The following is a 57,671-nucleotide window of genomic DNA, read 5'->3' on the forward strand; positions in this document are numbered from 1 at the left end:
TTAAAGACATTTTTACTGTTTCGACTTTTTCAGTTTTTGCTTTCTTATTTTTTCTCATAATTAAACTTCTTCTTTGTGAATTGAGTGTTGTTTGCAATGAGGACAATATTTTTTAATTACTAAACGTTCTGCATTTCCAGCACTTTTAATTGTCACGTAATTTTTCTTTCTGCATAATTCGCATGCAATTGATACCTTGTTACTTTTCATAGTGTTTTAATTTTACCACAACATTACAATATACATTAAGTAAATGAATGCTATGTAATAGGTTTAATTGAAATTATTTACATGTGAAAAATATAACACATTACTTTCTTCATCTAAATATTGATCTCACTTTTGCAAATGTTAAACGCACTCCTAAATTAACTGTTGGGGCTAAATTACCTCTAACTAAGCTTAAAAATAATCTATTTCTAAATTGATTCTTAATAATAAGTCCAATAAGCATAATGTTGTTAGAACTAATAAGCTTCATTTTAGGTGTTTTTAGTATAAAGTTGATTGTTTCATTAATGATTTTATTTTGCATTTTAGTCATATTTAAGTTGCTCAATAACTTATCTACATATCTATCAAGAGCTTCAAAATCTCTTCTTGAGAGATATTTATAATCAATCTTGCAATAGGCTAAAATGAATTGAATTAATTTATCCTTATCAGTGAACAATTGTTCTAAAACAATGTTTAGAAACTTCGATGATATTTGTTTGATTAGCTCTTTGTTTTGAATAATAAAACTATTAAAGTAACTTTCGAAGCTAACAAAATGTGAACTTGATAAAAAGTACTCTTTAAAAATAATCATAAATTCATCTAAATCATTTTTTACTAATGAAAAATCTAAATTAAACTCATAATCAATCTTTCTAATATCAATTGGAATCTTAATAAATTTTCTTTTATTTAACTCTCCAAGGATAAAATGAATTAAATTAATTATCTCTTCTTTAAAATTAGGGTACTTTTCAAAGAATTTTTTTGTTATATCAAACAATGTTTTTTCATTTGAAACTAAAAAGAATTGTCAAAACTTATTAAGGGAAATGTTTTTGTTTCTAGTAAAGAATTTTTCAACATTATCAATCAATGTAACAAACTCTTGATTATTAGCTAAAAAGTCGATTAATGTGTCTGTGAATTTTAGTGAACTGAATTTATTTTCAATATATTCAAGTACGTTTTCGTCATGGAAAATCTTACCAATGAGTGACATAACATTCTCATTTAGAATTGCACTGAAATTAAGAGTGATATCTAAACCTTTAGTTAGTTTCTCAGTAATCAATGAATTGCTAATTGTGCTTATATAAATTCTAATTAACGAACCTTCTAGAACGCCTAATTCTTTGTATCAAGTTTGAACAAGATCAATAATTTTGTTATCGGGGTATATTGGAATACTTCTAAATTTAGTTCAAGTAAATTTATTTAAATGATGCTCTTTAGCAAAATTTAGATAAAGTTTCTTTCCAATGTATTTATAACATTTCTTACTGCAATGAATATCTAAAAACAACTGATATCATTTGCGTTCATTTCTTAAACATTGTTCAAAGTCAAATATTTCAACATATTTAGCATTTGTTGCTGCTGAAACTTCTGCAAAAATATTCTGAAATACCTTGTATATAGATTTAAAAATAGAATAACTCTTGTTTAAAAGATTATCTTTGTTTTTAAGAATCAACTTGTTAAGTACAGGTAATGAAGCAATAGGATAATCGACTAAATAGATTTTGCAATTTGTATTAACTTCTTTAATTTTGTTAACTAAAACAATATATTCATTAATGATTTGCTGTGTTGTACGTTTAACATTTTTCAATAAATCATCAATTTGTTTATTTTGAAGGTAGTAATCTTTTTGAGACATTACTTCAACTAAGTCTACATAGGAAATGCTGAATAAAAATTCAATTCCACTAGAGTTTATAAACAAGTAATCTGCTTCCTTAATTTCTTTTAAATATGAATCAAAATCATAATTAAAACAAGTATGATTAAATTTTTGAGCTAGAACTTTATTTATGTGCATTAGCTCTCTTGTTTCATCCGTAAACTCTTCACCAGAAACGATATTAATTCAAGTACTAATTTTGCTTGCTGATAGGCCTAAATTACTATATTTAATGTCTAAATTTCTACCAACATTCTTCTGAATTAACTCAATGAAATAGTCTGAATAAGCATAACCCAACTGATTTAAATTTCCATATGTTCCAGTTCCTTGAGATAAATCAAAACCTTGCGCTATTGAGTCACCAATAAATACAAATTTTTTATTTCTAAAATTGCGATTATTCATATTAATAAAATATTAGCACATAATATAAAAAGAGAAAATTTACAAACAGAGGACATAAAAACCACTTAACTTAAAAAAGTTAAGTGGAAATCTAATAGACATTGTAAAAAATTAAATAATAAAATTAAAGAAAGGTGTTTGACATTTAACAGAAAATGTCTAACTGATGAGAGAAGAAAAAATAATGAATTTCGGTTCATTTAGAACCAATTTTGTATTTCGCATTTAATAATAAAGTCTTATATTGAATAAAAGTTAATAAATGGATAAATATAAGAAAGTGAAATACTTTTCAAATGTTGAGAAAGGAATAATCCAACAAATAAACTAAAAACCATATTATATTTTGTTTAAAACACTATAAAAATTTAATGAAAACCAAATTGAGTAATGAAGAACATAAACTGGAAAGTGAAAAAGAGTTCAGTCCCCACAACATAAAAGAAGATAACCGTAATTTTGAGAAATAACCCAAAATTTACACTAATAAAATAAAAAGCAACAAGAGAAAACATATTAATTAAACTTACGAATTTTCCTTAACCCTTAAAACTTAAATTCAAGTTTAATTAATTTTGACCATCCCACACACTCCCCCAAGCAACTGAGATGATACGTTTTCATAACCTAACACTTACCCAATGTTATTAATATGCAAGAATGAATAATTATTGGAAATAAAATTCAAGTGAGTTTACCTAAAATACGGAAAAAACATAGATAGAATCAAAAAAAGGTCTATACATGCATATTTTGTAAGTGAAAAAATAAAATATAGAAGGGACAAAATCGCCAGAGAGTAAAAACGATTTGTCTGAAAAAAATATAAACAATAATGGAGCAACAAGCAAAATATAGCTTGTTTATAAAAAACATAACATATTAAAGAGATTTTAAAAATCAACACAAAATAATTTGAAAAATCTACTGCGTTTTATACCTTAAAAAAATTACCTAAACTTATGTAAATATACGATAAATATATATGAGAAAGAAGAATTAAAAATTTGCACATATAAGTTAACATAAGCTCTATTTAACTTGATATCAATGTAGTAATAAGGTTGTTCGAACAAATAATGTCAATATCAATTGATGAACCAACATTTAAATCTGTTGTTTTCATAACTGAGTGTTTCTTTTTATAACTACTATTTAAAAAATGATTTCTTGAGTGTATTTTTTGAGTTTTAATTTGATAATCAAGTTGTTTTGGACTATGTGAGTTATCAACTACACTATTTTCCATGTCTATTAGAATTTTTTGTAAATTTGCCCTTTTGTTAGCAATGCCATCATCAAAAATATATTGAGAGTTAATTTCTGAGTGGAAGAAATTCAGGGTCTTTAACTTTAATTTATTTCAAATGAATGATTCGAAATGAGAATAGGATTTAAAATCCTTACAAAAAACTTCTGAAGAAACTTCTAGAAAAATTCCTAAAAATTCATGAAGTATAACATTTTTAATTTCTGCTAGCTCAATAGATACCTTACCAAAGACTCAACTAATTTTTCTAGACAAAACATCTATTGACTTACTGTGCTGTATACTGAAAGCAGAAATGATTTTTGAAACTAAATAATACTTGTCATTTTCGAGTTTCAAAAATTCAGAGAGAAACTTATCGTTCAAATGATATTTTCTTATCATTTAGTTAATGCATCGAACACAATAATACCTGTTGCTACTGATACATTTAAAGATTGCACATTCCCCCTTTGTGGAATATAGATTGTTTGATCTGTGACTGAAAGCACACTTTTCGATACTCCATCACCTTCGTTACCTACAACTAAAATTGTAGGTCTGTCATATTCCACCGTTGTGTATGGAAGAGCTTTTTCATCTAATACAGTTGAATAAACTCAATAACCTCTTTTTTTGAGTTGAGTTAAGGCCGCATTAAGACTATTAACTCTGTAAAAATTCATATTTACAAATCCACCTGATGAAACCTTTAATACAGTTGAATTAATTACAGCTGCATTATCTTTAGGGAAAATAATATGCTTAATTCCCCCAGCATTTGCTGTTCTTATAATTGCACCAAAGTTATGTGGATCTTGAATTTTATCCAACACAAGAATTGGTGAATTATCCTTATGCAATCTTCCTAAATCGTCAAGCCCCTTGTAATTAACAGATTTTAAGATTGCTTTAAAACCTTGATGGTTTTCTTTTGTTTCTTCATCTAAAGTTTTCTTATCAGTGATAACAATTTTTATACCCCTTAAAGTGTTATCACCTTTAAAGTACTTTAAACTTCCTTCATCAGTTATGTGTATTTCAGAAATATCTAATTTATTATTGACACAGTCAATAACAGAATTTTTCCCATACACAATTAATTCTCCCACTTTTTTAGTGGTCATATCATATTTTTTTTGTTTTTCGTGTAATTTTTTCATATTTACCTTATATTAAATTATTTTCAATCAATTCGTTTCTTAATTTGTCAGCATTTTGATAATCTTTTTGAGCTAAAAACTCTTGTCATTTTTGATAAATTGGAACATATTTTTTGTAATCGAATTTATTAAATTCAAAACCTAACTTATCAAAAATATATACTAATGTCGCTATGTGCAAGGTGTTTTTGTCTTTATTAATATTTTTAATTAGATCATTAGTAAGTTTGTTAAAGTCAGAAAATCTCTGCTCAAAAATATATGTGAATGCTTCTTTGGCTAATTCATTGTTAATTTGTGAATTGTTTTGTTTGTTTAATAGTGCATTTAAGAAGTAAATTTTGCTAATTTTCTTGAAAATCACTTCAACATTATTAATTAAATTCTCATCAATATTGATCAAACCTGTAAATGAGTTTAATAATAAAATCATTTTAAAATAGTCAGCTGAATAATTTTTAAGAAAGTCAGAAGCTAAAATTACGTTTTGTAATGACTTAGACATCTTAATTCCATTTAAATTAATTTGACCTGTTCTTAATCATTTATTTGAAAGCTGTTTTTGATTTAAAGCATAGAATTGAATATTTTCATTTTCATGGTGTGGGAATGTTAAGTCCATCCCTCCTCCGTGAATATCTAAACCAGAATCTCCAAAATGTTTTTCAATTAAGGCAACACATTCTGTGTGTCATCCTGGTCTACCTTCACCAAAAGAAACATTGTATTTAACACCTTCAGTTGTGTTTTTTCATAAAGCAAAATCAGCAGGTGCTTTTTTATTTGAAGAAAGTTCACTATCTTCAAATTTCATGTTTTCAATTTTTTGTTTTGAAACAATACCATAGTCATTTTGGTTTTTTATGACATCAAATCAAACATTGCCTTCATTGTCTAAATATGCATTATTCGATTTGATTAATCTTTGAATGAAGTTATCAATTAAATCAATATTTTTGGTTACGTATTCAATGTCAGTTATAGTGTCAACACTGAATTGTTTAAGTAAATCTAAATATAAATTACCATACTTTTCCGATACTTGAGTTTCTGAAACACCTTGTTCTTTGGCTTTTTTGATAATTTTGTCATCAATATCAGTAATATTATGAACAAATTTATATTCAATTCCTAGTTGCTTTGCAGCTTTTAAAATTAAGTCCATAGTTGCAATCGGTCTCATATTTCCTATATGAACATCATTGTAAACTGTGGGTCCACATACATATATTTTTAACATATTGTTATTATAATAAAAAATAATATTTAATTACCATTTTATATAAGCAAAATTAACTTTTATAACTATGTGTAAGGTACATAAAACTAGTTGCTTCCTAGCTATATAAAAAATATTTTTTAATATAATAGATATATAAAATATATCTATAAATAAGGAGGATTATGACACTAAAAGAACAGTTAAAACAAAACATCATTGACGCAGTTATAGAGTTGCAAAATGAAGATTTTGTTAATAAGGATCTTAATGTTAAAGATTTAGTTTTTAATATCACTCAACCTAATGTTCCTGACAATATTAACATCGATCAAGTTGTTTATGACTTTAGTACAAATATTGCATTTATTTTAAAAAATCATTGTGCTGTTAAAAATCCAATTGAAGTAGCAAATAAATTGGTTGCTAAAATGTCAAATTCAAATATCTACCAAAAAATAGACATTGCTGTACCTGGATTTATCAATATTGTTTTAAGCAATCAATTATTTTTATCAACAATACAAAACATTAACTTAAATCCAACAAACTATGGAGCTGACTTTATTAATAAAGAACATGTTAATGTTGAATTTGTTTCAGCTAACCCAACAGGATTTTTACATGTTGGTCATGCTAGAGGTGCTGCTTATGGAGATTCTTTAATTAGAATTTTAAGACATGCTGGTTACGATGTTGAAGCCGAATATTATGTAAATGATGCAGGTAATCAAATTAATGTACTTACAAATTCAGTTTATGTAAGATATCAAAACTTATTTGGTATTGATGCACAATTACCTGAAGATTGCTACAGAGGTCAAGATATAGTTTGATGTGCTACAAAAATTAAAGAAAAATACGGTGATTATTTCTTAAATGCTGATGAAGTTAAATTAAGTGAATTATCAACTGTAGCTAAAGATATTATGCTTGATAAAATCAGAGAAGATCTTGGTAGATTAAATGTTTCATTTGATACATTTGCTTCTGAAAAAGCAATTAAAGAAGATGGTTTAATTGAACCAGTTCTTAAAAAATTAAGCAAATACACATACACAGAAGATGGCGCATTATTCTTAAAAACCAAAGAATTTGGCGATGATAAAGACCGTGTACTTATCAAAGCTGATGGAAATTACACTTATTTCTTACCTGATATTGCTTATCACGAACTTAAGTTCTTAAAGTCACCTAAACTTATTAATATCTGAGGAGCAGACCATTCAGGATACATTCAAAGAATGAAAATTTCGATGCAATGCTTAGGTTACAATCCAGACAATTTAGATATATTAACTATTCAATTAGTAAGATTAATAAAAGATGGAGAAGAATTTAAAATGTCTAAAAGAGCTGGTACAGCAGTTACTTTGCAAGATCTTTTAGATTACTCTTCAGCTGATGCAGTTAGATTTATGATGCTCACTAGGGAAATCAATAATAAATTTGATTTCGATATTGATGCAGCTAACTCAACTGATGTTAATAACCCTGTATTTATAGTTCAATATGCTCACTCAAGAGCTGTATCATTATTAAATAGATTAAAACAAAAAGAAATTAATAATCAAATTAACTTTACAAATAAAGCTAAAAAACTTATTATTGAATTAGACTCATTCCCTGAATTAATTAAAACAATTGTGTCAACTTCAAAAGTCAACTTATTAACACAATACTTAATTAATTTAGCTAAATCATTTAACAGTTTTTATGCTGAAACTAAATTATTAGGTCACGAAGATGAAGCAACATATGCTCACCTTATCAAATCAGTTCAAGCGATTTTAGCTCTTGGACTTAACTTAATTGGTGTTTCTGCACCTTTATCAATGTAATTAAAGGAGAATTTATTATGTACAAAACAATGTTAGAAATCGCATACGAATTAGTATCATCACGTCCAACAGACGAATTTGCATTTATGGAAATCTTTGACACTGTTGAAGACGAGTTAAGATATGACTGAGAAGACAGATTCGTTACAATGAACACACCATATGAAAAAGTTAGAGAAAGAAAAATTGGTGAGTTATACCGTTTATTAACAGTTGATAAAAGATTCAACAGACTTGCAAACGGAAACTGAGAATTAAGAAATATCTAATAAGTGGGTTTTTATGTCATTAGTTAATGCAAAAGATATGCTCAAGAGAGCTAAAAAAGGTAAGTACGCAGTTCCTCATTTTAATATTAATAACTTAGAATGAACAAAAGCAATTCTTACAACATGTCAAGAAATGAATTCGCCTGTTATTTTAGGAGTTTCAGAAGGAGCACTGAAATATATAGGTGGATATGAAACTGTAACAGGTTTAGTTTCAGGTCTTATTAAGGACTTAAAAATTTCAATTCCTGTAGCTCTTCATTTAGATCACGGATCATTTGATGCTTGTGTTAAAGCTATTGAGTCAGATGGTTTTACTTCAATTATGTTCGATGGTTCACACCTCCCATTTTATGAAAATAAAGAATTAACTCAAAAACTTGTTTACTTAGCTCAAAGTAAAAATATGACTGTTGAAGCTGAGGTTGGTTCAATCGGTGGTGAAGAAGATGGCGTTATTGGAAACGGTGAAATTGCAGATATTGAAGAAGCTAAACAATTAGCTGCTGAAAAAATCACAGTTCTAGCAGCTGGGATCGGAAACATCCACGGTAAATATCCAAAAAACTGACAAGGTCTTAATTTTGAAGTTCTTGAAAAATTATCAAGTGAAACTGGTTTAGGAATTGTTCTTCACGGTGGTAGCGAAATTCCACTTGACCAAATCCAAAAGGCAATCAGTTTAGGTGTTACAAAAATTAACATCAACACTGATTTACAATTAGCAAACCACGCTGCGATTAGAGAATTTATTATTAACAACAAAGATCTTGAAGATAAAAATTATGATCCTAGAAAACTTTACAAACCTGGTTATGAAGCTATGCGTAAGGTAATTAAACAAAAAATATTAGAGTTCGGATCAAATGATAAAGCTTAGCATCATCTTGATGCTTTTTTTATACACATTATTTCTAAATAGGAATAAAATTATATTTATATACAAATAGAAAAGAGACAAGATGAAATTTAAAAAATTATCTTTATTCAGTTCACTTGCAATTTTACCAGTCGCTACTACATTATCTATTTCATGTGGTAATAAAAACGATGTTCCAAAAGAACCATCAAATCCTATTAATAATTCAAATAGTGAACTTATCCAAAAACTAGAAACAGTTAAAACTAATTATTCAACTGACAATAATTTGGTTGAATTAGTTAACGGCTACAAAAATAAAATAAACTCAAACACTACTAATCAAGATTTATTAACTCAAGCAGGAAATGTTGTAAAAGTTTTTGATAGTGCCAATGAAATGACTGCTGAAATTAGACATCAATGATTTTTAGGTTCAAAAACATATAACAATTTAACTGAAACATCAAGATTTTTAAGACAAACTTATGCAAATGAGCAAAACTTAATTGAATCACTTAATAAAATTGATGTAAATTTAGAAAATTATAAAAGTAAATTATTTTTAGCTTTTGCTAGTCAGCAAGAGATGGATTACTTATCATCATTAAATTTACAAACAAGTTTAGGTTTTAGCACAACAATTAAAAAATCATTACCTCAAAACTATGCTGTTGTTGATATGTCAGGAATTGTTGATGGTGACACATTATATGGTGCATATATGAATTTAGTTAGTGGTATTCAACCAGGAACTCAATCAACTAATCGTAATGGTAGAAGTCTAGGATTAAGATCTAGAGGAATCGATACTCCTGAAACAGATAAAGGTTCAAATTCAGATGAATTAGCTTCAAAAGAAAATTATTGAGCTCAAATTTCTAAAAAATACTACGTAGAACAAGTTCAATCACATGGTTTCTTCTTCTACTTTAATAAGTTAAAAGAAGATGATTATGGAAGATGAATTGTATTCTTATATCCAGACGAAAGAAAAAATCCTGATTTAGAGTTTGGAAACCAGCTTATTAGAGCAGGTTTAGCTAGAGTTGCTTACATTACATTAGACCGTTCAGATACAAAATTCTACGCAGAAACTGAAGAAGAACAAACAATGTATCACAAAATTAAGAATTCTCAAAATTATGCAAAAGAAAATAGATTAGGTTTCTGAGTTGACCCAATCGAAGATGTATTTTATAAGAACCCTAGAAAGAACTGATAATTTGATCAAGCGAAAGCTTGATTTTTTTATCTAATTTAATTAGCTTAAATTATGCATATTACATACACATATGTGAGTTAGTAAAAATAGACATTTTTTCACTTTTATAATAGTGTACAAGCCGTAAAAGTAAAAATGCGCTTGCACAAATATAACAATCTATTTTTCTGAAAAATCTATATAATATTTTAATAAATATGTAATATTTATTAAAATTTACATTTACACATGGAGGTATAGATGTCTGAAGTTAAAAAAGAGCATAACTATGATGCAAGTAATATTCAGTTTTTAGAAGGATTAGAACACGTTAGAAAAAGACCTGGTATGTACATTGGGTCAACATCTAAATCAGGTTTACACCACTTAATTTGAGAGATTGTAGATAACTCTGTCGATGAAGCTATGGCTGGTTTTGCCAATAGAATTGATATTATCATTACACAAGATAACTCAATTATTGTTGAAGATAATGGTCGTGGAATTCCTGTTGATACACACGCGAGATTTGGAATAAGTGCACTTGAGGTTGTTTTAACAAAACTTAATGCTGGTGGTAAATTCGAATCTAATGCATATAAAGTTTCTGGTGGACTTCACGGGGTTGGGGCTAGTGTTGTTAATGCTTTATCAGACTCATTTAAAGCTTGAGTTAAAAGAAACGGGAACTTATACTATGCAGAGTTTGCTAATGGTGGGAAAACTATTAAGTCAACAGAAGTTATTGAAAAACTTGCTAACCCAAATGAAACAGGAACAAAAATTCAATTCCATCCTGACTATTCAGTTATGGAAGAATTACCATTTGATAAAGAAATTATTTTAGACCACGCGAAGCAAATTGCACACCTTAACAAAGGTCTATATGTTTCAGTATCTGACTACAGAGATAACACACACTATGAATTCTTATATGAAAATGGAATTATTGACTACGTACACGAATTAAGCGACGGTTACAAGCCAGTTACACCTGTTATTTATGCAGATGGAGAATTTGCTGTTAAAAATAATAAAGATGAGGATGTTGTTATTGGTGTTGAAGTCGGTATGCAATACTTATCTGATTTATATCGTGGAAACATTATTTCATATACAAACAACATTTCAACACATGAAGGTGGTTCTCACGTTTCTGGTTTCTATGATGCCTTAATGCGTTTAATTAATAACTATGCAATTGAAAAAGGTGTTATTAAATCTGAAAGTGACAAATTTACTCGTGACGATTTAATTGAAGGTGTTACAGCAGTTATCTCAATCAAACACCCTGATCCAGAATTTGAAGGACAAACAAAAGGAAAATTAGGTTCAAAAGATGCTCGTCAAGCTGTTAACAGAGTGTTTAGTCCAATTTTAGAAAGATTCTTAAATGAAAATCCTGCTGATGCTAAGAAAATTATTGAAATTGCATCTATGGCTAAAAAGGGGCGTTTAGCTTCTAATGCAGCTAGAGAAAATGCAAGAAGAAAAAATGTTTTCGAATCAGGTGGATTACCAGGTAAATTAGCTGACTGTACATCTAAAAATCCTGAAATTTCTGAATTATATATTGTCGAAGGGAACTCAGCTGGTGGTTCGGCTAAAATGGGTAGAGATAGAAAAACTCAAGCTATCTTACCATTAAGAGGGAAAATTATTAACGTCGAAAAATCTCGTCAAGAAAAAGTTCTTTCTTCAGAAGAAATTTCATCATTAATGACAGCTATTGGTACAGGTTGAGGAGAAACATTTAACATCAACAAATTAAGATACCACAAGATTGTTATTATGACTGACGCCGACGTCGATGGTGCTCACATTAGAACTTTATTATTAACATTCTTCTACAGATACTTTAGACCTTTAATTGAGTATGGATTTATTTACATAGCTCAACCTCCTTTATACAAAATTCAACAAAATAAATTTGTTGAATACGCTTTCAACGATAATCAAAAAGACGAAATAATCACAACATTAAACCCTAGTCAAAAAATTACAATTCAACGTTACAAAGGGCTTGGAGAAATGGATCCTGAACAACTATGAGAAACAACTATGGATCCTGAACGTAGAAAAATGCTTCAAGTGCAAATTGAAGACATTTACAAATCAGATTCAATTTTTGAAACCTTAATGGGCGAAAGAGTTGAACCGAGAAGAGAATTCATTCAAAAGAATGCAAAATACGTAAAAAATATCGATTTATAATGTCAAAAATGCACATCCAAAAATGAACTGGATGTGCTTTTTCTTCACTAAAATTTAGGCTTAGATTTAAAACTTTATTGCAACTAATTTTTAACAAAAATTACAAAATCCTTAAATTACATGAATGGAATATATAAAATTTTTTGAACCTCAAAAATAAGGAAAAACTTTTATCGCTTACACACTATTATAAAAGTCAAAAATTATTTTAAAAAAATATTTTTATGCTCATAATTTTCTTTACTAAAAAGGAATATGATATAAGTGCGACAAATATATTGTCGCAACAAAAGGGAAATTCTTTTATATATCAAAAAAATATTCTATTATTTTAAAATTTAATTTATAAAGTCACAAAATAGACAGACATTTATTAATATCATTTATTATTAATCATTAAAATTATTAGGTTTTTTATACAAGTTTATTATTATCAATAAAGATATTCACTATATTTTTGTTATATATTATATTTAGTTGTTTTAACTTTTTATTTTTATCATTATTTTATAGAGTAAATTTTGTATTTACATTTCTTTAAAATAAAGAAATTTTAATCATATTTATTTGAGTAATTTTGTAAATTTAAACACACAGTTCGTCATATATAAATTTTAAATTTTCAAAATATTAACTATCTTTATTAATTAGTAGATATTAATATTCTTTGGTAATTCCATAGATTACTCCTTTATCAAAATTTATTTTTAATTAAATAATTTGGTTCAAGAGTCGTCACTTGAACCAATCATAAAATATACATATAATATCCTATTAGCACATCCAATTTAATGGTACTTGGATGTGTTTTTTGTACAAAAAAAGATGCAAAAGCATCTACATTTTGTTCATTTTTTCCTCAATTTTAAGTAAATTATGAATTGCTTTATTAACTGCATCAGTTGCAGCTTGTCTACTTGTAGCCATGACTTCAGCAACTTCTGCATATGATAAATCTTGTTCATAATATAACTTAAAAACTTGCTGTTGATTTTGAGTTAATAAATTACCATATTTATCAAATAACTCTGTGTATTTAATTACTTTTTCTAATGACTTATTGTTCATTATCAATTAATGCTTTTGTCATTTGATAAATAAATAATTCAAGATCAAATTCTTGTAAGTCATCTAGTTTTTCACCTAAACCAACATATTTAACATCAAGGTCATATTCATCTTTAATTGATAAAACAATTCCACCTTTTGATGTTCCATCCATTTTGGTAAGAATAATCCCAGTCAAGTTAGCAATTTCTTTGAAGTTTCTTGCTTGAGATAATCCATTTTGACCTGTAGTTGCATCAAGAACTAATAATGATTCATGTGGTGCTGAAGGTTCAAATTTTCTAATAACACCAATCATTTTTTCAAGTTCTTTCATAAGGTTAACTTTATTTTGTAATCTACCGGCAGTGTCGATGATTAATAAATCATAATTTTCTTCTTTAGCTTTAGAAACTGCTTGATAAACAACACTAGAAGGATCAGCTCCTTCGTGAGCAGGTTTAACAATTTCTGCACCAATTCTTTGTGCTCAAACACCTAATTGATCAACGGCACCGGCCCTGAAAGTATCAGCAGCAGCAATTAAAACTTTTTTCCCTTCTTTAACATATTTGTTTGCTATTTTAGCAATAGAAGTTGTTTTTCCTGATCCATTAACACCAACAAAAACAAAAACATTTAATCTGCCAACTTCATAGTTTAGGTTTGTGTTAACAACTGAGTTGTTTGTGTAAATTGTAAACATTTGATCAGCAACAATTTCTCCAATCATTTTTGGATCGTCAATGTTGTTTAATCTAATTTCTTGTTTAATTCTTTCTACCATAACATCAACTAATGAAGCATTAATATCAGACATAATCAATAACTCTTCAAACTCATCAAAAAAGTCTTCATCAAGTTTTACGTGTCTATTTTGTAGCTCTAAAAGTTTTTTTCCAAATGATGCAGAAGAATTTAAACCTTGTTCATACTTCTTAAATTTCTCACTTGTGATTATTTTCTTATGCTCTTTTTTGTCTAATTCTTCTTGAACTTGTTCAACATCTTTAGGTTTTCTATTAAAAACCTTATTTACTAAATTTTTAAAAAATCCCATATCTATATTTTACTTTATAAATCAAAATATCACATCAGCTAAATAAAACTAAAACCATAGTGTGCAAGACGTAAAAATAAAAATATATTTCTGCTTTATATTGAGTATAGGTATTTAAATATAGTAAAATAATTTTATGAGTAGTTTAGTAATGGTAGCTATGCAAGTAATATTTACTTTAATCATTTATTACTGTGCATATAGATTAATCAATTACCTTAAATTAATTAAGGGTAGATTCGCATACAAAGACATGCAAATGAAATCAATTTATTCAGCATTAGCTGGATTTGGCTTCTTTGCAATTAGCTTAATTTTATTTGTTTTAAATGCTACAGAAGTAATTAAATTAATTGGTTCACAAGTTAATGAAAAAACAAAAACAACCGAAACAGTCACACTTTCATTCAGTGCAATTTCAGTTTCATCAATAGTATTCTATTTATCTTGTGTTATGCTTGCAGTTTTAATTTCATTTATGATTATTGTGATTGTATTTGTTCAAAAATCAAGAATTCAAATTTCTAAGAAAGAATTTGATGAATTTGATATCGAAAAATATGACATTAACATTCTTGGTTCATTCACAAGAGCAAACAAATATTCAAGAAACATACCTGTAACATTCAAGGATCAAGTTGGGAATATGTTGTTTTTTAAGAAATTTGGAACAAAAATGTTTTTAAGCAAAATTGTAGATCAATCAATTTTCTTTATTTCACAATCGCCGTATGTTAATAAAGTTTATGAACAAAATGAAGTGACTTTTACAGAAGATACATTGTTAGCTTCACATTTTAGCAATAACAAAGAATATATCCTTTTTGTGCTTAAATCAGCACAAAAAGAAGTGTCAGTTATTAACAAAATTGATGAAAAATTATTTGAGGAAATAGTACTTAAAAAGTTTGCATAAAGAGCTCAAATGCTCTTTTTTTGTAATAAATTAATATAATTAATTTATTATGCTAAAATAAAAAGGAATTTAAAGAGGTACGTAAAAATGAGTGTTGATAGAGAAACTAAATTATTTAAAAGAATGAAAATTCTTGCAATAAATGATGATGTTGAATTGAAAAAAGAATACGAATGGTTGTATAAAACATTTTCAAACACTTCTGTTTTCATCCCAAAATACATCAACACCATTTCAAACACTAAAACGATACCTAAATCAGATTTGTATAAACCTTATGAACAAATCTTAAAAATCAAAGAGCAATTAAATAAGCTTGAATTAAATCTTGAAATGAATTCAATTGACTTCATGGATGATTATGTAATTTTCGATAATAATCTACCTGAATTAAAATATGTCCTAAATTCTCTTTATCCAGAGAACAATAAACAGGAAGATACAAAAAGTACAAAAATCAATAAAAATAAAATAAAACTTTAAAGAGGGAAATATGAGAAAAGTTAATATAGCCATTGATGGTCCAAACGGTGTTGGTAAATCAACTGTTTCTAAAAATCTTGCTCAAAGATTAAATTACACTTTTATTAACAGTGGTTCAGTTTATAGAGCAATCACATTAAATGCTCTTGAACAGAATATTTTAACAACTGATACAGCAGGTGTAATTAAATCTCTTGAAACAATCAACATTGAGTTATTGCCTAACGATATAACTTTATTAGATGGAAATGATATCTCACTTAAAATTAGAGCTGACTATATTTCAAAAGTTACTCCTACTGTGGCTAAAATTCCTGAAGTTAGAGCATTTGTTGTTAAATTTATTCAACATATGACTTTAAGACATAAGGGTTACATCATTGATGGAAGAGATACAACTTTCAGAATCCTACCTCACGCTGAAGTTAAAATTTTCTTATGAGCTACACCAGAAATCAGAGCGCAAAGAAGATATGAACAAAACAAAATATTAGGTTACAACACAAACTACCAAGAGGTTTTAAAAGAAGTTGAATTACGTGATCAACAAGATATCCATAGAGAAGTTGATCCATTACATAAAACAGAAGATGCTATTTATATTGATTGTACTGAACTAACAACTGAAGAAGTTGAAAACAAAATTATTGATATTGTTAACCAAAAATTAAAAGCAAAGAAGGGACAAAATGCGTAATACAGTTGCAATTGTAGGGAAACCAAATGTAGGGAAAAGTACTTTTTTCAATAAGCTTGTAGGAAGAAAAGTTTCTATTGTGCACGATCAGCCTGGTGTTACACGTGACAGACTTTACGAACGTATTGTTTGAACTGGTCACGAAATTAAAATCATTGACACTGGTGGAATTGAAATTGAAAACAGACCATTCCAAGAACAAATTCAAATCCAAGCTAAAATCGCTATTGAAGAAGCTGATGCAATCATCTTCTTATTTGATGGAACTAGTGAAATTACAAATGACGACTTATTCATTATGAACATTTTACGTAGATCTAAAAAACCAATCATTGCTGTAGCTAACAAACTTGAAGACACACAACAATTTGATTACTCTTGATATAGTTTAGGAGTTGATCATATTTATCCAATTTCAGCTCTTCACGGAGAAGGGATTGGGGATGTTTTAACTAAATGTATTGAAGTTTTAGATTACTCAGACCCTGAAGAAATCGACGCATTTAATTTAGCTATTATTGGAAAACCTAACGCAGGTAAATCTTCACTTTTAAACAATTTAGCTAAAGAGGAACGTTCAATTGTTTCAGATATTGCCGGCACAACTCGTGATTCAGTTACATCATTAATTGATATTGATGGAAAAACATACAATGTTATTGATACTGCCGGTATAACTAAGAAGTCAAAATTAGTTGAATCAGTTGACCACTATGCACTTATGCGTGCTATGAACTCACTTTCAGAAGCTGATTTATCACTTATCGTTATTGATGCTTCACAAGAAGAAGTTTCGCACTTTGATTCAAGAATTATTGGTTATGCATTAGATAATGAAAAACCAGTTATCATTGTAATTAACAAGTGAGACTTAATTGAAAAAGAAACAAACACAATGACTGAATATGAAAAAAGACTTAGAAACAAATTCCACTTTGTTCCATGAGTTCCATTTGTATTTATTTCAGCTAAATACAACCAAAGATTAAACAAACTTTATGACACAATTAACTTAGTTAGAGCAAACTTAGAACGTCAAATCAAACCATCATTATTATCAAACTTGATATTAGAAACTCAAATTATTCAACCTGCTATTCCATTCAATGGTGGTAGATTAAATATCTACTTTGCAAGACAAGAAAAAGCAAAAATTCCTACATTCACTTTCTTTGTTAACAATAAAAAATACTTACACTTCTCATATCAAAGATTCCTTGAAAATCAATTACGTCAAACATTTGATTTTAGAGGTTGTCCTATTAAAATGAACTTCAAAAACAAGAAAGATGCTATTGAATAATTAAAAACTATGCATATGATTTCGATCATATGCATTTTTTATCGAAACACAAAACTCTATTAATAAAGTGAGAAAGCAAAATTGAAATAAAAAAGATAGCTTGATGCTATCTTTGAATAAATTAATTAACCTTCTTAATATCTTTTCATAAATAAGGAAATCTTTTTGGTGTATTTTCTAATTTCTTAATTGAGACAATGTAATTTTCTCTATCAATATTCTCATCAATAAAAGGTTTTACTGAATATTGAACTTTAACATCTTTTAAAATGTTCTTTGCGTCATTAAGTTCTTCATTAGCTTTTTTACCTTTTAATAAAGATAATGAACCATTAACTTTAACTAAGTGTAAAGCAGCCATACTTAAAGCTTTTACAGTTGCTACAGCTCTTGCTGTAACAACATCGAATTGATTAGTTTCCTTTACATCTTCAGCTCTATATTTGTAAACAGTTACATAATCTGATAAATTTAACTTCTCAATAACTTCATTTAAGAAGTTAACTCTTTTTAAAAGCGGTTCATATATAACTACTTTGTTTTTAGGCTTTGTTAACACATATGGAATTGATGGAAAACCTGCTCCTGCTCCAATGTCTAAAATAGTTCCACTTTGTAAGTCCTTAGTGATTTCAACCATAAATACTAAAGATTCGTAAATACCTTCATTTCAAAGTCTTTCATCTGAAAAACCAGTTAAATTCATAACTTTGTTTTTCTCTTCAATTAGATTAACATAAGCTTCAAATAAACTAAAATCTCAGTTATTTTTAATGCATAATTCTCTAACAAGTTCTTTACTTCTCATCATTGTAATTATTTATTTGTTCCTTTATTTCTGTGTATACATTTGTAATGCTTCCACCATTTAGAGATGCATTAATCACTTTTCCTATAAATTCACCTAATGAAACAATTTGTAATTTTGAGTATTTTTCTAGTAATTCATTGTTATCAATACTGTCTGTAACAATAACTTTTTCGATGTTAGGGTCGTTTTCAAAAATATCAAACCCTTTTGAAAACACGCCGTGTGTTGCAACAACAATAATTTTATTAGCACCATTATCTTTTAATGTTTGTGCTGCTTTTTTAATTGTTCCACCTGTATCAATAATATCGTCCACAATAACCGCATTTTGACCTTTGATATCACCGATAATACCCATTACTTCAGTTTGATTATCAGCATTTCTTCTCTTGTCAATAATTGTAATTTTAATTGTGTTCGCTATTAATTCAGCAAGTTTTCTAGCTCTTACAGTTCCACCGTGGTCTGGAGATACAACTGTGAATGATGTATTAAGTTTTCTTAATGCTAATGCAAGTGGATATTGTGCTCTTAAATCATCAACAGGAATATCAAAGAAACCTTGAATTGAAGGGTTATGTAAGTCAACACAAATCATTCTAGTAGCACCTGCTACTTGAAGTAAATTAGCAACTAATTTAGCTCCAATTGGTTGTCTTCCTGATGCTTTTCTGTCTTGACGAGCATATCCATAGTAGCTTAAACATACATTGATCGAACCTGCGCTTGCTCTTTTAAGTGAGTCAATAAATAACAATAATTCCATTAAATTATCATTTACAGGTTTTGATGTTGAAGCAATGATGTAAACATCTTTGTTTCTAACAGTTTCTTCAGCTACTCACATTGCTTCACCATCAGTATAAACTGTTCTTGTTGCTTTTGAAAGTGGTATATTAACAAGTTCAGAAATCTTTTTTGCTAATTTTTCTGAATTATGCATACCAAAAATAACTGTTTGATCTTTATTCATTTTTCCTCATTTATATTTTACCCTTTTTGTTGCTTTATTATTTAAATAAAAATATTAAAAAAATACTTTGTTTTATTTTTTCTGTGTTATAATATTCAAGCAAAAGAAATGCCCAGGTGGTGGAATGGTAGACACAAGGGACTTAAAATCCCTCGGTAGCAATACCGTGCTGGTTCAAGTCCAGTCCTGGGCACCAAAAAATGTGCGTCCTTAGCTCAGCAGGTAGAGCAAATGGCTTTTAACCATTGGGTCAGAGGTTCGAATCCTCTAGGACGTACCATTTCAAGAAATTGACCGAGGAACCTTAAAAGGTTCTTTTTTTATTCCTTTTTTTACTTTTGCAGTAGTGAGCTAGTCATATAAGTAAAAATCAATTTCTTTAATTTATAAAAAAAGATCAAGAAAAAACCAACTATTTCTAGTTGGTAAAATAAGGTCATCTTTATGAAATGGTGCGAACGAATGGACTTGAACCATCGACCTCACGATTATCAGTCGTGTGCTCTAACCAGCTGAGCTACGCTCGCATAAATGTACTTCTATTATAGCATAAAACTATTAAAACAGAAGTACAAAATATTATTAATTTTATTAACGTTTTGAGAATTGTCTTGCACGACGTGCTGCACGTAAACCTGGTTTTTTACGTTCTTTAGCACGAGCATCTCTTGTAAGCATTCCAGCTACTTTTAAAGCTGAACGATATTCAGGGTTAGCTTCTAATAAAGCACGTGCAATACCTAATCTAATAGCACCTGCTTGACCACTAAGACCACCACCACTTACGTTTACACTAACATCAAATGTTCCAAATGTATCTGTTAAAACAAAAGGTTGGTTAGCATCTTTTAAGTAAATGTCAGATGTTAAGTATTCTCTAGCATCACGGTTGTTAATAACAAATTTACCTTTACCTGGTGTTAATCTAACACGAGCAACTGAAGATTTTCTTCTTCCTAATCCACGGTACATAACTGTTTCTTTAGCCATAATTATTTAACCTCTAATCTTTCTGGTTGTTGAGCTTCGTGTTTGTGGTTTGGTCCAGCATACACAAATAAACTACGACGTTGTTTGTTTCCTAATTTTGTGTGAGGAATCATTCCACTTACTGCTTTTTCAATTAAAGCTGTAGGTCTTTTAACTCTTAATTTTGCTGCTGTAATGCTTTTTAATCCACCTGGGTATCCTGAGTGTGAGTAGTAAATTTTGTTTTCTTCTTTTTTAGCTGTTAAAACTACTTTTTCTGCATTTACGATGATAACAAAGTCACCCATATCTGCGTTAGGTGTAAATGTAGGTTTGTTTTTCCCTCTTAAAATTGATGCAACTTGAGCAGCTAAACGCCCTAATACTTGTCCTTCAGCATCAATAACATATCATTTTTTGTTAGCTTGTTGAGTATTAACTATTGTTGTTTGTCTCACGCTATCCTCCTATATACGTTAATAATAAAAAATTTATCTCGGTTTATAAATTTATAAATTGCTTATTTATTATACCACATAAGTTTTTTTATACTCATTTTTTTACATATGGTTTATTATGTTTTTTAGACCTATATTCTAGGTATTTTATATATTTTCTTAATTAATTTTATTAATCAATTTTCATTTGCGATAACATGAAAATTGCTGCTGTTTCTGCTCTTAAAATTCTTGAACCTAATGAAACAACTTTTACATTATTTTTTGCAGCTAAATTGATTTCTTCATCTGAAAAACCACCTTCAGGTCCAACTAAGAAAATAACATCACTATCAATTGGTTGTGGTAAGTTTGATGAAATATCAATTTTTTCATGCGCTATATATTTATCATCAATTGGCAGATTTAACACTTGTTTTAATGTCATTAATTCACTTAAAACTGGAATTTTATTTCTAAATGATTGCTCAGCTGCATTTTGCAAAATAGTTTTAAATCTTTCATATTTTGAGCTAAATTTATTAAATTTAAGCAAGTCGTGATTTGTGTATTGAGTTTTTAGTGGAATTATTTTTGTAACTCCAAGTTCTGTAGCTTTTTGTAGTGCTCATTCAAAACGATCTAACTTAATTACAGCCATTGCAAGAACAACTTCATATTTATGTTCATGATTTTGTTCTATTTTTTTAATTATTTTCGCTGCATTATTATCTAATACACATTCATAAAATTCTTCATTGTAAACACAAATAAAAGGTTTTGCGTCTATTCTGATAACTTGAAGATGTTTTAATGTTTCTTTTGATAAAACAAAAGAGTCATTCTTTTTCTCTGTTACAAAAAATCTATTCATAATTAGTTATCTTGCATAATTTCTTCATATTCTTCAAGAGAACCTCTGAATAAGAAGCTCTTTGTAGGTGATTGAAGTTCTAAAATAACATCGGCACATTGGTTAACAAATGCTCTGTTATATGTTGTGAAAATTGCTCCACCCTTGAAGTTTTTAACACCTTCAATAACTGAGTCAATACTTTCAGCATCTAAGTGATCTAATGGTTGGTCTAAGATGATAAAGTTAGATTCAAGAAGCATCATTCTTGAGAACATTAATCTAGCTTTTTCTCCCCCACTAGTTACTTTAACTTTTTTGAATACTGAATCATTGCTAAATAACATACGACCTAAGAACCCACGCATTCTAGCATCATCATTTTCTCTGTTTTCTTTTTCTTTATTTTCAAGTGGTCACTTAGAAATTCATTCAAGAATGTTTTCATCTGTATCAAAGTATTTACTATTTTCATTAGGGAAGTATGAAGGTGTAATTGTTTGTCCTCATTCAACTGTTCCTGAAGTTGGTTTGTTAATTCCAAGTAAACATTCTAATAATTTTGTTTTAGCAATGTCATCTTCTCCAACAATAACCATTTTTTCACCTGGTTTCAGTGAGAATGATACGTTTTCAAATAAAGTTTCACCTTTATCATTTTTGTATGTTAAACCTTCAACATTTAAAATTTGTTTACCGTGATCACGGTTCATTTCTCAACGAACGAATGGATATTTTCTATTTGAAGGTTTAATTTCATCAAGTGAAATTTTTTCAAGAGCTTTCTTACGTGATGTAGCTTGTCTTGATTTAGATGCATTAGCACTGAAACGTGCGATGAATTCTTTAAGTTTTTCGATTTGCGCTTCTTTTTTAAGATTTGATTGCTTCATCATTTCTCTAGCTAACTCTGAACTTTGTTTTCAGAATGAATAGTTACCTGTGTAAATTTTTGCTTCATTGTAATCAATGTCAACAATATGTGTACAGATAGCATCTAAGAAGTCACTGTCGTGGCTGACTACAATAACAACGTTAGGGTAGTCGATCAAGAAGTTTTCAAGTCATCTAATACTTCTAAGGTCTAAGTGGTTAGTTGGCTCGTCCATAATTAAAATATCAGGATTTCCAAATAATGCTTTAGCTAAGAGAACCTTGATTTTTTGATTAGCTGTAAGCTCTCTCATTGGAGCTTCTCATTTTTCTTTAGGTATATGTAAGTTACTTAAAAGTTCTTGCGCATCATTTTCTGCTGTTCATCCACCTAACATACCATATTTTTCTTCTAAATCAGCTGCCCTTTCATAATCTTTATCAGTTGCATCAGGGTTCATATAAATTGCATCTTTTTCTTCTTTGATTTTGTATAAATCAGTGTTCCCCATAATTACAACTTCAGTAACATTGTAATCATCATATGCATTATGATCCTGACTTAATACAGAAATACGTTTGTTTTTCTCGATAACAATATTTCCACCTGATGGTTCAATGTCACCTGCAACTATTTTTAAAAATGTTGATTTACCAGCACCATTAGCACCGATAATTCCATAAGTGTTACCTTCTGTGAATTTTAAGTTTACGTTTTCAAATAATTTTTTATCACTAAAAATCTTGCTTAAATTTTGAACTTCAATCATATTTAGCTCCTTTGTCTTAATTAACAATATATAAATTAATGATTTATATATTTTATATTATTTTGAATAAAAAAACCTTCAAATTGAAGGCAGTACACATCTAAGTTTTCACTTCGATGTCGGCTCCTAAAAATAATACCATAAAAATAAAAATCACATAGCAAATTTGCTATGTGAAAGATAAATTATTTTTTGAATTCTGTAATAACTTCTTCGCTGTATTCTCTGAATTTGTTTGCAACTGGATGTAATGTGTAGTAGTTTTTAACAATAACTTCTTCAACTACTTGTTCTGTAACTTCTCTAACTGCTACTTCTACTCTTTCTTCAACTTGTTCACAATTACATTCACCTACACAACATGTTTGTTTTTCTTCTTCACATCCACATTCTTCTTTAGCTAATGCTGATGAGCTGTAAACAACTTCTGCTTCTCTTTTAATCATATTAGCGTTTCTGTTTGCTAAGCAGTGTCCACCACATCTGTGTCCACCAACAGGTTCGATAATATTTTCTTCACGTGTTAAGTCTGATTCAACATAAACGTATTCTTCTTTAGGTTCTTCTTTCACTTCTGAATATACAACTGTTTCTTTTTCTTCTACTGGTTGTTCTTCTTCAACTACAGTTTCTTCTACTAATACTTCTTCGTTTTTAACTTCTTCAACAATTGACATTTGTTCAACGTGGTATTTTCCTCCTAAACAAGGACATGATAAACAAACACATTGAATTCTTGGTGATTTACATACTTTACAATTTCCATCTAATTTAACTTCTAATTCTACTTGTGCCATAAGGATCTCCTTTTATTTTCAAACTATTTAGATTTAATAAATTTATGATTTTGAACAATTTTTATTTATGTTTTACATAAACATTGATATTTAGCCTTGGTCTTTGTGGTTGTCTTCTTTTTGGTGCAAGAGCTACTGAACGACTAATTTTATGTTCATTATCTTTAATATAAGCAATATTACTACAATTATAAAGTTTATTATCAAGATTTATAGCAATATTTTTATTAGTTTTATTACTTTGTTTTTTAACTTTTTTTGGTTTTTCATCTAATCTAACTACTTCTTGATTTTGTAGTTGATTTTCAACCGGAACTTCAATTGGTTCACTAGCTGCTTGAGCTAATTTTTCTTGCTCAGCTTTCTTTTGTTGCTCTAGCTCTTCCATTCTTTTCTTAATTAACTCGTAAGTTTCAATAACAACTTTTTCTTGCTCTTCAATTGATTTGTATGGATCAATTCTGAATGACGTAAGAATTTGTTGGAATATTGGGTCAGCTTTCATTTGTTTTGTGAATAATGTCTTCATTCCAATTCTGTCTGAGAAGACTTTTAAAAGCACTCCATAAGCAATATCATCAATCATTTTGTAGAAAGCTTTTGTCCCTTCCTCTGTATAAATTTGGTAGGGGTTCTTTTGTGAATATTGAGCTAAGTTAACGTTTGAACGTAATTTGTCCATTAAGTTGATATGACTTTGTCATTTTTCATCTAATGTACCTAAAATAAGTGCTCTTAAGTGTCTTATTAACTCTTCTTCTGAAGTGTTTTCTATTGCATTCTTTTCTCAATCTTGATAAATTGAAAGAATGATGTTAGCAATATATTCTGGTAAATCTGTTTCGTGAACTTTTGAAATGTCATTAATATCAAAGTGGAATTTAATGAATTTACCAATGTTTTCATTTAAAAAGTCTACAAGAGCTTCATAATGATAAACATTATTATGCAATCTATATTCACCACTTCTAACAATCGTTCTAGCAGCAGATGCTATCATTCTTTGAACGATAAACACTATGTCACTGCTGTATAAGATTAAATCACGTTGCGCATAAATTAAGTCACGTTGTTGTCTAATAACGTCGTCATAATTTAAAACTGATTTACGTGAGTCATAGTTGAAACCTTCAATTTTCTTTTGAGCGTGATTGAAAGCAAATCTAAGTTGTTTATTAGTAACTTCTTTGTCACCATCTTTTGAGTAAGCTTCTCTGAAACTTTCATAGTTTGCAAAACGTTGCATTAATTGATCATCAATAGAAATAAAGAATTTACTTGTACCAACATCTCCTTGACGTCCTGAACGCCCTCTTAGCTGGTTATCAATTCTTCTTGATTCAGCTTTATCTGTTCCTAAAACGTATAATCCACCAAGTTCTAAGGCTTCAGGTGTGGGCTTAATGTCAGTTCCACGACCAGCCATGTTTGTGGCAATAGTAACTGATTTAACTTCACCAGCATGCGAAATAATTTCAGCTTCAGATGCATTTTGTTTAGCATTTAAAACTCTATGAGGAATTGCTCTATGTGTTAAAAGTCTATGAATTACTTCTGAATCTTCAATTTGAGCAGTACCAACTAAAACTGGCTGACCTTTTTTGTAAAGTTCTTCAATTTTGTCAGCAACTGCATTTCATTTTGCTTTAGCAGTTGCAAAAATTGAATCAGGTTCATCCACACGAACAATTGGTTTATTTGTAGGAACAACATTAACTCTCATATTGTAGATATCAATGAATTCTTGCTCTTCAGTTTTTCCTGTACCGGTCATTCCACAAAGCTTTTTGAACATTCTGAAAAAGTTTTGATAAGTAATGGTTGCTAAAGTTTTTGTTTCAGGTTCAACTTCAACCATTTCTTTGGCTTGGATAGCTTGTTGAAGCCCTTCTGAATAGCTACGTCCATCCATTATACGACCAGTGAATGCATCAACTAATTCGATTTTTCCTTCACGGACAATGTACTCAACATCAATACGCATAATTTTATGTGCTCTTAAAGCATTTTGGATTAAGTGAACATTTTCAGAGTTTTCAATTTTATAAAGTCCATCAGTTTTGTAAAACTCATTAGCTTTAGCAATCCCTGAGTGTGTTAGCGCTACAGCCTTTGACTCTTCATCAACTATGTAATCTTCAGGACCAAGAGTTCTAACGAATTGGTCAGCAGCAAAGTAAGCTGCTGTATCATCTTTTTCTCCACCTGAAATGATAAGAGGTGTTTTAGCTTCATCGATTAAGATTGAGTCAACCTCATCGATTAAACAGAACTGAAGTCCTCTTTGAACTTTGTTATTCTTATTTGAGACCATATTATCTCTTAAGTAATCGAACCCAAGTTCAGAGTGAACTGAATAAGTAATATCAGCTGCATAAGCTTTTCTTTTATCATCCTCATTCATTTGTGCTTTATTAATCCCAACAGTAAGTCCTAAAAAATTAAACACAGCACCCATTTCAGTTGCATCACGTTCAGTTAAGTATTCGTTAACTGTAGATACAATCGCACCTTTACCTAAAAGAGCATTCAAGTAAACCGGAGCAATAGATGTAATTGTTTTACCTTCACCAGTTTTCATTTCAGCTACTGAACCTAAATCTAAAAGTAATCCACCTAATATTTGAACATCATAAGGTCTTTTACCTAAAACCCTCTTTGTTGCTTCTCTAGCTACTGCAAAAGCATCATTACGAATGTCTTCTAATGAATAACCTTTTTCTAATAGCTTTTTAAAGTATTCTGTTTTAGATTTAAGTTCTTCATCTGTAAACTTAGAAACTATGCTTTCAAGCTGATTAATTTTCTTTAAAGCTTTCTCAGCAATACGCATTTCTGATGTTTTGAAGTCTAATAATTGTTTTCAACTTTTCATAAGTTCAATTATACTTTTTTATTTATAAAATAAAAAAGACCTATTAACTTTTATCAGTTGAATGGGTCTTTTTGACTTTTAACACTATGTGTCTGTTGAAAAAGTAATTTTCAGGTTAATAATTATTATATGAATATTTAGTTAAAAATAAAGTTTTACACCATTTATTTTTAACGTTTTTTATATATAAAATTAAACTAAAAATCATAATCTTGTTTGTTGTTATTTGCTAATGTAAATTTTCGTTTTGGCAGTTTAATTTTCTCGCCAAGCACAGATCTCTTATACTCATAATAAAACATTTCAGGTTTTAATTCAATATTACTAAGTTTTCACATACCATCACCACATAATAACATTGCTAAATAAACATCCATTTTCTTAGTTTTTGATTTCTTTAAAAATTTAATTTTAATATGCATTCAAGGAAATAACACTGAAGATATGTCTACTCTAACTGAAGGCCACACTGTTTTAAATTTTGTCTTTTCATTTATTAAAAAATGAACTTCGGAATGAGCATTTAGAATTAAATTATCATATAAATTTTCATTGGATAATCTTGCATTCTTACTTGAATATTCCGGTATTAAGTAATTTATATAATCATCCAAATATGATTTTAGATTACCTCATATTCAAAGACCCAAAAGTGAAGAACCCTCACATAGTAAAATAATAGAAGCAGGTAATCCTGTGTAGAAACAGAAAGTAGTGATAGTATTTATTTTAGCAAAATAAATGCATGCTAAAATTATCGAAATAATTGTGTGTATAGCCGATATTGTGATGATTACAAGGAAAACGATTAATAATATCTGTTCGAATTTCAATCTTTTAAGAAATTTTTCTTTTAAGTAATCAAAAATTTCAGGACGTATTTTCGTCCCTGAATCGATTAATCGTATAATGTCAAACAGTTTATGTCATATAAATCTCATTTTCCCATCCATCAATCAGGATAGATAATAAATAATCATTAATATCATTCTTGATTCCTTTTCTTAATATTTAAATAATATCACCCATTGCATAAAATAATTAAAAATAAATAGTTATTGAATGCTAAGTAAAAGAGAGCTCGTTGAGCTCTCAAATTTATCTAATATCCCAATGAAACTTTATTAATCACATTTTGTTTATAAACTCATTTTAAAAATGGATAAATAGCTATTGAAATTATTACTAAAACACATCATTCAACCAGCATATTTACTCAAATTAATGTTAATCAAACCGATGGTGATGATACTTCTTTTATGCCTATAAATTGAATTCCGATAAAAATAAAAATTGAAACAAATAATGTATTAGCAGCAAAAATTAAGAAAGCAAAGATTGTACTTGTGAATATATTGAATTTACCTATTTTAAAACATAAATAATATGCTCCTACTAAAAATAAAGCTAAAGCGATTCTTGGTACAAATGAATATAAGATGTTATTGAAAATTGGATAACCTAAAACAATCGAACCTATTCAAGATCAAAATCCAAATGAGAGCGTGCTTCATATAGTTCCAATCATACCTAAATGAATTGATGCAATTAAAATAACAATTGGAACAGTTGTTATTGATATAACACCAATCGTAATATATCCTGTGTAGGGTGTAAAAGTTAAAATTACAATAATCGCCATATACATGGCTAAGTAAGCTATGTTTTTTATTGTGAAAAGATTTTGTTCGGGTTTATGTCTAGTTTGTTGTTGTTTATTTGAATTTGCAATTCATATTAATTCTTTATTAGAGCAAGAATTATTATTTTGTGAATTATGTAGTTCCATAAATTAGAAAAGAAAAATTCAGCTTAATTACTGAATTTAACACTTAAAATTTCAATCATGTATTTTGTTTGTGCATCAACTTCAACAACATCACCAGCTACATGTCCCATCATTGCTACTGCAAGTGGACTTTTGTTTGAAATTTTATTTTCAAATGGGTTTGTATCGTGTGTACCCATAATTGTAACTTCTTTAACTTGGTTTGTGTCTTTTTTAACAAATTGAACTGTTGTACCAATTCCAACTGTGTTTTGTGTTGACTCATCTTTAGCTTCAATAATTTTTGCATTATCTAAAATTTGTTCTAATTCGCTAATTCTGCCTTCAACAGCACCTTGTCTATCTCTAGCTGCATCATATTCAGCGTTTTCAGATAAGTCCCCTTGTGCTCTAGCTTCTTTTAAGGCAGCTTGAACAGCAGGTCTTTCAACATTAACTAAATGTTCATATTCTTTTTTATATCTATCGTAAGTTTCTTGCGATAGGTAAACAACACCTTTTAATTCTTCATTGTTCATAATCATTCTCCTTATGTTATTTTGAGAAAAGTTAATTTAATTATATTTTATTTTAGTCTGATTTTATCTTTTTACTATAAAAAGAAATTTAGAACTTAAAAATGATACTTCATATGGGATTGAAGACATTCTAAGTAATGAAATTAATCTTTTAATTTCAGATCTTTTTGCATTATCAAAACTAATAATACACATACCTTTTTGCATCTTGTGAACATACTTATCATATAAGTCATTTACGTCTTGCTCAGTACGTAAAATCGCAACAAAATCTAATTCTTGATCTTTATATTCTATTATTCCTTTACCAGCTTCATCACCAAAATTCTCTTTAACTTTATCATATAAGTCTTTATTTAAACTTGAGTTTAAATAATAAATATTTGATTTTGTTTTTGAGTCAATTGCAACTATTGGGAACATATCTTTTTCATCGATAATTAAGCAATTTTGATAATGATTTTGATAAATTGTATTAATAATACCTTCAATGTCTAAATCATTTGCTTTTGATTTTAGGAAGTCTTTAATATCAAAAGGTAATACACCAAGTTCACTACGTAAAGATTCAATTTGAACCAGTGCTTCAGCATGCGCTTTTGCTAAATATTTTTTACGAATCTTTCTTGAGTAAATATTTAACCCAATGTAAATTCCAATACCTAAAACAAACACAACTATTGCAGATACCATTAAAATCGTTCTTGTTGTATCACTCATTATTTACCTCATTTATGTTTATAGTAATCTAAATAATCATTAAGTATGATTTGTGCTGCAAGCTTATCTTTATGATCTTTTCTTTTCTTTCTAGTTAAACCGGCTTCAATCATAGTCTCATGGGCTTTTTTAGTTGAATATTGTTCATTAACCAATAAAACAGGTAAGTTAAATTTTTCTTCAAGTTGCTTTTTGAAATCTTCAACCATTAAAGTTCTATCACTCTTATCTCCACTAATTTTAAGTGGGTAACCAAGCACTATTCCATCAATTTTGTTTTTATAAACTTCATTAATGTAGTAGCTAATTCTGTCAAGAGCTTGGGTAAATTTATATTCTTCGAATTTAAAGTTTTCTAATCCTGATGCAATGATTTCACTTTCATCAGTGATTGCAATTCCACAACTTTTAGTTCCTAAATCTAGACCTATTTTTCTCATGTAATCTCTTCTAATGCAGCAATTAAGTTATTAGCAGTTGCGACTTTACCCATAGATAAGATAACGTTTCCACCACCACGTCCATTAAGTTTTGCAAATAATTGTTGTGCAATAGCATTTGAATTGTATTCTTTTGAAGCTACAACAATCATTGGATCAGTTTCATCATTTGATGTAAGCACAACTAAAATGTCGTTGTATTTTTCTCTTAATGTAGAAGCTACTGTTTTAATGTTCGATTTATCAACTGTTTGATTTACGTAAACTTTGTTTCCATTTATTGTTAAAACTTCAATTGAGTCATAATCAAATTCAAATGAATTTTGTAAATCTTTTTGAATTTGCTTATTATCTTCTTTAAGTTTTTCAATTGCTTCTTCTAAGTAGTCAATTGCTTCTTCTTTTGCAGTAGGAATATTTAAATCAAAGTTGTATGAAGCTTTTAGCTTAGTATTTTTGTCAATTAATTTTTCTGCTTCAATAATTAATTTATCAATTTCTTCATCTAAAAACTCATCAACTAAAGCATTTGACGAAATAGCTCTAATTCTATATACACCAGCAGCTTTCTTATCAACGTTTGTAATTTTGAAGTTTTCCAATTTAGCTGTATTTGATAAGTGAGTACCTCCACATAAGTCAGCTGTAATATTGTCAAATTTAACAATTCTTACATTTAATGGGTTCATATATTCTTGTTCTTCAAGTGTCATAATTGCGCCCATTTCTTTAGCTTGGTCTGTAGTCATATTCAAGTAATGCCTTACAGCGTCCATCTTAATGTACTCACGAACTAAGTTTTCGATTGCTTTAATTTCTTCTTTTGTAGGTCTTGTATCAGCTGGTAAATCAAATGTTAAACGTTCTTCATTGTTATTTGAACCTAATTGTTTAATTTGATTTCCTAAAACACTTCTAAGTGCACTGAATAATAAGTGTGTTCCAGAGTGGTTTCTTTCAAGACCTAGTCTAATTGTTTCGTCAACAAAGCACTCTACAGGTAAGTTTTTAACAATTTTTCCTTCAGCTTTGTGAATGTGGTTTCCAAATTTATCTTTGAAAACATCTAAGATTAAAATTGTATTTGTACCTTGCTTTATGTATCCACGGTCGTGTTTTTGTCCACCACTAGTTGCATAAAAAGGAGTTTTATCAAGTACAACATATGAAATTCCGTTAGCTTCCTCAATTTCTTTTTCAGTATCTAGTAAGTATAAAATGTTTGAAACTGATTTTGTGTATTCATAACCAATAAATTCATCAACTTTTGATTTGATTAAAGTTAATGAGTTGATTACTTTATCCATTCCTGAAACTTTTATTCCTTTACTCATTTCAGAGTGTTTTTGTTTTGCTGCTTCAAAAGCTTCATAATCAATTTGGATATTTTGTTGAGCTAAAATTTCTGCAGTTAATTCAACAGGGAAACCATATGTTTCGAATAATTTAAATGCAATGTCTCCTGGGAAAACTTTTAAATCTTCAACAATAAAGTCAGATAGAATTTGTTTTCCGTTTTCAATAGTTTTAGCAAAAGTTAATTCTTCATCTTCAATAACTTTTTTAATTGGATTTACATCATATTCAAAAGGTAATGTTTCTTTAATCACATCAACAAGTTTGTATAAGAAAGGTTCGTGAATATTTAATTGCATAGCTTTGTAAACACTACGTCTAATTAATCTTCTTAAAATGTAACCTCTACCAACATTAGATGGTTTAGCTCCATCAGCAATAGCATTAGTTACTGTTCTCATGTGATCGGCAATAACTTTAAAATATGAGTTAATTAAAGTTTGATCTTTATCATTTACAAAATAATTGTTTGTATCATATCTATAATTTGTGAATTTCTCGATTTCGTGAATAATAGGTAAAAATAAGTCAGTATCAAAGTTTGTAGGTGCATCTTGCATAATTGAGACAATTCTTTCTAATCCAGCACCAGTATCAATATTTTTTTGCTTTAATTCTGTATATTCACCTTCACCATTTGAGTTATATGTTGAAAACACAATGTTTCAGATTTCAATGTATCTGTCATTTTCAATGTCTTCTTTAAGTAACTCGATTCCTCTTGAATCATACTTCTCACCACGATCATAGAAAATTTCTGTGTTAGGACCACAAGGACCTGAACCAACTTCTCAGAAGTTGGTATCTTTGCCACCTGGTATCATGTGTGATTCGTCAAAACCGTGAGCCATTCAGTAATTTTTAGTTTCTAAATCTTCATAATAGTATGTGAAATATAATCTGTCTTTATCAAGTTTTAGAACGTCTAATAGAAACTCAACAGCAAAATCAATAGCTTCTTTTTTAAAGTAATCCCCAATTGAGAAGTTTCCTAACATTTCAAAGAATGTATGATGTCTAGCTGTAATACCAACATTTTCGATGTCATTTGTTCTAATTGCTTTTTGTGAGTTAGTTAATCTTTTTGCAGGAGCTTCTTTTTTACCTGAAAAGTAATCTTTCAAAGTCGCAACACCACTATTGATTCAAAGTAATGATGGGTCATTTTGAGGAACTAAACTTTTTGAAGGAACAACAAAGTGCCCTTTAGATTCGAAAAACTTTAATCATGATTCTCTAATTTGTTTTGAATTCATACTTACCTTCCTTATGTTCTTTTATTTCTTTGAAATAAAAGTAAAAATATTACTAAATTATATTAAAAAGATTTTTAAACAGTTTAAATTTTCAATTTGTTTTAATCAATATCCTTATTTTCATTTTTATTCCTAAAACATCCTGTACACTACGCTAAAAGTTTTAATTGCAGATTTGAATCCAAAATAATTAGCACAAAATTTTGTTAATTTCAGTTAATTAAAATAACCAAGTTAAATTCTATAAAGTGTAAAATTATATTAATTAGGAGAAATATGAAATTAAAAACAAAAAATATTTTTAAATTATTAACATTAACTGGTGCGATTTCATCAGTAACAGGAACTATTGCATGTTCTCAAGAAGCACCAAAAGAACCTAAACCAGGCAATCCGATTGCAAACCCAGATGACACAGCTCAAACAATTGCTAAAAAAGAGGAATTATTGGATTTCTCAAAATCACTCACCGATACTACAATGGCGCTTACACCAAATCTTTTCAATAACTATGCCAATTTAGTCAAATCGCTAACAAATGCAGATATTAATGATAATTCTGAGAATTACGTGGAAGCTCTAAAAATTAAAGACCAAATAGCAAAAAACTTACAAGATGTCAAATCATTAGAAGAAGGTAAAAAAGAGGTTGAAGGAATCACCTTTTCAAATATCCCTCTAACAAATGAAGTTATCTTATTAATTGAAAAGACAAAAAAATATGTGACTTCAAAATATCAATCTTCAATCGAAAAGCTAAATAGTGCCAACATAAAAGAATTAGACAATTTTGAACTAGATAAGCTGATTGCTTTAACCTCTTATGCGTTGAAATTGACCAGTTCATCATTTGATAACATGTATCCGATAGTTATGAAGGTTATTAGAGATAAATATATCTTACTTAATAGAATGGATATAAATTCTTTAAATGATCTATTTACAAATTTAAATGATCAGGAACAAGTTAAACAATTCTTTCTTGCTGCAATAACGGAATTATATGAATCTTTTGATGATACTGATAAAACTGTTAAAGCATCACAGAATAATTCTCTTCTTTTTCCATTTTTGAACTATTCTAATCCGGAATCTGATATTCAAGCTGAAAGAAGATTGCATATCGAAACCTATGGAATGGCAGAAACAATTGTTGATATTTCTGAATTAGTAAATTCTGTAATAAATAATCCTGAAACGCTTGATTCATTAGGAACTGAGAAAAAAGATGAAATCTTAACTTTCTTAAAAGAAATAAATAATAAACATAAGGGTAATACCAATTTGAACTTATATACAATCGGCCAAATGCTTAATAACGATGCTATAAAGATTGAAAAAAACATAATAGTTAACATTGTATGAGCTATGTTTCTTCAAAAAGATGAAACTACAACAATGTTGAAGTCAATCATTAATGAATTTACCAATTTCTTTTTAAAGAAACAAAACAATACTGTTTTAGGACTTAAATACGAAATTCCAGAAAAACAAATACCTATTTTCCTAAACGAAAATTACACTGCAATTATGGAGGAAGCATTTAAAGATAAAAAAGTTTCATATGTTTATGCACCATATGTTGAAAAAATTGGGAAAGATTCATTAAATACAGAAGATATTAGAAATGTATTTTTACCAAAGGCAACTTATTTAGGTGAAAATGCAATTAGACATCAATTGTTAGCAGAATTTGCAAATACAGTTCCAGAAAGCTTTAAAAAACAAATTAAACTTAATGAGAATACTTATGTATCTGTGGATAGTGAAGCAACTGATGTACAAATAACTTCAGATAAGCCGCTTTATTTTGTAAATGGTTTATTCAAAAGCAATGAAAATATCAATACAGTTACAATTACTTCAACACAACCAGTTTATATTTCAGAAGAAATGTTTAAACACAGTACACTTAGATCAATAACAATCCAAGCACCTGAAGTTTATATTGCAAATGAAGCATTTGCAGATACTCCAGCACTTGAAACATTTGATGTTCAAAATGTTCAAAACATAGGTGAGTATGCGTTATTCGGTTCAAAATGATACTATGACCACATTTCAAACTCAAATGAAGAGCAAATTAAATTAGGTTCAGTTTTAATCGGTTACAAAAATATCAATAATAAAGCTGAAATCACTTTAGACCCATCAATTACACAAATCTACAACTCTGCATTTTCATTTGACAATAAAATTCCAGAAGTAGCGACTGCTAATGAAATTATTACAAGTATAGCAGCAGAAAATGTTAAATCAGTAAATCAAGGAACATTTGGATCATTATCAAACTTAACAAGTTTAAACTTACCTAACTTAACTTCTCTAGGTGCTACAGCACTTCAAGGAACACCATATTACTATAACATCTTAAACGATCAAGAAAGCACAAAAGCGATGTTAGGGAAAGTTTTAATTAAACTTAAATCTGATAACCCTTATGTTACATTGTCTGATGAGGTTGAATTTATTTACACAACTGCATTTAAGAGTTCAAACCAAATAAACTCAATTCAAGGAGAAAATGTTAAGGGTATTGCTTCAAATACATTTGCAAATGGATTTGGAACAATTTCTGCACTTAACTTCCCTAACTTGGAAAGTGCCGGTTCATCTTGAGCAACATCAATTTCTCCACAAAGTGAAACTCCAGTTCTAGTTGCTCCTAAATTAAATGTAGTTAATAAAAAGCAATTAATTGGAAATTAAGATAAGAAAAATCATATGAGTTAATTTAACACCCATATGATTTTTTATATGTATCATTTTTTAGTTTCATCATCATAAATTTCATCAATTGTTGCTCCACCAATACATTTGTCTCCATCGTATAAAACAACTTGTTGGCCTGGTGTAACAGCTGATGAACCCTCAGGATAGAATACTCTGATTTTATCATCGCCTAAAAATTCAACGGATACTTTAATATCTTTTTGTCTATATCTAAATTTAGCAGTTAAATTATCAGGATTAAAATCTTTGTTATTTAAGGTTAATCCTGAAGCGATTAAATTATTTGAAATTAAATATTCAGGTTTTGAGTTAGGTGCAACATATAAAATATTTTTTTGCACATCGTGACCACAAACATAATATGGTTCAGTCATACCACCTAAATTTAAACCTTTTCTTTGTCCAATTGTGTAATAGAAACATCCAACATGTCTTCCAACAACTTTATTTGTTGTAATATCTACAATATCTCCATCTTGTGCTGGTATATAGTTTTGTAAGAATTGTCCAAAATTTCTTTCTCCAATGAAACAAATTCCTGTCGAATCTTTTTTAGTCGCAGTAATTAAACCTAACTCAGAAGCAATTTGTCTAATTTCAGGTTTAGTTAATGCAGCAAGTGGCATAATAACTTTTTTAAGTTGATCATGACTTAATTGAGCTAAAAAGTAAGTTTGATCTTTATCTTCATCTTTCGCTCTGTATAAGTGACCATCAATTACATTTGCATAATGCCCCATAGCAATATAGTCAGCTTTAAGTTCATTAAATGCATAGTTAGCAAAAGCATTGAATTTTATGTACTTGTTACATAAAATGTCTGGATTAGGTGTTCTTCCTTTTTTGAATTCTTCAATAAAGTTTTCAAAAACATTATCTCAATATTCTTTAACAAAGTCAACTCTTTCAAGTTTGATACATAATGAATTTGCGACTGATTGAGCATCCATATAATCTCTTTCCTGTGGACACATATCTTGTTTAAGATCATTGTTTCCAAGAAAATCATTATTAACAATACTGTCTCAGTTACGCATAAATAATCCTACTACTTCGTAACCCTGCTTTTGTAATAAATAAGCAGCAACTGATGAATCAACACCACCACTCATACCTATAACAACTCTTTTAGACATATTTCTCCTTTATATACTTAAATAAGTATATAAATTGTAATATAAAAACCAAAAAAGCGAAATTTTTTGGTTTTTAATGTAAAAATTTAACTTTTTGCTATTAAGCAAATGGTTCTCATAACTCAAGAACAACTGATTTATCAGCTTTAAGATATTCTTCTGGAACATATTTAGGATCTACGATAACTGAGAAATTGTATTCATCAAATCATTCATCAGACATTGAGTAGACACCTTTTTTACCAGAATCATCACCTCAACTGTTTTCAACTTTTCAAGCAATCGGTTTACCGTTTTCTGTCTTAACACCTACAAAAGCCATCGCGTGATTTAACATTGAGTTAAAGTAGATAATTCTATCTTCTTTATTAAAATCACTAATTGGTTCAAAAACTGAATCAAAATCATAAAGTTTGGGGTCAAAAATTCCTGATTTATTATCTTTGAAAGGATCGACATCACAAGCAAATCAAACTGGTAAGTTATCTTTTAATGAAGAAATTACAGCACTCTTAATTACATCTAATGGAACGTTAATCATTTCAACATCTTGATCTTCATAAACTGATTTTTGATATTTAAGAACATATTTAGTTCCATAGTCATAAAGATTTCTAGGGTCGTGCAATAGATTAACTTTTTTATCAAAATCTTTTCCTACATATTTTTCGAAAAACTCTACAGGAGTTATGTTTTCAATTTTGTGGTACTTATTATCTTTATCTTTGTATTCATAATTGAACTCAGTAACTGGTGTTCCTAAACATTTAGAAACAATGTCATAAACTCTGTAAAGCACATCTTCTTTAACTGCTTGAATTTGTACCTCATCAGCACCTTGTGCAACAAGTACTCTAATTTTCTTCATTCCATTTTTAAGATGCTTATCAATTTGTTCATTCATATCTGTTGTATTTCCTGAATGGAATGTTTCAGGCATAATTGATTTTGGAACTGCACCATATTTTTTAAGTAAGTTAGCAAAATATTCTCAGTATCCACCATCTGAAGCAACATTTCTATTAATTAAGTGATAAACTTCTCTATTTTCTAATGGTAAGTTCACTGTTTGGATTGCATAATTTAAAAATGTGTTCGCTTTTTCAATTTTGTCATAGAAAGCAAAGTAGTTTTGTGAAAACTCAAAGCTACTTACATTTAAGTTTTTAGCAGCTTCAACTCTAGCCATATTTAATGAAGCGAAAATTCAACATCTTCCACTATTTTTTTGTGATGTTATATCACCTAATGTTGTCTCTATATCAAAAACGTGATCGTGTTTGATAAATGTTTGATGATCAAAAACTGTATTCTTAATACCATTTTTGATGATTGAGTTTTGAATCATTTTATTGTTTGATTTTGATTCAAATTTTGACTTAAATTCATCTAATAAGTTTTTAGTTACATTCATTTTTACTCCTATATACCTCGTATATTAGTTATTAATATAGTTTAATTTAATTCATAATGTATTACAATTTAAATTATGAATAATCAAGAAACTATTAAAGCAGTTCCTGATGTTAAATCAGGCTCTGTAAAATTATTTTATGGAATTATACTATTAACAAGCACTGGTGGATTGCTTTTATTATCATTATTATCAATCTTCTTTGTGTGAATTGATTTGCTAATACTAAATTCAATGTCAAAACGGTTTTATCAACTTTTATTTTTAATAATGATGATAATAGTCCCTTTTATTGGAATTATGATTCTGAGTTTTATAAAACCGAAAAATGAATCTCAAAATGCAATACTCTTGAGCATCAAGTTCTTCTTCTATGCATTATTCTATGGAATTGTAATCGGAACAGCTTTATTATTAATTAGTTTTGGAACATATACATATGATAACTCTCCATTAGAAATTATCAAGTATGCATCATTGCAATTAGCATCAGTTATTTTTATACCAGTAGGAATATTATTCTTGACCGGAATATTAGGAATGTTAAAAATTATTAATGTAAGATCACTAATAGTAATGATTTCAGTTCTATCATTCGCAATATTAGTTACATTCTTAATTTCATTCTTTGCTTTTAGACAAAGAGATAACATTAACTGATGAATCGGAATTTTAATGGTTGCATTAATCTCATTATTTATGATTCTTCAATGATATTCAATTAGAAAAACAGCTGATTACGTCGAGTATATGAGTAGAAAATCATTAATCACTTTAGGAATTCAGCATGGATTTCAGTTATTTATTTCATTAGCTCAACTACTTTATTTCGTTATAGTTACATTAATTAAAGAAAGATAAAACAATTTACTATCAACACTACGGTGTTGATTTTTTTGTTAAAAACGCAAAGAAAATACACAGACCTAAATCTGTGTATTTGAAATTATTTGTGAAAAACAATTAGTCAAATTATTTAACAATTTTTGTAACTGTTCCTGCACCAACTGTACGTCCACCTTCACGGATTGAGAATTTTGTTCCTTCTTCAACAGCGATAGGTGCGATTAATTTAACTTTTAAGTTAACGTTTTCCCCTGGCATAACCATTTCACGTCCTGGTTCGAATTCAATTCCCCCTGTAACGTCTGTTGTACGGAAGTAGAATTGAGGTTTGTAGTTTTTAAGGAATGGAGTGTGACGTCCTCCTTCTTCTTTTTTAAGAACGTAAATAGCAGCTTCGAATTCTGTGTGAGGAACGATTGAACCTGGTTTAGCTAAAACTTGTCCACGTTCAACTTCATCACGGTTAACTCCACGAAGTAATAATCCAGCGTTATCTCCAGCTTGTGCTTCTTTAAGGTTTTTACGGAACATTTCGATTCCTGTAACAACTGTTTTCTTAGTAGGTTTTAATCCAACGATTTCAACTTCGTCGTTTAATTTAAGTGTTCCACGTTCTACACGTCCTGTAGCAACTGTTCCACGTCCTGTAATTGTGAAAACGTCTTCAACAGCCATTAAGAATGGTTTGTCAAATTCTTTAACAGGTGTTTGGATGTATGAATCAACTGAATCCATAAGTTCCATAATTTTTTCTTCGTATTTTGCATCACCTTCTAATGCTTTAAGAGCTGATCCACGAATGATTGGAGCATTGTCTCCATCAAATCCGTATTCTGAAAGAAGTCCACGGATTTCCATTTCAACAAGTTCGATCATTTCTTCTTCACCTTCAAGCATATCTACTTTGTTTAAGAATACAACGATACGAGGAACCCCAACTTGTTTAGATAAAAGAATGTGTTCACGTGTTTGAGGCATTGGTCCATCTGTTGCAGCAACAACTAAGATAGCTCCATCCATTTGAGCTGCCCCTGTAATCATGTTTTTAACATAGTCAGCGTGACCAGGACAGTCAACGTGTGCATAGTGACGTTTTTCTGTTTGGTATTCGATGTGTGATGTGTTAATTGTAATTCCACGTGCTCTTTCTTCTGGTGCGTTATCGATAGAAGCGTAATCACGAGCTTCTGATAATCCTTTTTTAGCTAAAACTGTAGCAATAGCAGCAGTTAAAGTTGTTTTACCATGGTCAACGTGTCCGATTGTTCCAACGTTAACGTGTTCTTTACTACGATCAAAATCTAATTTTGCCATGTAATTTCCTTTCTATTTTATATATATAAAATTGTTTAATAAATGTATTGTGTTTTAGCGCCAAAACCAACCTATGCCTAGCCTTTCATCTAGGTCCTGTCCATTTGTTAAATTAGCACATTAATTTTATCAAAAATAATTTTTGAAAACATTATTTCCAATAACATTTAAATTAGTTTTTATATTGTACCACAAAATGCAATTTCTATTATTTCTGTCTAATAACGAAACTAATTGGAGATGCAGTTTTATATAAAATCATCAAATAAATTTAACAAAAATATATGCGATAAATAATACTAAAAATTTCTAAAAATTAATTATATAAATGTACAAAATTCAAGCAGTTTGATGGTACAAAATATTGGTTATTTTCGGTTTTGTTTAAAAAATAAATAAAGTAAAATAATGATACATTAAGTTACAAAACGTTTTAACTTGATGTTTAAATTTATTTCGAAATAAAATCAAACAAAAAAGGAAACAAGATGAAAAAAACTTTATTTGATAGTAAAAATTATTTAGATAAAGTGCATGCTTGATGACGTGCTGCTAACTATCTTTCAGTTGGGCAAATGTTTTTAAGAAACAACCCTTTACTTAGAGAAGAGTTAAAAGCCGAAGATGTTAAGATGTACCCAATCGGTCACTGAGGAACAATCCCAGGACAAAACTTAATCTATGCTCACTTAAACCGTGTTATTAACAAATACGACTTAGAAATGTTCTACATTGAAGGTCCAGGACACGGTGGTCAAGTTATGATTTCTAACTCATACTTAGATGGAAGCTACACAGAATTATTCCCAGAAATCTCACAAGATGAAGAGGGATTAAAAAGAATGTTCAAGAGATTCTCATTCCCTGGTGGAACTGCATCTCACGCTGCTCCTGAAACACCTGGTTCAATTCACGAAGGTGGAGAGTTAGGATACGCATTATCACATGCAACAGGTGCTATTTTAGATAACCCACAAATCATTGCTGCTACAGTAATCGGTGATGGAGAAGCTGAAACAGGACCACTTACAGCAGGATGATTCTCATCATCATTCATTAACCCAGTTAATGATGGAGCTGTATTACCAATCATCCACATCAATGGTGGAAAAATTGCAAACCCAACAATCTTAGCTAGAAAATCAGATAAAGAAATCAGAGATATGTTAGCTGGATTTGGATGAGAAGCTATCTTTGTTGAAGCTGATGTTTTTGACCAAAGAGGAATTCACAAACCAATGGCAAAAGCATTTGACAAAGCTATTGAAAAAATCCAAAAGATTCAAGCAAAAGCAAGACAAAAATCAGCTGAAGAAGCTACAAGACCTATTTGACCAGCTCTTGTTGTTAGAACACCAAAAGGTTGAACAGGACCTCACACATACAATGGTTTAACATATGAAGGAAGCTTTAGATCACACCAAGTTCCACTTCCTGTTACATCAGAAAAACCAGCTACATTAGACTTATTAAAAGAATGATTAACTTCATATCATCCAGAAGAATTATTTGATGAAAATGCTAAATTCAAAGCTGAATATGCTGAAATTGCTCCTAAAGGTGCAAAAAGAATGGCAATGCACCCTATTACAAATGGTGGTGTAAACCCTAGAGCATTAAACTTACCAGACTGAACACAATTTGCATTAGACATCAAAAAACCTGGTTCAGTTCAAGACCAAGATATGGTTAACGCTGGAAAATGATTTGCTGAAGTAATCAAAATGAACCCAGATAACTTCCGTGTATTCGGACCAGATGAAACTAAATCTAACAGACTTTACGATGTTCTTAAAGTTACAAACAGACAATGATTAGAAAGAGTAAATCCTGAATTAGATGAAGCTATCGGACCAGTTGGAAGAGTTATCGATTCACAATTATCAGAACACCAAGCTGAAGGATTCTTAGAAGGATACGTATTAACAGGTCGTCACGGAATGTTTGCTTCATACGAATCATTCTTAAGAGTTGTTGACTCAATGCTTACACAACACATGAAATGAGTTGCTAAAGCAAGAAAAGTTCACTGAAGAAAAGATTACCCATCTCTTAACGTTATCGCTACATCAACAGCGTTCCAACAAGACCACAACGGTTACACACACCAAGATCCAGGTATTTTAGGTCACTTAGCTGACAAAAAACCTGAATTAATTCGTGAATACTTACCAGCTGACTCTAACACATTATTAGCTGTATTAGACAAAGCTTACAGAGAAAGAGATGTAATTAACCTTATCGTTGCTTCTAAACAACCAAGAGACCAATTCTACAATGTAGAAGAAGCTAAAGAATTAGTTGAAAAAGGTCTTAAAGTTATTGATTGAGCTTCTACAACAAAACCAGGTGAAGAACCAGACTTAGTTGTTGTTGCATCAGGTACAGAACCAAACTTAGAAGCATTAGCATCATTAGAATACATCAACAAAGCATTCCCTTCACTTAAAATTAGATTCGTTAACGTAGTTGATTTATTAAAATTACGTCACCCAAGCATTGACCCACGTGGATTATCAGATGCTGAATTCAACGCAATCTTTACAAAGAACAAACCAGTTGTATTCGCATTCCACGGATACGAAGGTCTTATTAGAGATATCTTCTTCTCACGTCAAAACCACAACTTATTTGTTCACGGTTACAGAGAAAACGGAGACATCACAACATCATTTGACATTAGACAAATGAGCCACATGGATAGATTCCACATCTCAATCACAGCTGCTAAAGCAGTTTACGGTGATAAAGCAGCTGACTTCGTAAAACAAATGGAAGAAAAAGTTGCATACCACAACAGATACATTAAAGAAGTTGGAATTGACATTGACGAAGTTAGATTCTGAAAATGATCAGGTCTTAAAAAATAAGACAAACACTTTATAAGTGTTAAAAGATAATCAAAAACACCTTAGTAATTCAAACTAGGGTGTTTTCATTTTGCTTTTTTAATTAACTATTTTCTAAACCTACTAAAATACCTCTATTAACAAATGGTTTTCTACCTTCAAGACTATCAATAAGGTCTGGATAATCGATAAATGGGTTTCTTAATCCACCTTGGTATCTAGCTGTTTCGTTGTTTCTATCAATATCAAATTGTGAAATTGAATCTGTTGAAACTCAGTTTTTGTATGTTTGATAGTAATGGTCTTTAATATATGGTTTAGTGTTTGAGAATATTGAATTTGATTTTTGATTTAAGTTTCTATTTCTATATGTAACTGTAAAGTATAGATATGCTCTAGCAATATCTCCTTTGAATGCATCTATTGGTTCAAATGTTGTTTCACCAATTGAGTTTCTTCCTAATTTTCCACCATTTCTTGATGTTTTAGCTGTATCATTTACATTGTCGTGAGGGAAATTACCTCTGTTTGCATTAACTTTAATATCTGTAGGTCAAACGTGGTGCGCGTCTGAAACCATTGGTGATTCTTTGTTGAATCAAGATTGTGGAATTAAGTGTTCCTTGTTTGTCCCTTCCCCTTCATCTCTTGCAGATGATCTTTTTCCTCATTGAAAATCATGGAATGTATATGGATCTCTTCCGTTTGGATTTTCTGAATAAATATCTAACAATGTATTATCTTTTTCAAAATATTTATCTTTAAATGCATTATATTGATCATAGAATGTTCCTAAAGCACCATATGAGCGAACTCCTCCAAAGTGACTGTTTTGAATCGTTAATAATGCATCATATAACTCATCACCCATTTTACCATCAGCTTGTGCATAGTAATTATTACTTGCATCATATCTTAAACCATTAGCGGTAACTGGTTGAGTTGGTTGTGAAGGTTCTGGATTTGGATTTGATGGTGTTTCACCATTTCCTGATGATGGTGGAGTTGATGGATTATCACTTCCATTAACTGATTCTTCTATAGATGACTCCTCAACAATGTTAAGTTTTACAACAGATGTGTATAAATTGTCATTTGAGTAGTCAAATGTCTTATCTTCATTTCTAACTGTTAATTTATATTTAACTGTTAGCGTTTGTGTTTGTGCATTATATTCGTAATTTAAGAAACTATTTGGATATTTCTTATTTTTGTATGTAAATTCTTTTTCTACATCATTTACTAATTGGAACTCATCGTTTTCAAATTCTGATTTGAATTTAAGAAATGCTGGTCCTTTTTTCTTATCTAATCCAACTGTTCTGTCTGTGTACATATAAGCAATATTTTCATGAGCATTTAACTTAGCTAAAACTTGTGTTTTTAAGTCTCCTGAAAGTGGTAATGAAACTAAAATATTGTTATATAAAGTTGTTATATCCTTTTCAACTGGTTGAACCGCGTTACCTGAAAAATCAAGTGTAAATATTGAAGTATACACACTGCTTCCAACTGCAATATAACCATCAGCTGGTCGTGTAGCTTTATAACTAATTACAACTGTGTTTGTTTGTGCATCAAATGAATCAACATCTATTAATTTGTTGTTTGTAATTTCTTCATTAGTGATTTCGTTTCCTGCAAATGCCTTATTAATAAGTTTAAACTCTTGAAAAATACCGTCTTCATTTAACAACGCAACAAATGTATTATTCGTATCATTCAAACGAAGTGTGTCATCAGCAGCATTGAAGACAAGTTTTGCATTTTGTGCACTTAATCCTGAAACAATTGCTTGCTTGTTTTCTTCTGTTAAAGACATTGGGTTAGTAACTATGTTTGAAGCATCAGGCATTTCATATTCATTTATTGGTTGTCCTGGATTTGGTTCAGGGTTTGGATTTGAAACAGGTGGAGTTATTGGATCTGTAACCGGTTCCTTAGGTTCTGGTGTTGGTTTTTTATCAATTGGATTTGATGGTTCTGGATTTTTTTGTGAACATTGAGTTGATAATACTGATGTAGATGTAACGAATAGTGATAATACTAATAATGGTTTTAAAAACTTTTTCATACCCTTACTATTATCACTTTTTTAAAAAAGTGATAGAAAATAGCCTTAATTTTCACAAAATGTGAAAAAAATAAGCCATTTCGGCTTATTTGATTAATTCTTTTGTGTAGTTGAAACAAGCACTCCTAAGTTTGTGAATGGTTTAGGATTTGATCCAACTAAGTTTTCTAATAAGTTAGGGTAGTCAATGAATGGGTTTCTTAATCCACCTTCAAATGCAGCAATTTTATTATTTCTCGCAACGTCAAATGGAGAAACTGGATCAGTTGCTGTTCAGTTTGCAAAAGTATTAAAGTAGTGTTCTTTAATGTAAGGTGCTGTTCTTGTGAAGATTGATTGAGATGTAGCTGCTAAGTTTCTGTCATTGTAAGTTACAGTGAAGTAAAGGTATGATCTAGCAATGTCACCTTTGAATTCATTGATTGGTTCAAATGATGTCATACCAATTGAGTTTGTCCCTAATTTTCCACCGTTCATTGATATTCAACTAGCAGAAGCATTTGCAACTAAATCGTGAGGATAGTTACTTCTTACTCCGTTTACTTTAATATCTGTTGGATAAATGTGGTGAACGTCTGAAACCATTGGTGATTCTTTACTGAATCAAGATTGAGGAATAACGTGTTCTCTGTTCATTCCATGGCTCTCACCAGAAGCATTATTACTTGTTGGGTAAGATCTGTATGTGTATGGATCTGTACCTGTTGGGTTTTCAGAATAAATATCTAACATTGTGTTATCTTTTTCAAAGTAAATATCTCTGAATGGTGAGTTGCTTGATTGGTAGAATCCTGGAATATCTCAATATCCTCTAACACCTGATAAATGTGCTTTTTGAATCTTTAATAATGCAGCATATAATTCTGCACCGCTTTTTCCGTTAGCTGATGCATAGTAATTATTACTTGAATCATAGTTGTATGAGTAGTTTGAATTTACTGGTGTAATAGTTATATTTGAACTTCCTGTGTTTCCACCTGTTGTTGGTGGAGTTGTTGTAGTTTGTGCTTCCTTAAAGAAAACAGTAAATTTTGATGTGAATGTTTTAGTTGAAAATTCATATCCACTATTATCAGCAGTTCCTGTGTTAATTGCAGCTTTGTATGTTAAAGTTAATTCATTTGTACTTGCATTAAATTGGAAGTTAATATCACCATTTGGTCTATCTGTACTTTTGTATGTGAAAATTGGTTCTTCAAAGTTAGCTGGATGGAATTTAGCATTAATAGCTTCTTCAAACAATGCCCCAACAGCTGGTCCTGTTTTTCTGTTTAAACCAATTTCATTTGTATTTCTCATGAAGTATAAGAATTTGTTATTTCCATCTTTTAAATAAGTTAAGATTTGATCTTTTGAAGTAGCAGGAATTTCGATAGGTTTAAACACATTGCTTGCATTTTCTAATGAAACTTCAGCTGGTGCAGCAGGAATAACCGGTTTTGGTGTAACAATTTCTTTTCTTGTATTATCATCTGTTTTATTACATGAAAGTGAAACCATCGGTAAAATAGCACTAGCTGCTAAACTTGATGTTAAAAATAATTTTTTAAAAATTTTCTTCATTTTTCCTCCTTAAAATAAGGTTAAAAATTTCTATTATTTTAGTTGTATTATGTATCAATATAATTTAAAAATTATATTACTTATAATTTTATACAAATAAAAAATAAAAATATGGAAAATTTATTCCATATTTTGTGAAAAATTTACTTGTCTAAAAATTGGGATAAATACTTTGCAAGTCCAGATTGATTGCATGGGAATTCAGTAATTTCATCAGCAATTTTCTTTAGTTCAGGAACTGAATTTTGCATTGCAATCAATGTTCCAACTTTACCTTTTGTAGTTGAATCATTCATTGAATCACCAATGTGCATAGCATCTTCAGGATCAATTCCTTTAAGTTTGCAATATGCAACTTCAGCTTCACCTTTTGATGAACCAATCTTAGTAATTTCTAAGGTTTTATTTTTTTCTCCAACAAATGCTATTTCAAACATGTCTCCATATTTTTCTTTTCATCTTTTAGCAAATTTAGCAGCCTTTCTAGCTGATAAACTAGATAAAAGAGCCTTGTGTATAGGATAATCGTTTTTAAAGTCTTTGTATGGTTTTGCATTTGTAATTCATCTGAATTTCTTAGAAAAGTTTTTGTAAATTTTATTTACAAATTTAATAATGTAATATAAGTAGTTTTTTACATATACGTGTCTTGAATCAATCGTTACAAAAGCAAATTTTTTAGAGATTAAATCAAATAATAACTGTGCTTTTTCAGGTTCAATTATTTCCTCTGAAATAATTTTTCCATTCTCAACTGTAACAGCTCCATTTCAAGCTATATATGTAATTTCTCCTGTTAAACCTTTAACAATATCAGAAGTTTTTGCACTTAAACCACGACCAGTTGCAACTACAACTGGAATTTGTTTATTTAACTCTGTAAGTGTTTTTTTAGTAAATTCTGTTGCACTACGCATTCAGAATTTTTCTTCCGGTCCATCTAATGTGGTTCCATCTAGATCGATAAAAATAATTTTAGGTTTCTGCATTAATCTCCTATTTAACAATGTCAACTAAGTTTTTCATTAATGCAACTACAGTCATAGGTCCAACTCCACCAGGAACTGGTGTAATTGCAGCTACTTTATCTTTAACATCTTCAAAGTCAACATCACCTGATAATTCTGCTGAAAGTTTGTCATCCAAGTTAGTTCCAACATCGATAACAATAGCTCCTTCTTTAACATTGTGAGCTTTAATGTATTTTGCAACACCTATTGCAACGATTAAGATGTCTGCATTTTCAATACCCTTAATTCCTGTTTCTTCATTATATGTAGAAACGTTAGCATTTTTTCTTTTAATAATGTGTGCAAGAGGTTTTCCTACAACATGTGATCTTCCAACAACACATACTCTTTTGTTTTCTACATCAATTCCATAGTGTTCCATTAATTCTAAAACACCACGTGCTGTAGCTGGAATAAAGTGTTTGTCAGCTGTATCGTTATATAATCTGAATTCATTTTTTGTTGTAAGTCCATCAATGTCTTTATCGTATGGAACTGCATCTAAAATAACTTGAGTTGGTAAATGAGAAGGTAATGGCAACTGAACAATGATTCCATCGAATTTTTCATTGATTCTGTCCATTTTCTTAAGTAATCTGTCTTGAGAAATATCCTCATCAAACTTGAATAATTCAGCTTCAATCCCTAAATCTTCAGCTACTCTTAATTTGTGAGCTATGTATTTGTTTGAAGCAGCATTATCTCCTACTTGGATAATTGCCATTCTTAATTTTCTTTCTAAATCAAGATCAATTATCTCTTGTTTCAATTTAGCTAATTCTTGTTTAGCTAACTCTTTACCGCTTAATATTTGCATGATAATTCCTCCTCATATTTTTTAAGTTCATCTGTATATTTTTCTAATTTTGCTTTTTCAACAGCAACTTTATCAGCAGGAGCTTTTGAAACGAATCTTTCATTGTTTAAAAGTTGCTCTGCTCTAGCTATTTCTGCTTTAACAAAATTAATTTTTTCTAAAAGGAGCTCTTTATTTCTTTGTTTTGTTTCATCTGATTGTTTTATGAATAAAACATTGTCATTTAGCGCTATTAAGTAATCGTTATTATCTTCGTATAAAGCAAATACCATTTTGTTAATTGTCTCAATAGCAACTTGTGGAACATCGTTTTTAAGTGAATAAATAAGAAGTTCTTTTTTAGAAATTTGATTATTTTCACGATATTTTCTAAGTTCAGTTACAACTTCAATAACTGTGTTTATATAATCGGTTGAATGATCATCTTCAAATGTAGGTCATAATTGTTCTAATAATTCTGCATCAAAGATTTCTGAATATAACCTGTCTGTTATGAATGGCAAGAATGGATGAAGCACAATTAAAGTTTTTCTTAAGACTTCAAGAGCTGATTTTTTAGAATATGAACTCTTTAAGAATTCAACGTATCATCCACTAAGGTCTGTGAAAATGAATTTGTAGATTTCTGAACCAATAATTGAAAACTCATAGTTATCAATAAGTGAATCGATCTTAACTGATAAGTTTTTAAGTTGATTTAATATTCACTTATCTGCATCAGTAGCTTCATTGTTATTATCTTCTAGTTCATTAATGTATCTAGTAATGTTTCATAACTTGTTATTAACTCTTCAAGCAGCTTCAACTTTATCGTCTGAGAATTTAATATCTAAACCTGGTGTTGTATTTGTGATTAAGAATCATCTTAAAGCATCTGAACCATATTTATCAACCATATCCATAGGGTCAACACCATTGTTTAATGATTTAGACATTTTTCTACCTTGTGCATCTCTAATAAGGCCGTGAAGTAGTAATCTATCAAATGGTTTTTGACCTGTAAATTCAAGTCCAAAGAAGTACATTCTAGCTACTCAGAAGAAAATAATGTCATAACCTGTAACTAAAAGAGATGTTGGATAATATCTTTTTAGTTTTTCATCATTTTGAGGTCATCCTAAGAACACAAATGGAGCAAGTCCTGATGAGAATCAAGTATCTAGAACATCTGGATCTTGAACTCACCCTTCACCTGGTGAATCAACTTGAACTTTCATATTACCATCTTGGTCATATCAAGCAGGAATTCTGTGTCCTCATCAAAGTTGTCTAGAAATTGTTCAATCATAAACATTTTCCATTCATTGACGCATAGTTAATTCAAAACGTTTTGGATAGAACTTAACAGCTTCTGAAGAATCTAAATCTTTTAAGATTAAATCTCTGAAGTGTTCCATTTTAACAAATCATTGTGGTAGCACTAAAATTTCAACTGGTGTTTTAGATCTATCTGAAATACCAACATTTGAAATTGTTGTTTCAACTTTTTGAATATAACCATTATCTTGTAAGAATTGTGCAATCTTATCTCTTGCTACAAATCTTTCTAAACCGTGGAATTCAGGTAATGCAGGATAGTTAATTAAACCATCTTTTGAAATTGTTTCGTTGATTTCAAGATTGTGTTTTTTTATAATATCAACATCAACTTCAGCGTGTGCACTAAGTTTCATTAATCCTGAACCAAAGTCAATATCAACATATTCATCAGGGATGATTGGTAATTCTTTTTTAGTAATTGGGTGAATTACAACTTTTCCTTCTAAATCTTTGTATCTTGAGTCATTTGGATTAAAAACAACAGCAACGTCGCTTAATAAAGTTTCTGTTCTAACAGTAGCAATTGTCAACACATCGTTTGAACCCTTAATTGGATAATTGATGTAGTATATTTTTTGCTCTGTAGGTTCATTATTAACTTCAATGTTTGATAAAGCAGTTTGTAACTTAACATCTCAGTTAATTGCTTTAACACCTTTGTAAATGAAACCTTTGTTGTATAAGTTAATGAAAACTTTTGAAACAGCTTCATTAGCTTCTGCATCAAGTGTGAATCTTTCAGCTGAATAATCAAGTGCTAGACCAATTTTTGATCATTGTTGTCTAAATAAGTTTGCATATTCAGCTTTTCATTCTCAAATCTTATCAACAAAAGCTTCTCTGCCTAAATCGTGACGAGTTTGACCTGTTGATTGGAATAAAACATCCTCAACTTTTGATTGTGTAGCAATTCCGGCGTGATCCATACCTGGAACTCACATAACATCAAAACCATTAAGTTTCTTATATCTTATAATTGTGTCAGGTATGTAAACATCAAGTGCATGACCTAAATGTAGCTTACCAGTCACATTTGGTGGTGGTAACAAAATAGTAAAAGGTTTTTTGTCTAAATCATGAGTTTGAAAATATTTCTTAGCTTGTCATTTTTTATCAATGTCTTTTTCAACTAGAGTGTGATTATATATTTTGTCCATTAATACCTCCTTTAAATAATTTCAAGGTATTTTTACTTAAAAAAATATCTATATAAATAATTATTAAAATTATAATAAATTTTGCTAAAATTCCTTGCCCCTTTTACTGGTAGCACATAAGTGAAAAAATAAAATGTTTATAAAACAATATAGTAAAATTTAATTGTATGAAGATAATTAGCACAAATAAAAAAGCTCATCACAACTATGAAATTATTGATAAATATGAAGCAGGAATTGAATTACTTGGTTGAGAAGTAAAATCAGCTAGAGCTAATTCAATTGACATTTCAAATGCCTTTTGTTCTATTTACAAAGGTGAAATGTATCTTAAGGAAGCTTACTTCAAGCAATATATGCACGTAAAAGCAGATGAGTTTAGAGATAGAAAATTACTTCTTCACAAAAATGAGATTCGTAAGATTAAATTTGCTACAGAATCACAAAGTCTTACTATCATACCTTTAAAAATGTACTTTAATTCTTCATCAAGAATTAAAGTAGAAATAGCTTTAGCTAAGGGTCTTAAAAAATATGATAAAAGACAACAAATCATTAAAGACGAAGTTAATAAAAAACTCAATAAGCTAATTAATTCATATAAATAATCATTATGGGGATATAATGGTTTCGACATACTTTGGGGTGTTGTTGTTGCAGTAGTGTGGTAGACTATAATTACTTCTAGACTTTCTTAAATGGAAACGCTAAAAAAGAAAACAAAGTTTCAAACTTTGCGATGTTCTCAATGAACAACTTAAACCCAGTTTTTGCTTAATTAAATGCAATCTGGTGACTTTAATGTAGCTCCTTTCTATATTAAAGTTGGTCTTAAGAGGATAGCATTAGCTTTGGCAAACTGATGTGAAATTTAGCCAAACTGTTTAATATTTTTCGAATACTTTATCATTAAAACAGTTATAAAAAGTATTCTAAACTGTAGATGCAGCAACATGCTCAATTTGTGGACAGGGGTTCGATTCCCCTTATCTCCACCATTAGCCGCTTTAGTTCTAGTGGTAAAACAGTTGACTCGTAACCAACCATCATGAGTTCGATTCTCATAAGCGGCACCATTAGATTAATATATTTAAACATCATGACTATCGAAGTTGTGATTTTTTTAATGTCTTTTTTAAAACAATCACTAAGTACCTACCTTTTTCAGAATTTACTTACATTTTTTTAGAATAATGATAGATAGCAAAGTTATCTACTGTAATTATTAAAAAGAATGTATGAAAATAACTAAAATATTGATTCCATTTGGTGTATGTTGCTGCAACAATTTCAGTATCTCGTGGTTAAAGATACCAACAGGTCGTAAAAGAGTTCAATGAGCGCGACATTTTTAGCTATTTGCTTGATTTTGTTTACATCCCTTCTCTTGTATAAATTGCATTGTTTGAATAGTTTATATATTTTGCAAAAAATTAAAATTTAGCAGTTATTTTAATCAAATTTTAATGTTTTAATAAAGAAGGCTAAAAACAAAAAAACACCTTAGCAATAGCTAAAGTGCTTTATATGTTTAATTGAATTTAGAAATTATAATTCGTTAATTGTTCCACCTAATTTAGCAAAAGCTTCTTTAGCTGATGCTGATGCTTTGTGTACATCGATTGTTAATTTCTTTGTTAATGTACCATTTCCTAATAATTTAACAGGCATATTTCTTTTAATTAAGTTTACACTGAATAAAGCTTCAATTGTGATTACATCACCGTCGTTAAATCTTGTTTCTAAATCAGCAAGGTTGATTACTTGGTATTCAACGTGGTTAACATTGTTAAATCCACGTTTTCCGATTCTACGGAATCATGGTGTTTGACCCCCTTCGAATCCTAATCTGTGACCTTTACGTTTGTTTTGACCTGATTGTCCTTTACCAGCTTGTTTACCTTTTCCAGCAGCGTGTCCTCTACCTTTACGGTGTTTTTCTGGTCTTGAACCTTCTGTGAATTTTAAAGTATTTAATTTAATTGCCATATTATAAATCCTTAACTTCTTTGTCTCTGATTTCAGCGATTTCTTCAACAGTTCTCATGTTTAATAATGCTTTAACTGTAGCTTTAACAACGTTTGCTTTTGAACGAGATCCATATGTTTTTGTAACGATATCTGTGTATCCAGCTAATTCAACAACAGCACGAACTGTTCCTGAAGCAATAAGTCCTTTTCCTTTTGGAGCAGGTTTTAAAATTACTTTAGATGCTAAGAATTTAGCAGTAATTTCATGTGGAACTGTACCATTAACTACTGGTACTGAAACAAGGTTGTTTTGTGCATCTTTAACAGCTTTCTTGATAGCATCTGGAACTTCGTTTGCCTTACCGTGTCCAAATCCTACAAGACCTTTTTTGTTTCCAACTACAACAAAAGCTGAGAAGCTGAATCTTCTTCCACCTTTAACAACTTTTGTAACACGAGCAATGTCAACTACTTTTTCTGAGAATTCTGATTCGAATTTAGGAGCTGCTTGACGTGGTCTTCTGTTCATTGGTTTTCTGTTTGCACGTTCTTGTTTGTTTTCTGTAGCTTCTGATTTAACTGTTCTTGGTCTTCTTGCTGTAACTTCTTTTGTTCCAGCTTCTAATTTAACTTCTTTTTTGTTTTCCATTAGAATTTAACTCCTTGTTCTCTTACTGCTTCTGCGAATGCTTTAACACGTCCATGGTAGATGTATCCACCACGGTCAAAAACGATTTCTGTAATACCTAATTTGTTAATTTTTTCACCCATTAATTTACCTAATTCTGATGCTGCAGCAATGTTTCCTGAGTATTTTTCATTTTTAAGTGTTGAAACACTTGCTAATGTAACACCTTTTGTGTCATCGATTAATTGAGCATAGAAGTTTTGGTGTGATTTGAATACATTTAAACGAGGTTTTGTAGCTGTACCGCTAATGTGTTGACGTAAACGAACATGTTTAACTTTTCTAGCTGCGTTTCTTGATTTTGCTTTCATTTTATTCACCTAGCAACTCCTAAATTATTTAGAAGCTGTTTTCCCTTCTTTACGTCTAATTTTTTCACCTTTGTAAGAAATACCTTTACCTGAGTACACGTTAGGTTTTCTGATTGCTCTAACTACTGAAGCAAATTGTCCAACTTGCTCTTTGCTAATTCCAAATACTGAAATTTCTGTAGGTTTAGCAACTGTAACTTTTAATTCTGATGGAACTTGTTTTGAAACTGGGTGTGAGTATCCAGCGTTAACTACAAGTTCATTTCCTCTAAGTTCAGCTTTGTACCCAACCCCTTTGATTTCTAAATCAATTTGGAACCCTTCTGAAACTCCCTTGATCATGTTTGCGATAAGAGCGTTTGTTGTTCCATGTAATTGTTTTGTTTGTTTGTTTTCATTTGCACGTACTGTTGTAACTTGGTTGTTTTCTACTTGTACTTTGATTAATGGACTAAATGTTCTTTCTAATTTTCCGTGTTTTCCTGAAACTGTAACTGTGTTACCGTTAACTGAAACTTCTGTTCCAGCAGGAATAACTAAAACTCTATTTCCAACACGAGACATACTAATTATCAAATGTAAGCGATGATTTCACCACCAACATTAGCCTCCTTAGCTTGTTTTCCTGTCATTAATCCTTTTGAAGTAGAGATGATTACTGTACCGTAACCTGATAAAACACTAGGAATTTCATCTGCTTTAACGTAAGTTCTAAGACCTGGCTTAGAAACTCTTTTAAAGTCAACGATAGCTTGTTTGTTTTTCTTGTATTTTAATGTAACTACTAATTCTTTGTTTACACCTTCACCTGAAACTATGTAAGATGCAATGTACCCTTCTTCTAAAATTAACTTAACAATAGCTTCTTTTTTAGTTGAATATGGAATTGAAACAGTTTTATGTTTTCTAATGTTAGCGTTTTTGATTCTAACAACTAAATCTGAAATTGGATCTGTAATAAACATAATTATCAACTCGCTTTCTTCATACCTGGAATTTTACCTTCGTGTGCAAGGTTTCTAAAGCAGATACGACATACTTTGTATTTTCTTAAAACTGAGTGTGGACGTCCACATAATTCACAACGTGTGTAAGCACGTGTTGAGAATTTAGGGTGACGTTTAGCTTTTGCGATTAATGCTTTTCTTGCCATAAACTATTTAGCTCCTTTTTTTTCGAATGGTACACCAAGTGCTTCTAATAATGTTTTAGCTTCTTGGTCAGATTTAGCTGAAGTTACAATAATAACGTCAAGCCCTTTGATTTTACGGATTTTGTCAAATTCGATTTCTGGGAAGATGATTTCTTCTTTAATTCCTAAGTTGTAGTTACCTCTTCCATCGAAAGCTTTTGGATTAGCTCCACGGAAGTCACGAATACGTGGCATTGCAACATTGATTAATTTATCTAAAAAGTCTCACATTCTTTCTCTACGAAGTGTAACTTTTCCACCCATAGGCATACCTTCACGAAGTTTTCATGAAGCGTTTGATTTTTTAGCTGTTGTTTGGTATGGTTTTTGAGAAGAGATTAATGTTAACTCATTTAAAACTTCTTCAATAGCTTTTGAGTTGTTGATTTCTTTTCCAGCTGTCATGTTTAATACAACTTTTTCGATTCTTGGAACTTCCATTGATGATTTGTATTGGTATTTTTCTTTTAAAGCAGGAACTGCTTTTTCTAAATAAACATTTTTTAACATACTAGATTTCCTTTTGTGTTCTTTTTGCGATTCTTACTTTTTTACCTTTGTCATCAATTTTGTATCCGATTTTTGAGATTTGTGCTGGTTTATCTTTTGTAGCTTTTTTAACTAAATATGCAACATTTGAAACGTGGATTGGAGCTTCTTTTTCTGAAATTGAACCATCTTGGTTTTGGTGTGAAGGTTTGTTGTGTTTTTTAACAATATTTACACCTTTAACGATAACTTTGTTTTCTGAACGTAAGATTTTTTCGATTTGACCTGTTTTTCCTTTATCTTTACCGGCAATAACCATAACTTCATCATTAACTTTGAATTTGATTTTGTTCATAACTTATCTCCTTATAAATAAATTAAAGTACTTCAGGTGCAAGTGAAACGATTTTTGGGTATTTTTCTCTAATTTCACGAGCAACAGGTCCGAACACACGTGTTCCACGTGGTGTTCCATCTTCTTTTAAAATTACAACTGCGTTATCATCAAAACGAATGTATGTACCATTGTCACGGTGAATTCCGTAAGCTGAACGTACAACTACTGCTTTAACAACTTGCCCTTCTTTAACCATACCGTTTGGAATAGCTTTTTTAACTGAACATACAATAACATCACCAATGTTTGCTGTTTTTTTCTTTGACCCACCTAAAACACGAATAACACCGATTTCTTTAGCACCTGAGTTATCAGCAACGTTTGCTCTAGATAATTCGTGAATCATTAGTTATTTCCTTCGATTGCAGTTTGTTTAACTTCTACTAATCTGAAGTGTTTTGTTTTTGATAATGGTCTTGTTTCCATAATAACAACGATGTCACCTAATTTAGCAACATGGTTTTCATCATGAACAGCAAATCTTTTTGTTGATTTGTAACGTTTTGAATATAATGGGTGTTTTTTGTATGTGTCAACTGCTACGATGATTGTTTTTGCTGTCTTACCAGCAGAAACAACTGTTCCAACTAAAGTTTTTCTTGAGTTTCTTTCCATAATTATTTAGCTCCTTTTTTTTCATTTAAAGCTGTTTTAACTTTAGCAATGTCTTTTCTAATGTTTGCAATTTTGTGTGTTTCTTTTAAATCACCTGTAACGTTTTGATATCTTAAAGTAAATAATTCTGCTTTAAGTTGTTCAACTAATGTGTTTAATTCATCAACTGATTTGTTTTTTAATTCTTTGTAAAGCATTATTTATCTCCTTCTTCTCTTTTGATAATTTTTCATTTAACAGGTAATTTGTGACCAGCTAATCTTAAAGCGTCTCTTGCTACATCTTCTGCAACACCTGACACTTCGAACATAACTGTATTAACTTTAACTGCTGTATATCATAATTCAGGAGTACCTTTTCCTGATCCCATACGTACACCAATTGGTTTAGATGTTTTAGCAAAGTGAGGGAAAATACGGATAATAACTTCCCCTTCACGTCCCATTCTACGTGTAGCAGCAATACGAGCTGATTCAATTTGACGAGCTGTTACTCAAGCAGAT

General features: G+C 29.8%; 55 protein-coding genes, 4 tRNA genes and 1 other RNA gene (2 of these 60 cut by a window edge). 17 read left to right on the top strand and 43 right to left on the bottom strand.

The annotated features are described in order from the left end of the window. From secE to VBM90_RS01650, 6 genes are all read right to left on the bottom strand, one after another. Positions 1-58, bottom strand: the beginning of a protein-coding gene (gene secE / locus VBM90_RS01625) for a preprotein translocase subunit SecE (RefSeq protein WP_323176637.1). Its footprint begins 200 nt before the window's first position; only the first 58 of its 258 coding nucleotides appear in the window; the start codon lies at positions 56-58; its stop codon lies off the left edge, out of view. 2 nt (positions 59-60) lie between these two features. Next, positions 61-210, bottom strand: coding sequence for a 50S ribosomal protein L33 (gene rpmG, locus VBM90_RS01630; RefSeq protein WP_323176638.1), 150 nt, complete (start codon positions 208-210; stop codon positions 61-63). 100 nt (positions 211-310) lie between these two features. Beyond that, entirely contained in the window at positions 311-2,311 is a 2,001-nt protein-coding gene (locus VBM90_RS01635) for an SGNH/GDSL hydrolase family protein (RefSeq protein WP_323176639.1), read from the bottom strand. Positions 2,312-3,347: 1,036 nt separating this feature from the next. Continuing rightward, entirely contained in the window at positions 3,348-3,947 is a 600-nt protein-coding gene (locus tag VBM90_RS01640) for a hypothetical protein (protein ID WP_323176640.1), read from the bottom strand. A gap of 11 nt (positions 3,948-3,958) precedes the next feature. Further along, a complete protein-coding gene (rlmB, locus tag VBM90_RS01645) occupies positions 3,959-4,723 on the bottom strand; it encodes a 23S rRNA (guanosine(2251)-2'-O)-methyltransferase RlmB (protein WP_323176641.1) in 765 nt (254 codons plus the stop codon). A 7-nt stretch (positions 4,724-4,730) separates the two neighbouring features. Further along, positions 4,731-5,963, bottom strand: coding sequence for a class I tRNA ligase family protein (locus tag VBM90_RS01650; RefSeq protein ID WP_323176642.1), 1,233 nt, complete (start codon positions 5,961-5,963; stop codon positions 4,731-4,733). A 164-nt stretch (positions 5,964-6,127) separates the two neighbouring features. Between VBM90_RS01650 and argS the strand changes: the two genes are divergently transcribed. The 5 genes from argS (at position 6,128) to VBM90_RS01675 (ending at position 12,329) form a co-directional block, all read left to right on the top strand. Continuing rightward, the gene (gene argS, locus VBM90_RS01655; RefSeq protein WP_323176643.1) at positions 6,128-7,783 is read left to right on the top strand and encodes an arginine--tRNA ligase; all 1,656 of its coding nucleotides are present in this window, start codon (positions 6,128-6,130) and stop codon (positions 7,781-7,783) included. Between the two features lie 17 nt (positions 7,784-7,800). Continuing rightward, positions 7,801-8,052, top strand: coding sequence for a DNA-directed RNA polymerase subunit delta (gene rpoE / locus VBM90_RS01660; protein ID WP_257089423.1), 252 nt, complete (start codon positions 7,801-7,803; stop codon positions 8,050-8,052). A gap of 13 nt (positions 8,053-8,065) precedes the next feature. Continuing rightward, entirely contained in the window at positions 8,066-8,932 is an 867-nt protein-coding gene (fba, locus tag VBM90_RS01665) for a class II fructose-1,6-bisphosphate aldolase (protein WP_323176644.1), read from the top strand. Positions 8,933-9,014: 82 nt separating this feature from the next. Then, a complete protein-coding gene (locus VBM90_RS01670; protein WP_323176645.1) occupies positions 9,015-10,136 on the top strand; it encodes a thermonuclease family protein in 1,122 nt (373 codons plus the stop codon). Between the two features lie 240 nt (positions 10,137-10,376). After that, positions 10,377-12,329 (top strand): DNA topoisomerase subunit B, encoded by a 1,953-nt coding sequence (locus tag VBM90_RS01675; protein ID WP_323176646.1) that lies wholly within the window; start codon positions 10,377-10,379, stop codon positions 12,327-12,329. A gap of 837 nt (positions 12,330-13,166) precedes the next feature. On the opposite strand, the gene VBM90_RS01680 is transcribed toward VBM90_RS01675, so the two are convergent. Both VBM90_RS01680 and ftsY read right to left on the bottom strand, forming a co-directional pair. Then, a complete protein-coding gene (locus tag VBM90_RS01680; protein WP_323176647.1) occupies positions 13,167-13,397 on the bottom strand; it encodes a sigma factor-like helix-turn-helix DNA-binding protein in 231 nt (76 codons plus the stop codon). Further along, positions 13,387-14,436, bottom strand: coding sequence for a signal recognition particle-docking protein FtsY (ftsY, locus tag VBM90_RS01685; protein ID WP_323176648.1), 1,050 nt, complete (start codon positions 14,434-14,436; stop codon positions 13,387-13,389). Before ftsY ends, VBM90_RS01680 begins: the two co-directional genes overlap by 11 nt. Positions 14,437-14,572: 136 nt before the next feature. Between ftsY and VBM90_RS01690 the strand changes: the two genes are divergently transcribed. The 4 genes from VBM90_RS01690 (at position 14,573) to der (ending at position 17,835) form a co-directional block, all read left to right on the top strand. Further along, complete coding sequence (locus VBM90_RS01690) at positions 14,573-15,352, top strand: hypothetical protein (RefSeq protein WP_323176649.1); 780 nt, start codon at positions 14,573-14,575, stop codon at positions 15,350-15,352. An 87-nt stretch (positions 15,353-15,439) separates the two neighbouring features. Beyond that, a complete protein-coding gene (locus VBM90_RS01695; RefSeq protein ID WP_323176650.1) occupies positions 15,440-15,835 on the top strand; it encodes a hypothetical protein in 396 nt (131 codons plus the stop codon). 10 nt (positions 15,836-15,845) lie between these two features. Continuing rightward, positions 15,846-16,532 (top strand): (d)CMP kinase, encoded by a 687-nt coding sequence (cmk, locus tag VBM90_RS01700; protein WP_323176651.1) that lies wholly within the window; start codon positions 15,846-15,848, stop codon positions 16,530-16,532. Further along, positions 16,525-17,835: a ribosome biogenesis GTPase Der gene (der, locus tag VBM90_RS01705; protein WP_323176652.1), complete on the top strand. Its 1,311-nt coding sequence runs from the start codon at positions 16,525-16,527 to the stop codon at positions 17,833-17,835. The genes cmk and der overlap by 8 nt, the downstream gene beginning before the upstream one ends. Before the next feature lie 121 nt (positions 17,836-17,956). On the opposite strand, the gene rsmG is transcribed toward der, so the two are convergent. Both rsmG and VBM90_RS01715 read right to left on the bottom strand, forming a co-directional pair. Next, positions 17,957-18,646 (bottom strand): 16S rRNA (guanine(527)-N(7))-methyltransferase RsmG, encoded by a 690-nt coding sequence (gene rsmG / locus VBM90_RS01710; protein ID WP_323176653.1) that lies wholly within the window; start codon positions 18,644-18,646, stop codon positions 17,957-17,959. Continuing rightward, positions 18,633-19,619: a ribose-phosphate pyrophosphokinase gene (locus VBM90_RS01715; protein ID WP_323176654.1), complete on the bottom strand. Its 987-nt coding sequence runs from the start codon at positions 19,617-19,619 to the stop codon at positions 18,633-18,635. Before VBM90_RS01715 ends, rsmG begins: the two co-directional genes overlap by 14 nt. 110 nt (positions 19,620-19,729) lie before the next feature. Here VBM90_RS01715 and VBM90_RS01720 point away from each other — a divergent pair. Next, positions 19,730-19,815 (top strand) — tRNA-Leu (locus VBM90_RS01720). Positions 19,816-19,823: 8 nt separating this feature from the next. Beyond that, positions 19,824-19,899 (top strand) — tRNA-Lys (locus tag VBM90_RS01725). Between the two features lie 170 nt (positions 19,900-20,069). Here VBM90_RS01725 and VBM90_RS01730 read toward each other — a convergent pair. From VBM90_RS01730 to alaS, 13 genes are all read right to left on the bottom strand, one after another. Continuing rightward, a tRNA-Ile gene (locus VBM90_RS01730) sits at positions 20,070-20,146 on the bottom strand. 64 nt (positions 20,147-20,210) lie between these two features. Beyond that, on the bottom strand, positions 20,211-20,609 hold the full coding sequence (rpsI, locus tag VBM90_RS01735; protein ID WP_323176655.1) for a 30S ribosomal protein S9: 399 nt from the start codon (positions 20,607-20,609) through the stop codon (positions 20,211-20,213). A gap of 2 nt (positions 20,610-20,611) precedes the next feature. Next, positions 20,612-21,046, bottom strand: coding sequence for a 50S ribosomal protein L13 (rplM, locus tag VBM90_RS01740; protein WP_257089389.1), 435 nt, complete (start codon positions 21,044-21,046; stop codon positions 20,612-20,614). Between the two features lie 172 nt (positions 21,047-21,218). Further along, positions 21,219-21,899 (bottom strand): 16S rRNA (uracil(1498)-N(3))-methyltransferase, encoded by a 681-nt coding sequence (locus VBM90_RS01745; RefSeq protein ID WP_323176656.1) that lies wholly within the window; start codon positions 21,897-21,899, stop codon positions 21,219-21,221. A 2-nt stretch (positions 21,900-21,901) separates the two neighbouring features. Then, positions 21,902-23,521 carry an ABC-F family ATP-binding cassette domain-containing protein gene (locus tag VBM90_RS01750; RefSeq protein WP_323176657.1) on the bottom strand — a complete coding sequence of 540 codons (1,620 nt, stop codon included), beginning with the start codon at positions 23,519-23,521 and terminating at the stop codon, positions 21,902-21,904. A gap of 185 nt (positions 23,522-23,706) precedes the next feature. After that, positions 23,707-24,318, bottom strand: coding sequence for a hypothetical protein (locus VBM90_RS01755; protein ID WP_323176658.1), 612 nt, complete (start codon positions 24,316-24,318; stop codon positions 23,707-23,709). Positions 24,319-24,379: 61 nt separating this feature from the next. Further along, positions 24,380-27,193, bottom strand: coding sequence for a preprotein translocase subunit SecA (gene secA / locus VBM90_RS01760; RefSeq protein WP_323176659.1), 2,814 nt, complete (start codon positions 27,191-27,193; stop codon positions 24,380-24,382). Positions 27,194-27,390: 197 nt separating this feature from the next. Beyond that, the gene (locus VBM90_RS01765) at positions 27,391-28,134 is read right to left on the bottom strand and encodes a hypothetical protein (RefSeq protein WP_323176660.1); all 744 of its coding nucleotides are present in this window, start codon (positions 28,132-28,134) and stop codon (positions 27,391-27,393) included. Between the two features lie 161 nt (positions 28,135-28,295). Further along, a complete protein-coding gene (locus VBM90_RS01770) occupies positions 28,296-28,982 on the bottom strand; it encodes a hypothetical protein (protein ID WP_323176661.1) in 687 nt (228 codons plus the stop codon). 23 nt (positions 28,983-29,005) lie between these two features. Beyond that, positions 29,006-29,500: a transcription elongation factor GreA gene (gene greA / locus VBM90_RS01775; protein WP_257089363.1), complete on the bottom strand. Its 495-nt coding sequence runs from the start codon at positions 29,498-29,500 to the stop codon at positions 29,006-29,008. A 63-nt stretch (positions 29,501-29,563) separates the two neighbouring features. Beyond that, positions 29,564-30,220, bottom strand: coding sequence for a BC85_0335 family putative methyltransferase (locus VBM90_RS01780; RefSeq protein ID WP_323176662.1), 657 nt, complete (start codon positions 30,218-30,220; stop codon positions 29,564-29,566). After that, positions 30,220-30,660 carry a Holliday junction resolvase RuvX gene (ruvX, locus tag VBM90_RS01785; protein WP_323176663.1) on the bottom strand — a complete coding sequence of 147 codons (441 nt, stop codon included), beginning with the start codon at positions 30,658-30,660 and terminating at the stop codon, positions 30,220-30,222. Before ruvX ends, VBM90_RS01780 begins: the two co-directional genes overlap by 1 nt. Continuing rightward, positions 30,648-33,272, bottom strand: a complete 2,625-nt coding sequence (alaS, locus tag VBM90_RS01790; RefSeq protein WP_323176664.1) for an alanine--tRNA ligase — start codon at positions 33,270-33,272, stop codon at positions 30,648-30,650. Before alaS ends, ruvX begins: the two co-directional genes overlap by 13 nt. 276 nt (positions 33,273-33,548) lie before the next feature. Between alaS and VBM90_RS01795 the strand changes: the two genes are divergently transcribed. Then, positions 33,549-35,981 carry a leucine-rich repeat protein gene (locus tag VBM90_RS01795; protein WP_323176665.1) on the top strand — a complete coding sequence of 811 codons (2,433 nt, stop codon included), beginning with the start codon at positions 33,549-33,551 and terminating at the stop codon, positions 35,979-35,981. 44 nt (positions 35,982-36,025) lie between these two features. On the opposite strand, the gene mnmA is transcribed toward VBM90_RS01795, so the two are convergent. Next, complete coding sequence (gene mnmA, locus VBM90_RS01800) at positions 36,026-37,141, bottom strand: tRNA 2-thiouridine(34) synthase MnmA (RefSeq protein WP_323176666.1); 1,116 nt, start codon at positions 37,139-37,141, stop codon at positions 36,026-36,028. Positions 37,142-37,241: 100 nt separating this feature from the next. Then, positions 37,242-38,555: a C1 family peptidase gene (locus VBM90_RS01805; RefSeq protein ID WP_323176667.1), complete on the bottom strand. Its 1,314-nt coding sequence runs from the start codon at positions 38,553-38,555 to the stop codon at positions 37,242-37,244. Positions 38,556-38,630: 75 nt separating this feature from the next. Here VBM90_RS01805 and VBM90_RS01810 point away from each other — a divergent pair, with 75 nt between their 5' ends. Next, positions 38,631-39,416, top strand: coding sequence for an MAG0110 family membrane protein (locus VBM90_RS01810; protein WP_323176668.1), 786 nt, complete (start codon positions 38,631-38,633; stop codon positions 39,414-39,416). Positions 39,417-39,527: 111 nt separating this feature from the next. On the opposite strand, the gene tuf is transcribed toward VBM90_RS01810, so the two are convergent. Next, complete coding sequence (gene tuf / locus VBM90_RS01815; protein ID WP_257089347.1) at positions 39,528-40,715, bottom strand: elongation factor Tu; 1,188 nt, start codon at positions 40,713-40,715, stop codon at positions 39,528-39,530. A 488-nt stretch (positions 40,716-41,203) separates the two neighbouring features. On the opposite strand from tuf, the gene VBM90_RS01820 reads away from it, so the two are divergent. After that, positions 41,204-43,585 carry a phosphoketolase family protein gene (locus tag VBM90_RS01820; protein ID WP_323176669.1) on the top strand — a complete coding sequence of 794 codons (2,382 nt, stop codon included), beginning with the start codon at positions 41,204-41,206 and terminating at the stop codon, positions 43,583-43,585. Positions 43,586-43,667: 82 nt separating this feature from the next. Here the strand turns inward: VBM90_RS01820 and VBM90_RS01825 are convergent, their stop codons facing one another. The 5 genes from VBM90_RS01825 to VBM90_RS01845 form a co-directional block, all read right to left on the bottom strand. Beyond that, positions 43,668-45,638, bottom strand: coding sequence for an endonuclease (locus VBM90_RS01825; RefSeq protein ID WP_323176670.1), 1,971 nt, complete (start codon positions 45,636-45,638; stop codon positions 43,668-43,670). 93 nt (positions 45,639-45,731) lie between these two features. Next, on the bottom strand, positions 45,732-47,201 hold the full coding sequence (locus tag VBM90_RS01830; protein ID WP_323176671.1) for an endonuclease: 1,470 nt from the start codon (positions 47,199-47,201) through the stop codon (positions 45,732-45,734). A 143-nt stretch (positions 47,202-47,344) separates the two neighbouring features. Beyond that, complete coding sequence (locus tag VBM90_RS01835) at positions 47,345-48,190, bottom strand: HAD-IIB family hydrolase (protein ID WP_323176672.1); 846 nt, start codon at positions 48,188-48,190, stop codon at positions 47,345-47,347. A gap of 7 nt (positions 48,191-48,197) precedes the next feature. Beyond that, positions 48,198-49,028, bottom strand: coding sequence for a bifunctional 5,10-methylenetetrahydrofolate dehydrogenase/5,10-methenyltetrahydrofolate cyclohydrolase (locus tag VBM90_RS01840; protein ID WP_257089337.1), 831 nt, complete (start codon positions 49,026-49,028; stop codon positions 48,198-48,200). Further along, on the bottom strand, positions 49,016-51,505 hold the full coding sequence (locus VBM90_RS01845) for a valine--tRNA ligase (RefSeq protein ID WP_323176673.1): 2,490 nt from the start codon (positions 51,503-51,505) through the stop codon (positions 49,016-49,018). Before VBM90_RS01845 ends, VBM90_RS01840 begins: the two co-directional genes overlap by 13 nt. 167 nt (positions 51,506-51,672) lie before the next feature. On the opposite strand from VBM90_RS01845, the gene smpB reads away from it, so the two are divergent. The 3 genes from smpB to VBM90_RS01860 all read left to right on the top strand — a co-directional run bounded on the left by smpB (position 51,673) and on the right by VBM90_RS01860 (position 52,581). Next, positions 51,673-52,113 (top strand): SsrA-binding protein, encoded by a 441-nt coding sequence (gene smpB, locus VBM90_RS01850; RefSeq protein WP_323176674.1) that lies wholly within the window; start codon positions 51,673-51,675, stop codon positions 52,111-52,113. A 7-nt stretch (positions 52,114-52,120) separates the two neighbouring features. Further along, positions 52,121-52,503, top strand: a transfer-messenger RNA (tmRNA) gene (gene ssrA / locus VBM90_RS01855). A gap of 3 nt (positions 52,504-52,506) precedes the next feature. Further along, positions 52,507-52,581 (top strand) — tRNA-Thr (locus tag VBM90_RS01860). A gap of 472 nt (positions 52,582-53,053) precedes the next feature. On the opposite strand, the gene rplO is transcribed toward VBM90_RS01860, so the two are convergent. The 12 genes in view from rplO to rplP are tightly spaced (at most 31 nt apart) and all read right to left on the bottom strand, a layout consistent with a single transcriptional unit that may run on beyond the window. Next, complete coding sequence (gene rplO / locus VBM90_RS01865; RefSeq protein WP_323176692.1) at positions 53,054-53,488, bottom strand: 50S ribosomal protein L15; 435 nt, start codon at positions 53,486-53,488, stop codon at positions 53,054-53,056. 7 nt (positions 53,489-53,495) lie between these two features. Further along, entirely contained in the window at positions 53,496-54,125 is a 630-nt protein-coding gene (rpsE, locus tag VBM90_RS01870; protein WP_257089323.1) for a 30S ribosomal protein S5, read from the bottom strand. After that, positions 54,125-54,475, bottom strand: coding sequence for a 50S ribosomal protein L18 (gene rplR, locus VBM90_RS01875; RefSeq protein ID WP_257089321.1), 351 nt, complete (start codon positions 54,473-54,475; stop codon positions 54,125-54,127). The genes rpsE and rplR overlap by 1 nt, the downstream gene beginning before the upstream one ends. 24 nt (positions 54,476-54,499) lie before the next feature. Next, positions 54,500-55,039, bottom strand: a complete 540-nt coding sequence (rplF, locus tag VBM90_RS01880; protein ID WP_257089319.1) for a 50S ribosomal protein L6 — start codon at positions 55,037-55,039, stop codon at positions 54,500-54,502. Between the two features lie 5 nt (positions 55,040-55,044). Further along, complete coding sequence (gene rpsH / locus VBM90_RS01885; RefSeq protein ID WP_323176675.1) at positions 55,045-55,440, bottom strand: 30S ribosomal protein S8; 396 nt, start codon at positions 55,438-55,440, stop codon at positions 55,045-55,047. A 2-nt stretch (positions 55,441-55,442) separates the two neighbouring features. Beyond that, positions 55,443-55,628, bottom strand: a complete 186-nt coding sequence (locus VBM90_RS01890; protein ID WP_257089315.1) for a type Z 30S ribosomal protein S14 — start codon at positions 55,626-55,628, stop codon at positions 55,443-55,445. Positions 55,629-55,631: 3 nt separating this feature from the next. After that, positions 55,632-56,177, bottom strand: a complete 546-nt coding sequence (rplE, locus tag VBM90_RS01895) for a 50S ribosomal protein L5 (protein ID WP_257089313.1) — start codon at positions 56,175-56,177, stop codon at positions 55,632-55,634. 1 nt (position 56,178) lies between these two features. After that, positions 56,179-56,502, bottom strand: a complete 324-nt coding sequence (gene rplX, locus VBM90_RS01900; RefSeq protein WP_416099228.1) for a 50S ribosomal protein L24 — start codon at positions 56,500-56,502, stop codon at positions 56,179-56,181. Between the two features lie 31 nt (positions 56,503-56,533). Continuing rightward, on the bottom strand, positions 56,534-56,899 hold the full coding sequence (gene rplN / locus VBM90_RS01905; protein WP_257089308.1) for a 50S ribosomal protein L14: 366 nt from the start codon (positions 56,897-56,899) through the stop codon (positions 56,534-56,536). After that, entirely contained in the window at positions 56,899-57,168 is a 270-nt protein-coding gene (rpsQ, locus tag VBM90_RS01910) for a 30S ribosomal protein S17 (RefSeq protein WP_306428736.1), read from the bottom strand. The genes rplN and rpsQ overlap by 1 nt, the downstream gene beginning before the upstream one ends. A gap of 2 nt (positions 57,169-57,170) precedes the next feature. Continuing rightward, a complete protein-coding gene (rpmC, locus tag VBM90_RS01915) occupies positions 57,171-57,365 on the bottom strand; it encodes a 50S ribosomal protein L29 (protein ID WP_323176676.1) in 195 nt (64 codons plus the stop codon). Then, positions 57,365-57,671, bottom strand: partial view of a 50S ribosomal protein L16 gene (gene rplP / locus VBM90_RS01920; RefSeq protein ID WP_257089304.1) — the 3' portion only. It continues 116 nt past the right edge of the window; only the last 307 of its 423 coding nucleotides appear in the window; the start codon falls outside the window, past its right edge — the gene reads right to left on this strand; its stop codon occupies positions 57,365-57,367. The genes rpmC and rplP overlap by 1 nt, the downstream gene beginning before the upstream one ends.

The sequence above is a fragment of the Mycoplasma sp. 2704 genome, assembly GCF_034863285.1.
Classification (GTDB): domain Bacteria; phylum Bacillota_I; class Bacilli_A; order Mycoplasmatales; family Metamycoplasmataceae; genus Mycoplasmopsis.